This is a genomic window from Enterobacter cloacae complex sp. P42RS, from assembly GCF_014930595.1.
Taxonomy (GTDB): domain Bacteria; phylum Pseudomonadota; class Gammaproteobacteria; order Enterobacterales; family Enterobacteriaceae; genus Enterobacter; species Enterobacter bugandensis.
The window spans coordinates 1-57,671 of the sequence record NZ_JADBRK010000022.1 but is presented as its reverse complement, the minus strand read 5'-3'; the positions used below and the strand labels follow the sequence as shown (position 1 = coordinate 57,671).

Sequence of the window (57,671 nt, the reverse complement as noted above, 5' to 3'; positions counted from 1 at the left end):
GCGCAAGCGATAAATCGTGGTGCGCACCGTTCCCCCGGCTGTCCACCAGACCGGGCTTCGGGCTTAAACGTGCTTCGTCAATCAGACACTGCGTGGCGGTTCGCGCCAGCCATTCGGCACCGCCTTCAACCTGGATCTGGGGCAGAAGTTTCATTACCAGCTCCGGAATTTCGCAGGTGGGTTATACAGGCCACCGGACCACTCAACGAGGTCAGCCACGCTGCCCGCAGCCAGCAGAGAGCGGGTGGCGTCGGTGCGGCGAATACCCATATCTTCCGGATACACAACCTTTCCGCTCTGGCGCAGTTCCGCCACGCGTTTGGCGTCAACGCCCAGACCGATATCGGTGATACCCGCCACGGCGGCGACCATGGCGCGACGCTCTTCCAGATCTTTCGCCCGGTAGAGGTAAGCAATCCCCTCTTCCGTCAGCACGTGGGTGACGTCATCGCCGTAAATCATGACCGGCGCCAGCGGCATACCGGAGGCTTTGGCCACCTCGACGGCATCCAGTTTCTCCACGAAGGTTGGCTTCACGCCCGCCTGGAAGGTTTCCACCATCTGCACAACCAGCTTTTTACCGCGCTGCATCGGGTCAGGCTCGGTGATCATGTTCAGCCAGGCCGGTGTGGCATGGCGACGACCGTGCGGATCGTGGCCCATGTTTGGCGCACCGCCGAAGCCGGAAAGACGACCGCGGGTCACGGTGGAGGAGTTGGCGTAGCCGTCAACCTGTAGCGTCGAGCCGATAAACATATCGACCGCGTACTGACCTGCCAGCTGGCAGAAGGCGCGGTTAGAACGCATGGAGCCATCAGCACCTGTAAAGAACACGTCCGGACGGGCGCGGATGTACTCTTCCATCCCCAGTTCGCCGCCGAAGCAGTGGACGCTCTCCACCCAGCCGCTTTCGATGGCCGGGATCAGCGTTGGATGCGGGTTCAGCGTCCAGTGTTTACAGATTTTGCCTTTGAGTCCGAGCTGTTCGCCGTAGGTTGGCAGCAGCAGCTCGATCGCTGCGGTGTTAAAGCCAATCCCGTGGTTCAGGGACTGCACCTGGTGTTCAGCGTAGATGCCTTTAATCGCCATCATGGCCATCAGGATATGTTCCTGTTTAATCAGGCGCGGATCGCGGGTGAAGAGCGGTTCGATAAAGAACGGCTTGTCGGCAACCACCACGTAGTCAATCCACGAGCCCGGTATATCCACGCGCGGCAGGTCGCACTCGTCGTCCACCAGCTCGTTTACCTGTGCGATGACGATACCGTCGTGGAACGCGGCGGCTTCCACCAGCGCCGGGGTATCTTCGGTACTCGCACCGGTATAGAGGTTGCCTTTGCGGTCCGCTTTAAAACCGGCAATCAGCGCCACGTTTGGCGACAGGTCGACGTATAAACGTGAGTAGAGTTCGATGTAGGTGTGGATCGCACCGATTTCGAGCTGACCGTCTTCCAGCAGCTGAGAGATACGCAGGCTTTGCGTCCCGGAGAAGGAGAAGTCCAGCTTGCGGGCAATGCCTTTCTCAAAGATGTCCAGATGTTCGCTGCGGCCCACGCTCGGCATGATCATATGCAGATCGTGCACGATTTGCGGGTTTACTTCCGCCAGTGAACGGGAAAGGAAATCCGCCTGCTTCTGGTTGTTGCCTTCCAGCACGACTTTGTCGCCCGGGGCGATCAGTTTTTCCAGCATGGCGACAAGATCGCCGGTTGGCAGTACCTTGCCCTGCACCGGTACGGATGCCAGACGACGCGCTTTCTCACTGCGTCGGGTGTTCCATTGCCGGGTGGGTGTTTGCCCAGATAACATTATTAACCTCCTGATTCAGCACATCATTCTGATTTGCTTAACGTTGAGTAAAGTCTGCGCTCTGGCGAGAAAGGCATCAATTAAGCGTAGAGAGGAATCATTAGCCTGAGAGTAATAATCAAGGTAAAGATTTGTGATCGGGATCAGTTCATGCTTCGGAAAAACGGGCTAAACGGGGTACAATTCGGAAGGTATAGTAAATTTCTGACAAGAATCAGCATCGCCCTTATGACCCAAATCATTCCATCAGACTTCGACATTGCAGCCGAAGAGAGCGCAGAGTTCGTGCCCATGCGCGGCGTGGCTAACCCCCACCTGCAAACCATGCTGCCGCGCCTGATCCGCCGCAAGGTGCAGTTCACCCCGCACTGGCAGCGCCTGGATTTGCCGGACGGCGACTTTTTAGATCTCGCCTGGAGCGAAGATCCGGATCGGGCCAGACATAAACCCCGTCTGGTGGTGTTTCACGGTCTGGAAGGCAGCCTGCACAGCCCTTACGCACACGGTCTCATTGAGGCGGCGAAAGCCCGCGGCTGGCTTGGGGTGGTGATGCATTTTCGCGGATGCAGCGGCGAGCCTAATCGTCAGAAACGTATTTATCACTCGGGTGAAACCGAGGACGGCACCTGGTTCCTGCGCTGGCTAAGAGACAATTTCGGCGAGGCGCCAACGGCAGCGGTGGGGTATTCGCTGGGCGGCAATATGCTGGCCTGCCTGCTGGCGAAGGAGAGCGACGCCGTACCGCTGGATGCGGCGGTCATTGTCTCTGCGCCATTTATGCTGGAGCAGTGCAGCTATCATATGGAAAAGGGGTTTTCGCGGGTCTACCAGCGCTACCTGCTCAACCTGCTGAAAGCCAACGCCGCGCGCAAGCTGAAGGCCTATCCGGATACGCTGCCTGTGACGCTGCAACAGCTCAAACGCGTGAAGCGCCTGCGCGAGTTTGATGATTTGATCACCTCGAAAATTCACGGCTTTGCCGATGCGATTGACTATTACCGTCAGTGCAGCGCCATGCCTTTACTGAATCAAATCACGAAACCCACGCTGATTATCCACGCCAAAGATGATCCGTTTATGGATCATCACTCGATCCCGGCGCCCGATCATCTGCCGGCCAACGTGGAGTATCAGCTCACCCAATTCGGCGGACATGTCGGCTTTGTTGGCGGCACGCTGCGTCGGCCAAAAATGTGGCTTGAGACGCGAATTCCCGACTGGTTAACGGCATATCTGGACGGTAAATAATGATTATTCCCTGGCAGGATCTGGCTCCCGAAACGCTCGATAATCTGATTGAAAGCTTTGTCTTGCGCGAAGGCACCGATTATGGTGAACATGAGCGTTCGCTTGAGCAAAAGGTCAACGATGTAAAACGCCAGCTGAAAAGCGGCGACGTGGTGCTGGTGTGGTCAGAACTGCATGAGACAGTCAATATCATGCCCCGCAACGCGTTTCACGGCTGATCTTCCAACCTTTTCCGTCAGGGAGTTGCTATGTCTGCCAGACATCCCATTATTGCCGTTACGGGGTCGAGTGGTGCGGGAACCACCACCACCAGCCTCGCTTTTCGCAAGATTTTCGCCCAGCTGAATCTCCGTTCGGCGGAGGTCGAAGGCGACAGCTTTCACCGCTATACGCGGCCTGAGATGGACATGGCGATCCGCAAGGCACGCGATTTGGGTAAACACATCAGCTACTTTGGCCCGGAAGCCAATGATTTCGGCCTGCTGGAGCAAACCTTCCGCGAATACGGTCAGAGCGGTACCGGGCAGTCCCGTAAGTATCTGCACACCTATGACGAAGCCGTACCCTGGAACCAGGTGCCGGGCACCTTTACCCCCTGGCAACCGCTGCCGGAACCCACCGACGTGCTGTTTTATGAAGGATTGCACGGCGGCGTTGTCACACCTCAGCACGACGTGGCGCGCCATGTGGATCTGCTGGTCGGGGTGGTGCCGATCGTTAACCTGGAGTGGATCCAGAAGCTGACGCGCGACATGAGCGAGCGCGGCCATTCGCGCGAGGCGGTAATGGACTCGGTGGTGCGCTCCATGGAAGATTACATCAACTATCTCACGCCGCAGTTCTCCCGCACGCACATTAACTTCCAGCGCGTGCCGACGGTGGACACTTCCAATCCGTTCGCGGCGAAAAGCATCCCGTCGCTGGATGAGAGCTTTGTGGTGATCCACTTCCGCAATCTTGAAGGCATTGATTACCCCTGGCTGCTGGCGATGCTGCAGGGCTCGTTTATTTCCCACATGAATACGTTAGTGGTTCCCGGTGGAAAAATGGGGCTGGCAATGGAGCTGATCATGACGCCGCTGGTGGAGCGACTGATGGAAGGGAAGCAGATCGCGTGAACATGTTCCCTCTCCCCGTGGGAGAGGGTTAGGGTGAGGGCATCAACACGCACGATGCCCCAATAATTAAGCCTCGATCACTTCATACGAATGGGTGATTTTTACCGCTTTCTCCAGCATTAACGCCACAGAGCAGTATTTCTCCGCAGAGAGATCCACCGCGCGTGAGACCGCCGCGTCTTTCAGTTCTTTCCCGGTGACAACAAAGTGCAGATTAATGTGGGTGAACAGGCGTGGCGCCTCTTCGCGACGCTCTGAGGTGAGTTTAACCTCGCAATCCGTCACGTCATGACGGCCTTTTTGCAGAATCGACACCACGTCGATCGCGCTGCATCCGCCTGCCGCCATCAGCACCATTTCCATTGGGCTTGGAGCTTTATCGCCGGAGTTACCATCCATCAAAATCTGGTGTCCTGACGCGGACTCGCCCAGGAACGTTAAACCTTCAACCCACTTCACGCGCGCTTGCATATTCATTAACTCCAACGTTGCATTTTTGGTGACAGATTACGCGTGCGTTACATTTCTCGCAATGGAAGGCGACCTGCATCATGCTGAAGCGAGACACCAGGAGACACGCGGCAAAAGCTATGCTAAAACACTCAGGATGCTACAGTAATACATTGACGTTACACATGTATGCAGAGGACATCAAACTTTACTGGCTGCGAAACGTTACGACAGCCGACTTCCCAGGGTATGGGTAAGAATTCGATTGCAACCCCAGAGTCCGGATGCATCTGATGACTCTGGTGACAGCTTATAACAGAGGATAACAGCGCATGGTGCTTGGCAAACCGCAAACAGACCCGACTCTCGAATGGTTCTTGTCTCATTGCCACATTCATAAGTACCCATCGAAGAGCACGCTGATTCACCAGGGTGAAAAAGCGGAAACGTTGTATTACATCGTCAAAGGCTCGGTGGCAGTGCTGATCAAAGATGAGGAAGGCAAAGAGATGATCCTTTCCTATCTGAACCAGGGCGATTTTATCGGTGAACTGGGCCTGTTTGAAGAAGGCCAGGAACGTAGCGCCTGGGTTCGTGCAAAGACAGCATGTGAAGTGGCTGAAATTTCTTATAAGAAATTCCGTCAGCTGATTCAGGTAAACCCTGACATCCTGATGCGTCTTTCTTCCCAGATGGCGCGCCGTCTGCAGGTGACGTCAGAGAAAGTGGGTAACCTCGCCTTCCTGGACGTGACTGGCCGTATTGCGCAGACTCTGCTGAACCTGGCGAAACAGCCAGACGCGATGACCCACCCGGACGGCATGCAAATTAAAATTACCCGTCAGGAAATCGGTCAGATCGTCGGTTGCTCCCGCGAAACGGTGGGCCGTATTCTGAAAATGCTGGAAGATCAAAACCTGATCTCCGCCCACGGTAAAACCATCGTGGTTTACGGAACCCGTTAATCCTGCCTAAACGGCGTGCCATCGCGAGGTGTCACGCCGTTTTTGTCTCTATTCCCCATGTGGCGCAGGCTGATCTATCACCCGGAAGTTAACTACGCACTACGACAAACGCTGGTGCTGTGTCTTCCCGTGGCCGTGGGCCTGATCCTGGGACATCTTCAGCAGGGCCTGCTGTTTTCTCTCGTCCCCGCCTGCTGCAACATTGCCGGTCTGGACACGCCCCATAAACGCTTTTTCAAACGTCTGATAATTGGCGGCTCGCTGTTTGCTGGCTGTAGCCTCGCGGTGCAGCTTCTGCTGGCTCGCGATATTCCCCTGCCGCTGATCCTGACCGTGCTGGCGATGACCCTCGGCGTCACCGCCGAAATCAGCTCGCTCCATGCCCGTCTGCTTCCCGCGTCACTCATTGCGGCCATCTTCACCCTGAGCCTCGCCGGTAATATGCCCGTGTGGGAGCCGCTGCTGATCTACGCCCTCGGCACGCTGTGGTACGGGCTGTTTAACTGGTTCTGGTTCTGGCTGTGGCGGGAGCAGCCGCTGCGCGAATCTCTGAGCCTGCTCTACGTGCAGCTTGCGGATTACTGTGAAGCCAAATACACCCTGCTCACCCAGCATACGGATCCTGAAAAATCCTTACCGCCATTGCTGACGCGCCAGCAAAAGGTGGTAGACCTGATAAGCCAGTGCTATCAGCAGCTGCATATGCTCGCCGCCAACAAGAACCACGAGTACAAACGGCTGTTGCGCACCTTCCAGGTGGGGCTGGACCTTCAGGAGCATATCTCCGTTAGCCTTCACCACCCGCAGGAGGTGCAAAAGCTGGTTGAGCGCAGCCATGCCGAAGCGGTGATCCGCTGGAACGCACAAACCGTCTCCGCGCGCCTGCGGGTGCTGGCCGATGATATTCTCTACCACCGCTACCCCACGCGCTTTAACATGGACAAACAGCTCGGCGCGCTGGAGAAAATTGCCCGTCAGCACCCGGATAACCCGGTCGGCCAGTTCGCCGCCTGGCACTTCAGCCGCATCGCCCGCGTGCTGCGCACCCAGCGCCCGCTTTATTCCCGTGACCTGATGGCGGATAAACAGAAACGTCTCCCGCTGCTGCCGGCGCTGAGAAGCTACCTGTCTCTGAAATCTTCCGCTCTGCGCAACGCTGCAAGGATTAGCGTCATGCTCAGTATCGCCAGCCTGATGGGCATGGCGCTCCACCTGCCGAAACCGTACTGGATCTTAATGACCGTGCTGTTTGTTACCCAGAACGGCTATGGCGCCACGCGGGTGCGCATTCTGCACCGGGCAGGCGGCACGATGGCGGGGCTGATTATTGCGGGCGTGACGCTGCATTTTCACGTGCCCGAGGGCTATACCCTGGCGGGCATGCTGGCGATCACCCTGGTAAGCTATCTAATCATTCGCAAAAACTACGGCTGGGCGATGGTGGGCTTTACGGTGACGGCGGTATATACCCTTCAGCTGCTGACGCTTAACGGCGAACAGTTCATCGTTGCCCGCCTGATCGACACGCTGATTGGCTGCCTGATCGCCTTTGGCGGCATGGTCTGGCTGTGGCCGCAGTGGCAGAGCGGGCTGCTGAGGCAGAACGCCCACGACGCGCTGGAGGCCGATCAGCAGGCCATTCGCCTGATCCTGAGCGACGACCCGCAGCCCTCCCCGCTGGCGTATCAGCGGATGAAGGTCAACCAGGCGCATAACGCCCTGTTTAACTCGCTGAATCAGGCGATGCAGGAGCCGGGCTTTAACTCACACTATCTTGCCGATATGAAGCTGTGGGTCACGCACAGCCAGTTTATCGTCGAGCACATTAACGCCATGACCACGCTGGCGCGCGAGCACACCATGCTGACGCCGGATCTGGCGCAGCGCTATTTGCAGTCCTGTGAAATTGCCCTGCAGCGGTGTCAGCAGCGTCTGGAGTATGACGCGCCGGGCGAGTCGGGGGATTCGAACATTCTGGAGGCACCGGAGACGCTGACCCACGGCCCGATGAGCACCCTGGAGCAGCATTTGCAGCGCGTGCTGGGACATCTGAACACCATGCACACCATTTCGTCGGTGGCATGGCGTCAGCGCCCGCATCACGGCATTTGGTTAACGCGGCGGTTAAAGCGAACCGAGTATTAGCCTTTTACGATCTTCTCGACCGCTGCGGCAAAGCGGGTTAACCCGTCGTCAATATCCTTATCTTCCACCACCAGCGATGGCGCAAAGCGCATCACGTCAGGCCCGGCATTTAGCACCATCACCCCTTCGTGCGCGGCTGCGTGCAGGAAATCGCGCGCGCGGCCTTTGTACTGCGGCTTAAGCTCCGCACCAATCAGCAGCCCCATGCCGCGGATCTCGCTGAATACGTCGTACTTATTGTTAATCTGCTGGAGATGCTGCACAAACAGCTCGCGTTTCGCGCTAACGCCGTTTAGCACCTCAGGGGTGTTGATGATGTCGAACGCGGCACCTGCCACGGCGCTCGCCAGCGGGTTACCGCCGTAGGTCGAGCCGTGAGACCCGACGTGGAACGCAGAGGCAATCTCCTGCGTCGTCAGTACCGCACTCACCGGAAAACCGCCGCCGAGCGCTTTGGCGCTGGTCAGAATATCCGGCGTCACGCCGTAGTGCATGTAGGCAAACAGCTCTCCGGTACGCCCCATCCCGCACTGCACTTCATCAAACACCAGTAGCGCCTGATGTTCGTCGCACAGTTCGCGCAGCCCTTTCAGGAATTCCGGGGTTGCCGCGGTCACGCCGCCTTCGCCCTGAATCGGCTCCACCACCACTGCGCAGGTGTGGTCGTCCATCACCGCTTTCACCGCGTGCAGATCGTTAAACGGCACGTGGATAATGTCGGCTGGTTTCGGACCGAAGCCGTCGGAATACTTCGGCTGGCCGCCAACGGAGACGGTAAAGAAAGAGCGTCCGTGGAAGGCGTTATGAAAGGCGATGATTTTAGTTTTGTACGGGCTATGGCGCGTGGTGGCGTAGTAGCGCGCCAGCTTAAAGGCGGTTTCGTTGGCTTCGGTGCCGGAGTTCATAAACAGCACGCGCTCGGCAAACGTGGCATCAATGATCTTGCGACCCAGGCGCAGCGCAGGTTCGTTGGTGAACACGTTGCTGGTGTGCCACAGGGTTTCGCCCTGGGTTTTCAGCGCGTCCACCAGCGCAGGATGGCAGTGGCCCAGCGCCGTGACCGCAATACCGCCCGCGAAATCCACATACTCCTTGCCATGCTGATCCCAGACGCGGCTGCCTTTCCCCTTCACCGGGATAAACTCAGCCGGTGCATAAATCGGCAGAATCACTTCATCGAATGTCGCGCGGGTAATTGCTGGTTGTTCAGTTGCCATGTCATGCCCATCCATTTTATGTCACATTCATTGTGAAAATATAATCACAAAATATGCATAAAAACTCACAACAAGGCAACAGATATTCAGCGATTGAGGAAATTTGCCAGCAGGGCGTGCCCCTGCTCGCTGAGGATACTTTCAGGATGGAACTGCACGCCTTCGAGATCCCACTCGCGGTGGCGAATCCCCATGATCTCCTGCGTATCGCTCCAGGCGGTCACGTCAAAGCAGTCGGGCAGCGTCGGTGGGTCAATCACCAGCGAATGGTAGCGCGTCACGGTTAGCGGGTTATTCAGCCCTGTGAATACGCCCGTGCCGGTGTGGGTGACCGGCGAGGTTTTGCCGTGCATCACTTTCGCGGCACGCACGATGGTAGCCCCAAATGCCTGGGCAATCGCCTGATGACCGAGGCAGACGCCCAGGATCGGCAGCCTGCCGGCATAGTGGTGAATAATGTCCAGAGAAATGCCCGATTCCGACGGCGTACACGGTCCCGGCGAAATGACAATTTTCTGCGGAGCCAGCGCCTCAATATCAGACAGGCTGAGTTCGTCGTTGCGGCGGACAACCACCTCTGCACCCAGTTCACAAAAATACTGGTAAAGGTTCCAGGTGAAGGAATCGTAGTTATCAATCAGCAGAATCATGGCGGCTCCCGAAAAAAATGCCGCCCTATTCTACTCAGATTCCCGCGCTTCGCTCACTACTTTGGCAAAGATAGCGCTCAGCGCGGTCAAATCGCCCGTGGCACCGCTTCGGTTCGCCGCCACCCACTGCTCGGGATCAATATCCCGCCAGTCCAGCGCGTAATTCGCGTGGATGGCCAGCTGCTCAAAGAAGACGCGCTGAGCAATGCCATTACCGCGCATAAAGGGATGCAGCATATTGATTTCACAGTAGTAATGGCTCACTTTTTCAACAAACGCCGCTTTTTCAAGACCCACAAGATACTTATCACTTTCCAGCGCCGCCATCAGTTCGTTACCCATCGTCTCGATGTACTCAAAATGGCAGAAGGGAATGTCACCCTTAAAAATATCGTCGGTACGGAATTCGCCTGCCTGCTTCATCTCTCTGTGATACAGATGGCGATGAATGAGGCACAGATGCGGTAGCCCGGGCGCTGAGGGCCCAAGCTCCAGCGTCTCAATGCCGGGCTCTGAAGGACCATTACCTTTTTCAAGGAGACAACTGGCCTGAAAATTGACGTTACGCTGTTGCTCCCAGAGACGGGATTTTTGCTTATCGGTGAGTTTTTTCACTTAACGCCTCCCTGAATAGTCCGTTTGCCACAAGTATAAGCAGCAAAACGCGCTTTCGCAGGGAGGGCTGAAAGACACGGGCAGGATATGCCCGTGTGGGAGAACGATTACGGCAGCACTTTCGCGGAGAGAATCACCACTGGCTTAGACGGCACATTCTGGTATGGACCGACATCGTGGGTCTGAACCTGAGAGATTTTGTCCGCCACGTCCATCCCTTTCACAATTTTACCGAAGACCGCATAGCCGAAGTCGCGCTGGCCGTGGTCGAGGAAAGCGTTATCCGCCACGTTGAGGAAGAACTGGCTGGTGGCGCTGTCTTTATCCGCCGTGCGCGCCATGGAGATGGTGCCGCGCTTGTTCAGCAGGCCGTTGTCCGCTTCGTTTTTGATGGGTGGGTTAGGCTGTTTCTGCTGCATCTGCTCGTTGAAGCCGCCGCCCTGAATCATGAAGCCAGGGATCACGCGGTGGAAGGTGGTGTTGTTATAGAAACCACTGTTCACATAGTCGAGGAAGTTTTTCACAGAAACCGGAGCTTTCTGGCTATTTAGTTCCAGCTCAATGTTCCCGGCAGAGGTGGTCAGCAGAACGTGAGGGTCCCCTTTGGCTGCCAGCGCAGCAGGGGAAACGGCAGAAAGAGCAAACACAGCTGCGACAGCCGCCAGTGTTGATTTGAGCATGAGAATTCCTTAACAAAGCGCAGTATAAAAAGCGAATGGCTTGATTCTAAAGAGCAGTATGAACCGAGACCAGCCTTTTACCTAATTTTACGAAATTGAAACAATTATTACTGCGCAAACGATTGGTTATACCGCCATTTAGTGTGATTTAGATCACACTAAAACCTGCAATGGCATATTCATTTCCCTTAAAAGATAGGAATAGATCACTTTAGCGACTAAAATCTGCCCGCTCTCAGCGCCCTACCGGCGCTTTTCTTTTTCTGAACAGGCCAGACATGACTAACAGCAATCGCATCAAGCTCACATGGATAAGCTTCTTCTCCTACGCCCTGACCGGCGCGTTGGTGATCGTCACCGGGATGGTGATGGGAAATATCGCAGACTACTTCCAGCTGCCCGTTTCCAGCATGAGTAACACCTTCACCTTCCTCAACGCGGGGATCCTGATCTCAATCTTCCTGAATGCCTGGCTGATGGAAATCGTCCCGCTGAAAACCCAGCTGCGCTTCGGCTTCGTGCTGATGGTTGCCGCCGTGGCGGGCCTGATGTTGGGCCACAGCATCGCCCTGTTCTCCGCCGCCATGTTCGTGCTGGGCCTTGTCAGCGGGATCACGATGTCGATCGGTACGTTCCTTATTACGCACATGTATGAAGGCCGCCAGCGCGGCGCGCGCCTGCTGTTTACCGACTCCTTCTTCAGCATGGCCGGGATGATTTTCCCGATGGTCGCCGCGTATCTGCTCGCGCGCAGCATTGAATGGTACTGGGTATACGCCTGTATCGGTCTGGTCTATGTCGCGATCTTCATTCTGACCTTCGGCTGTGACTTCCCGGTGCTGGGCAAAAAAGCGCAGACCACCTCAGAGCCGGTGGCGAAGGAAAAATGGGGTATCGGCGTGCTGTTCCTCTCCATTGCCGCCCTGTGCTACATCCTCGGTCAGTTGGGCTTTATCTCGTGGGTACCTGAATACGCTAAAGGTCTGGGGATGAGCCTGAACGACGCGGGCAAACTGGTGAGCGATTTCTGGATGTCTTACATGTTCGGCATGTGGGCCTTTAGCTTCATCCTGCGCTTCTTCGACCTGCAACGTATTCTGACCGTCCTGGCGGGTCTGGCGACCGTGCTGATGTATCTGTTCATCAACGGTGCCCCGGAGCATATGCCATGGTTCATCCTGACCCTGGGCTTCTTCTCCAGCGCGATTTACACCTCAATCATCACCCTGGGCTCCCTGCAGACCAAAGTGGCTTCGCCAAAGCTGGTGAACTTCGTGCTGACCTGCGGCACCATCGGCACCATGCTGACCTTCGTGGTTACGGGCCCGATTGTGGCGCACAGCGGCCCGCTGGCCGCGCTGCACACCGCTAACGGTCTGTATGCCGTGGTGTTTATCATGTGTTTCATTCTGGGCTTCGTGACCCGTCACCGCCAGCACAATACGGCAACGACTACCCACTAATCGTCAAAACCCCTTTGCGTTCTGCAAGGGGGTTTTACCCTGCTTACCCGCTCTGACTGCCGATTCGTAAAAAACCCCGTCAAATTTGTGCGAAAAACAAGCAAGCACAAAAATCAAACAATATCCGTTACTTATAAAAAACCTGACAAATCATAGATATACCCACTAAGGGGTAGGTGAAGGCGTATTTGATTTGCATCAATAAGTGCCTCTGCTGAATCGTTAAGGTAGGCAGTAATAGAAAAGAAATCGAGGCAAAAATGAGCAAAGTCAGACTCGCTATCATCGGTAACGGCATGGTCGGCCACCGCTTTATTGAGGATCTTCTCGATAAAGCCGATGCTGACCAGTTCGATATTACCGTGTTCTGTGAAGAACCCCGCAAGGCGTACGACCGTGTGCACTTGTCTTCCTACTTCTCTCACCATACCGCCGAAGAGCTCTCTCTGGTGCGCGAAGGTTTTTACGAGAAGCATGGCGTAAAAGTGCTGGTGGGCGAACGCGCTATCACCATCAACCGTCAGGAGAAAGTGATCCACTCCAGCGCCGGGCGTACGGTTTTTTACGATAAGCTGATCATGGCGACTGGCTCGTATCCGTGGATCCCGCCGATTAAAGGGTCGGAAACCCAGGATTGCTTCGTTTACCGTACCATTGAAGACCTCAACGCCATTGAATCCTGCGCACGTCGAAGCAAACGCGGTGCGGTTGTTGGCGGTGGCCTGCTGGGCCTGGAAGCGGCAGGCGCGCTGAAAAACCTCGGCGTTGAAACCCACGTTATCGAATTTGCCCCGATGCTGATGGCGGAACAGCTGGACCACATGGGCGGCGACCAGCTGCGTCGTAAAATCGAAAGCATGGGTGTGAAGGTTCACACCAGCAAGAACACCAAAGAGATCGTGCAGGAAGGCACAGAGGCGCGTAAAACCATGCGCTTTGCCGACGGCAGCGAGCTGGAAGTGGACTTCATCGTCTTCTCCACCGGTATTCGTCCGCGCGATAAGCTCGCCACTCAGTGCGGCCTGGCGGTAGCGCAGCGCGGCGGGATCATGATTAACGATACCTGCCAGACCTCCGATCCGGATATCTACGCCATTGGCGAGTGCGCCAGCTGGAATAACCGCGTGTACGGTCTGGTGGCGCCAGGGTACAAAATGGCGCAGGTCGCCGTGGACCATATCCTCGGTAGCGAAAACGCCTTCACCGGCGCAGACATGAGCGCCAAGCTGAAGCTGCTGGGCGTGGACGTAGGCGGTATCGGCGATGCGCATGGCCGCACCCCGAACTCCCGCAGCTACGTCTATCTGGACGAAAGCAAAGAGGTCTACAAACGCCTTATCGTCAGCCAGGACAACAAAACCCTGCTCGGTGCGGTGCTGGTGGGCGATACCAGCGACTTCGGTAACCTGCTCCAGCTGGTGCTGAACGCCATTGAGCTGCCGGAAAACCCGGACGCGCTGATCCTGCCGGCGCACGCCTCCAGCGGTAAACCCTCTATCGGCGTGGATAAACTGCCTGACAGCGCGCAGATATGCTCCTGCTTCGACGTCACCAAAGGCATGCTGATCTCCGCCATCAACAAAGGCTGCCACACCGTTGCGGCGCTGAAGGCCGAAACCAAAGCCGGTACCGGCTGCGGCGGCTGTATTCCACTGGTGACTCAGGTGCTGAACGCTGAACTGGCGAAACAGGGCATCGAAGTGAACAACAACCTTTGCGAGCACTTCGCTTACTCTCGCCAGGAGCTGTATCACCTGATCCGTGTGGAAGGCATCAAGTCCTTCGACGAACTGCTGGAGAAACACGGCCAGGGCTACGGTTGTGAAGTGTGTAAGCCGACCGTCGGCTCCCTGCTGGCGTCCTGCTGGAATGAGTACGTGCTCAAACCAGAACACACGCCGCTGCAGGACACCAACGATAACTTCCTGGCGAACATCCAGAAAGACGGTACTTACTCCGTCATTCCGCGTTCCGCCGGTGGCGAAATCACCCCGGAAGGGCTGGTCGCCGTGGGCCGTATCGCCCGTGAGTTTAATCTGTACACCAAAATCACCGGTTCCCAGCGTATCGGCCTGTTTGGTGCGCAGAAAGACGATCTTCCGGAAATCTGGCGTCAGCTGATTGAGGCGGGCTTCGAAACCGGTCACGCGTATGCCAAAGCGCTGCGCATGGCGAAAACCTGCGTGGGCAGCACCTGGTGCCGCTACGGCGTAGGCGACAGCGTGGGCTTCGGCGTCGAGCTGGAAAACCGCTACAAAGGCATCCGTACCCCGCACAAAATGAAGTTCGGCGTCTCCGGCTGTACTCGTGAATGTGCGGAAGCGCAGGGTAAAGACGTAGGGATCATCGCCACCGAGAAAGGCTGGAACCTGTACGTGTGCGGCAATGGCGGGATGAAACCACGCCACGCGGACCTGCTGGCGGCGGATCTCGATCGCGATACGCTGATCAAGTATCTCGACCGCTTCATGATGTTCTACATTCGTACCGCCGATAAGCTGACCCGTACCGCGTCCTGGCTGGATAATCTCGAAGGCGGTATCGACTACCTGAAGTCGGTCATCATTGATGACAAGCTGGGTCTGAACGAACAGCTGGAATCCGAGATGGCTCGCCTGCGCGAGGCGGTGATCTGCGAGTGGACCGAAACCGTCAACACCCCGGCGGCGCAGACGCGCTTCAAACACTTTATCAACAGCACCCAGCGCGACCCGAACGTGCAGGTGGTGCCGGAGCGCGAACAGCATCGTCCTGCAACCCCGTATGAACGCATTCCGGTGATGCTGGTGGAGGAAAACGCATGAGCCAGTGGGTAAACATCTGCAACATTAACGACATTCTGCCAGCAACCGGCGTCTGTGCTTTGCTGGGTAACGAGCAGGTAGCTATTTTCCGCCCTCGCCACGATGAACAGGTCTTTGCCATCAGCAATATCGATCCGTTCCTTGAGGCCAGCGTGCTCTCCCGCGGTCTGATTGCTGAACACCAGGGTGAGCTGTGGGTCGCCAGTCCGCTGAAAAAGCAGCGTTTCCGCTTAACCGACGGGCACTGCATGGAAGATGAAAGCTTCTCCGTGAAGCACTACGACGTCCGCGTGAAGGACGGCAAGGTGCAGCTCAAAGCGTAACCCTCCGCTTTTCCAATAGGAAAGGCTTATGACCCCTTATGGGTAACGGCAGGAAAAACCGTATGTTCTGTACGATTCCTGCTGTTATCCTGACGTCAATTCTTACCCCCTCCTTGAATGCTGTGAGGTAACGTCGTGGACCACCTGCCGATTTTCTGTCAATTACGCCATCGCGACTGCCTGCTTGTAGGCGGCGGCGATGTGGCTGAACGCAAAGCGCGCCTGTTGCTGGATGCTGGAGCCCGACTGACCGTCAATGCCCTCACTTTCGCTCCGCAGTTTGACGTCTGGGCGCAGGAAGGGATGCTCACGCTGGTGCAGGGGGAGTTTGATGAGTCCTTGCTGGATACCTGCTGGCTGACCATTGCCGCGACGGATGACGATGAAGTGAACCAGCGCGTCAGCGACGCCTGCGAAGCGCGCCGGATCTTCTGTAACGTGGTGGATGCGCCGAAAGAGGCCAGCTTTATCATGCCGTCGATTATCGACCGTTCACCGCTGATGATCGCGGTGTCTTCCGGCGGCCGCTCGCCCGTACTTGCCCGCCTGCTGCGGGAAAAACTGGAAGCTATTTTGCCGCAGCATCTCGGCCAGATAGCCCACTACGCCGGGCAGCTTCGCTCCCGCGTGAAGCAAACCTTCTCAACCGTGGGTGAGCGTCGTCGCTTCTGGGAGAAATTTTTCGTTAACGACAGGCTGGCGCAGTCGCTGGCGAATCAGGACGCGAAAGCGATTGAAGAGACGACCGAGCAGCTGCTGAGCGAGCCGCTGGATCACCGTGGTGAAGTGGTGCTGGTCGGGGCTGGTCCGGGAGATGCGGGTTTACTGACCCTGAAAGGGCTCCAGCAGATCCAGCAGGCGGATATCGTGGTGTATGACCGCCTGGTCTCCGATGACATCATGAACCTGGTGCGCCGCGACGCCGACCGCGTCTTCGTCGGTAAACGGGCAGGCTACCACTGCGTGCCGCAGGAGGAGATTAATCAGATCCTGCTGCGTGAAGCGCAAAAGGGAAAACGCGTGGTGCGCCTTAAGGGCGGCGATCCGTTTATCTTTGGCCGCGGCGGCGAGGAGCTGGAAACCCTGTGCAATGCAGGCATTCCGTTCTCCGTGGTGCCGGGCATAACGGCGGCATCCGGCTGTTCAGCCTACTCAGGCATTCCGTTGACCCATCGCGACTACGCCCAGAGCGTGCGTCTGGTCACGGGCCATCTGAAAACCGGCAGCGAGCTGGACTGGCATAACCTGGCCGCTGAAAAGCAGACGCTGGTGTTCTACATGGGGCTGAACCAGGCCGCCACCATCCAGGCGAAACTGCTGGAACACGGCATGGAGGCTGATATGCCCGTTGCGCTGGTGGAAAACGGGACGTCAATCAAGCAGCGCGTGGTGAATGGCGCGCTGACGCAGCTCGGTGAGCTGGCGCAGCAGGTCGAAAGCCCGGCGCTGATTGTGGTGGGTCGCGTGGTTGAACTGCGCGATAAGCTGAACTGGTTCTCGAATCACTAACGCATATTCTCCCCCCTTCGAGTAGTCCTTAAGCGGACTACTCCCTTCATACCCCAGTCGATAACATACCGCTCGCATAGTGGAACTTTTCCATTTATTCCCTCGTGTTACATCCAATTTAAGATTTTTAGACAAGGAATGCGTATGTTCAAGCTGGCAAAAGCCGCCGTTCTGGTTGGCCTGTTATCGACTCTGACCGCCTGCACCGGTCACGTTCAAAATACTAAAAATAACTGCAGCTACGATTACCTGCTGCACCCGGCGATCTCCATTTCGAAGATCATCGGCGGTTGCGGCCCGGCGGCGCAGCAGTAAGCGTTTTTCAGGCGTAAAAAAACCGGGGATTTCCCGGTTTTTTTATTGAGTCCGTATTTATCGGGTGGCGGCTTAAGGTTTCGCCACAAACCCAATCGCCTCGTACACCGCTTTCAGGGTTTCGGACGCGCGCGCGCTGGCTTTTTCCGCGCCGTCTTTCATCACCTTCTGCAGGAAAGCTTCGTCGTTACGGTAGCGGTTGTAGCGCTCCTGCAGCTCGGTCAGCATGCCGGAAACGGCCTCTGCCACTTCACCCTTCAGGTGGCCGTACATCTTGCCTTCGAAGTGTTTTTCCAGCTCGGGAATGCTCTGGCCGGTCACGCCGGAGAGAATGTCCAGCAGGTTGGAGACGCCCGCCTTGTTCTGCACGTCGTAGCGCACCACTGGCGGCTCGTCGGAGTCGGTGACCGCACGCTTGAGCTTTTTCACCACCGATTTTGGATCTTCCAGCAGGCCGATAACGTTGTTGCGGTTATCGTCAGACTTGGACATCTTCTTGGTTGGCTCCAGCAGCGACATCACGCGCGCGCCGGATTTCGGGATAAACGGCTCTGGCACTTTGAATACGTCGCCGTAAAGCGCGTTAAAGCGCTGGGCGATATCACGGCTCAGCTCCAGGTGCTGCTTCTGGTCTTCACCCACCGGCACCTGGTTGGTCTGGTACAGCAGGATGTCGGCCGCCATCAGCACCGGATAGTCGAACAGGCCAGCGTTGATGTTTTCAGAGTAGCGGGCAGACTTATCCTTGAACTGGGTCATGCGGCTCAGCTCGCCGAAATAGGTATAGCAGTTCAGCGCCCAGCCCAGCTGCGCATGCTCCGGCACGTGAGACTGAACGAAAATGGTGCTCTTTTCAGGATCGATACCGCAGGCCAGATAGAGGGCCAGGGTGTCCAGGGTGGCTTTGCGCAGCTTCTCAGGATCCTGACGCGCGGTGATAGCATGCAAATCTACGATGCAGTAAATGCAATGGTAGTCATCCTGCATGCTGACCCACTGACGCAACGCACCCATGTAGTTACCAATGGTCAATTCACCTGAAGGCTGTGCGCCACTAAAAACGATGGGCTTAGTCATTATTCAATTCCTGATGTTCACTGTGCGAAAGCCCGAGTGCGGGCAACAAATCTTTGAAGTGGTCGAACACAACATCCGGCTCACTCAGCGTAATGGCCTCACCGTAGTTGTAGCCATAGGTTAAACCGACGGAAGGACACCCCGCCGCTCGGGCAGCCAGAATATCATTACGCGAATCCCCGACAAAGAGCAGCTCCGCAGGCGTTAAGGATAATTTTCCTGCCACCAGCAACAGCGGCTCCGGATGCGGCTTTTTGTTCTGCACGTCATCCCCGCCTACAATCACGGAAAAATATTTCGCGATATTGAGCGCTTCCAGCAGCGGCGCAACAAACGGCGTCGGCTTGTTGGTCACCAGTCCCAGCGGGATGCCTTTTGCGTGCAGCGCGCTCAGGGTTTCCTGGACGTCCGGGAACAGGAAGCTCCCCTCCTCGACGGCCTCTTCGTAGAAACGATCGAACAGCTTGCGCAGAATACGCAGCTGCTCATCCTGCGGGATATCGGCGTGATCGACGCTTGGTTTCCCCTGCGCGGAACGCTGCGACGCACGTTCCTGACGAGCCCACGTCAACGCGCGCTCCATCAGGACATCGGCACCGTTGCCAATCCATGTAATCACACGATCTTCGCCCGCAACGGGCAGTTCCAGTGCATACAGCGCCTGATCGACGGCGCTCGTTAAGCCCGGCGCGCTGTCCACCAGCGTGCCGTCGAGGTCGAATGCCACACCCCGAATTGCCTGCAATTTATCCATGACTTACCTTCGCCAGCTCGCGGCGCATTTCATCAATGACTTTTTTGTAATCCGGTTGGTCGAAAATTGCCGAACCTGCAACGAACATATCCGCGCCCGCTGCCGCAATTTCGCCAATATTATTCACTTTCACACCGCCGTCCACTTCCAGACGAATATCATAGCCAGACTCGTCAATGCGACGGCGCACTTCGCGCAGCTTATCCAGCGTGTGAGGGATGAACGACTGGCCGCCAAAGCCCGGGTTAACGGACATCAGCAAAATCACGTCCAGCTTGTCCATCACGTAATCGAGATAGCTCAACGGTGTTGCCGGGTTAAACACCAGCCCCGCCTTACAGCCGTTCTCTTTGATCAGCTGCAGCGTGCGGTCAACGTGCTCGGAGGCTTCCGGATGGAAAGTGATAATGCTGGCGCCCGCTGCGGCGAAGTCAGGCACGATGCGGTCGACAGGCTTCACCATCAGGTGAACGTCAATCGGTGCGGTAATGCCGTAGTTACGCAGGGCCTTGAGCACCATCGGACCGATGGTCAGATTGGGAACGTAGTGGTTATCCATAACGTCGAAATGGACGACATCTGCGCCAGCTGCGAGAGCTTCCGCCGTGTCTTCACCCAGGCGGGCAAAATCGGCCGACAGAATTGAGGGGGCAATCAAAAACTGTTTCATCCGCATCTCCTTGAAATGTGTTTACCGGCGGGCAAAACGGCTCAGGGGCGATAAAGAGCCAGGAGTTCGTCCACCTTTTTACGTGTGCCGCCGTTGCTGCTAATGCTACGCCGCACCTTAACCTGAAAATGCTTCGCGGCTTTGTACCATTCGCGCGTATCAGGGGTATCGTGATTTGAAATTAACACCGGAATTCTTTTGCTGACCAGTTTTTCCGCCATCTCCGCCAGGCGGGCCTGTTCGGCCGGGCTGAAGCTATTGGTGTGGTAGGCGGTGAAGTTCGCCGTCGCAGACAGCGGCGCATAAGGCGGATCGCAGTAGACCACCGAGTTTACGCCTGCCAGTTCCATGCACTCTTCATAGGAGAGGCAGTGGAACTCTGCATTCTGCGCTTTCTTCGCAAAATGATACAGCTCGTCCTGCGGGAAGTACGGGCGCTTATAACGACCAAACGGCACGTTAAATTCGCCGCGCAAATTATACCGGCACAGGCCGTTGTAACCATGACGGTTGAGGTAAAGGAACAGCAGCGCGCGGCGGAACGGATCCTGGCTCTGATTAAATTCCGTGCGGAACTGATAGTAAACGTCAGGGCTGTTGTTCTCTGGCGTAAACAGCTTGCGCGCCTCTTCCACATACTCATCTGTACGCAGCTTAACGATGTTATAGAGGCTGATAAGGTCGCTGTTGATATCCGCCAGGATATAACGAGAAAAATCGGTGTTCAGGAACACCGATCCCGCACCCACGAAGGGCTCGATAAGACACTCGCCTTTTGGCAGGTGCTTTTTAATATCATCGAGCAGGGGGTATTTCCCCCCTGCCCATTTCAGAAAAGCGCGATTTTTTTTCATGCTGACTAACTGATTACACCTTCTCCGGCTGTGGAGAAAGCTCCGACAGCATCCTGCGCTTTAAACATTACTTCAGATCGGCCTGCACCTGATGAATCGGCTTCGCCCACGGGTTTTTCGCCTGAACGTCTGCTGGCAGTGTCGCCACGGCGCGCTTCGCTTCATCTTTGGAAGCATACACACCGCTCACCAGCACGTACCACGGCTGTCCGTTACGGGTTGTCTGATAAACCACGTAGTTTTTCAGATTCGATTTCTTCGCCCAGCCGTTGAGGTTGTCATAGTTAGACGAACTGCTCAACTGCAGCGTGTAGTTGCTGGACGGTGCAGATTTCAGCGAACCGACGTTGCCAGCTGTTTTACCTGCTGCAGCACTGGAAGCCGTCGCCGTTGCGGCAGGCGCAGCGGTGGCAGCAGGTGCCGTTGTGGTTGCCGTCGCTTTCGGCGCAGTCTGCGTGACTGGCGCTTTAGCCGGCTCGCTCACGGCAGCCGTTTCAGAGCGTTTCGGCTGTGCCGGTGCGGCTTTCACTTCAGGCGCTTTTACCACTGCCTGAGGCTTGGTTTCACGCTTAGGCTCAATGACCGCCTGCTTACGTTCAGGACGCGTCGCAGTTTGCGTCTGGCGCGGTTTAGTTTCCGTTGCTGCCGTCTGCGGCTGCGCGGTAGCACCGTGGATCGGCGCGACGGTTGCAGGTTCAGTTGGCAGCGTAGAGTTAACCACAACGTTATCAACCTGCTGCTGGTTTTGCGGCTGCATCAGCGCATTGTTCAGGTCTCCCTGAACTTCAACACGCTGCTGGCCTTCGGGCGTGACAGGTGCCTGGCCCTGAGCAGGCGTTGATGAAACGGGCGGCAGAGAAACATCCTGCGGCGTCGTTGTGTTGCTGGCAGTCTGCTCAGCGGAAGTGGTGCCCGGCGCTGGCTGTGCACCATTCGCCTGATCCGTCGCATCATTACCGGAGAGGTTGATGCTCTTCTCTGCGGAGGCGGTTTGTTCGGTTGAGTTGGAGGACGGTGCTTTCAGCGCGGAGCCAATGCCAACAATCAGCAGCACAAGCACCAGAACGCCAAGTCCCATCATGATGTACTGACGGGAGGCCGGTTTCTGCGCTGCGGCTTTTTTACGTTTACGCGGGCGACGCTCTACAGGCTGTTCGTCCATTGAATCTTCTTCGGACTCATAATCCTCTTCTTCTCGCTCATCACGCGCGTTGCGGCTGCGCGAAGGGCGACGATCGTCTGCATCCAGATCAACATCGTCAAAGTTGATCTGCGGCTCGTTATCACGTTCTGAAGATTGACGAGAACGACCAGTACGACGATCGCTGGGATCGGGTTTCAGCTCGTCTTCTGGTTTGAATTCATCCATTTAACACCCCACTCAAAGGCTTATGCCTACGTCTTTGCATTTCGCCTGAAGCTAAACGACCACCGATAACAGTGGCCTGACCTTTCTAGTTGTTACGCCTGCTGGCAATCAGCAATGGCGCCAAGAACGACATCGTGCGACACTCCGCCGCGCACTTCACTCTTCCCTATTGCAAGCGGGAGTACAAGACGCATCTCACCTGCCAATACTTTTTTATCGCGCATCATGTGGGGTAAATACGCCTGCGCCGACATCTCCTGCGGCCCGGTGACCGGCAAACCTGCACGTTCAAGTAGCGCAATGATACGTGCCGTCTCTTCCGGTTTAAACTGCCCAAGACGTTCAGAGGTGCGGGCTGCCATGACCATGCCAGCCGCGACGGCTTCACCGTGCAGCCAGTTGCCGTAACCCATTTCGGCTTCAATGGCGTGGCCAAACGTATGCCCAAGATTCAGTAAAGCACGTAAGCCGGTTTCACGCTCGTCTGCCGCGACAACTTCTGCTTTCAGCTCACAACAACGACGAATGCAGTATGCCAGTTTCGCCTCATCCAGGCGCAGCAGCGCATCCATATTCTCTTCAAGCCAGTTAAAGAACTCGCCATCCAGAATAATGCCGTATTTGATCACTTCAGCCAGCCCAGAGGCCAGCTCGCGTTTCGGCAGGGTTTTCAGGCAGTCGAGATCCACCACCACCGACGCAGGCTGGTAGAACGCGCCAATCATGTTTTTGCCGAGGGGATGGTTGACTGCCGTTTTGCCACCGACAGAGGAGTCGACCTGAGATAGCAACGTGGTCGGGATTTGAATAAAACGGACGCCACGCTGATAGCTTGCGGCCGCAAAGCCGGTCAGATCGCCCACAACACCGCCGCCCAGGGCAAGCAGTGTTGTATCGCGACCGTGCGGTTTTTGCAGCAATGCGGTAAAGACGGTATCGAGTACCGTCAAGCTTTTATACTGCTCGCCATCGGGCAGAATCACACTGTCGACTTTTACGCCTGCCTGCTCAAGCAGGTGGCGCACGCGGTCGAGATAAAGCGGAGCCAGCGTCTCATTGGTGACCAGCATCGCCTGATCACCCGCTTTTAGTGGTAAAAAGGAAGCTGGGTCGTTAAACAAACCAGCCGCGATGGTGATAGGGTAACTACGTTCCCCGAGAGTAACTGTAATCCTCTCCATGACGCGACATCCACCTTTAATGCTTTTACCCGCAGGCGAGTGTATATAAAGCCAGAATCAGTTGCTTTCCAGCATATGAATAATCTGGTTTGCAACCACTTTAGCGCTCTGATCGTCGGTACGAATGGTCACATCGGCAATCTCTTCATACAGCGGATTGCGTTCGTCGGCCAACGCTTCCAGAACTTCGCGTGGTGGCGTTTCAACCTGCAGCAGCGGGCGCTTTTTATCGCGCTGCGTACGTGCCAGCTGTTTCTCAATGGTCGTCTCAAGATAGACCACTACGCCACGGGCGGAGAGACGGTTGCGGGTTTCGCGAGATTTCACAGAGCCGCCGCCTGTTGCCAGTACGATGCCCTGTTTTTCCGTGAGTTCGTTGATCACTTTTTCTTCTCGGTCACGGAAACCTTCTTCGCCTTCTACATCGAAAACCCAGCCCACATCAGCTCCGGTTCGTTTCTCAATCTCTTGATCAGAATCGTAAAATTCCATATTGAGTTGTTGAGCTAACTGACGCCCAATAGTGCTTTTGCCGGCACCCATAGGCCCAACCAGAAAGATATTGCGTTTCTCTGCCATTTTATCGGTACTACTAAGACTATTCGTTAATGGTAATCCCCGCTTCGCAGACACCCGGCGTAGCAGGACATGAACTGAAACCTCATATGCAATAGAGCGAGAGTCAGACTAAAAATTATCTCAATACTCCGGCTTGTTTGGCAACTGATTAAATCACCGCGCCGGACGCATAAGGTAATAAGACGTAAGTCCAACTCAAATCGGTACTCCTTGTATGCTAATTCATGCCCCACGTCAAACATCTGCAACAAACTGAATGCAAAATCATTGCGGGGATCGTTACCCGTTAGTGAATACCGACCAGACGTGGCGTAATAAACACCACTAACTCACGCCGCTCATTATCTTTTCCATCATGGCGAAAAAGCTGTCCCAGCCAGGGGATGCTCCCAAGCCCGGGCACGCTGTCACTGCCGGTTTTGTTCTTTTGCGAGAAAATTCCCCCCAGCGCCAGCGTTTCTCCACTTTTTACCTCCACCTGGGTTTCTATCTCCTGCTTATCGATGGCAAGCGTTTCGCCATCGGCCTGCTGCAGCACCTGTCCCGGCATGTTTTCACTGATGTGTAGCTTCAGGCGCACGCGCCCACCGGGCAATACTACCGGCGTGACCTCCATTCCGAGTACCGCCTCTTTGAACTCCACCGAGGTCGCCCCGCTTTCACCGCTTGAAACCTGATACGGGATCTCACTCCCCTGCTTAATGCTGGCCGGTTGCATGTGCGAGGCCAGCAGCCGCGGGCTGGCAATGATATCGACCTGCTGTTTTTGCTCCAGCGCAGAGAGCTCCAGATCCAGCAGCCTGCCGTTAATCCGCCCGATGTTAAACCCCACATGCGTGGTAGCACTGGCCACGGAAAGATCGCTGCCAAGCGTCGTGAGCTGTCCAACCTTGCCCGCCTCAGTGGCCTCGGCAAGATTCCACTTCACCCCCAACTCTCGCAGGCTTTTTTCATTAATGGTGACAATGTGCGCCGCCAGTTCGACCTGCTCGACGGGAATATCCATCTGAGCCGCCCACTGCTGCAGCGCCTCCAGCACCGCCTGGTTATCCCTGATGAGCAGACGGTTGGTGCGTTTGTCGACAGATAAACTCCCCTTTGGGCTCAGGAGCTTTTCAGCCGCTTTTTGCAGTTCTCCGGCATCCGCATAAGAAAATGGGATGCTGTGCGAGACCAGCGGAGCATCAAGCTGTCGACGCGCTCGCTCCTGCTCTAAACGTTCCCGCTGTTCACGCTGCCAGGCCGCGGTATGGACATAATAAATACCGCCCTCCTCTCGTAAAACGAGTCCGGCGCTGGTGACTACCGTCTGTAACGCCTGCCGCCAGGGAACGCGCGTCAGGTTAAGCGAGAGCGTGCCGCCGACATCCGGCGATACCACCAGATTACGGTTCTCCTGCGCAACCAGCGCCTGTAGCACCTGAACCACCGGCACGTCATCCACCACCAGCGTGACCGGCTTTGGCGCGGCGGCCCACAGCGGGCGGCTGAACGCCAGCAGCAACAGCACTATCCTTAACTTCATTTTTATCCTTTCCTTCTCGTTGCCACGCCCATTCTTCGGGATCGCATGAGTCACCCACATCAACAACCAGTTCCGTTTCATTGATGGCCGTTATCCGCCAGCCCGCCGGGAAACGATCGTGCTCTTTCAGACGATGCCAGCGCCGTTGCCCATCCAGCAAAATACCAACGCGCTGCTGCCCTCCCACCATTCCGCGGTAGTGCCACTGTGCCAACTCGGCTGTGGCGCAGGGGTCGTCCGGCGGGCGAAACGGATCGCGCATGCCGGTCAACAGCAGCGTCGAGCAAACCAGCAGGTATCTCGCGCTATTTCGCATATTCCAGCTCCAGCCTCAGGCGTAACGCCGTACTTTGTGGCGCAAGCGTAAAAGCAGCGACCCGCACATCCCGCTGCGCCAGCCGGGAAAAAAGAGGCGGGATCGCCTGCCACTGCGCCTCCAGCGCCAGTTCACCGCCGTTTTGCAACGGCTTCCAGTGAAGGAGCCTTGTACCCTCCCCCTGAAAATCGAGCGGTGAAAAGGGCTTTATCTCCAGTGCCGTCCGGGTTTGCGGGCTAAACGGCACCTGACTGGCGGTGGGCCACAGCGACGCGTTAGTCCGCGCCGCCTGGCTCAACTGCTGCCGCTGCTCCGCACACTGCCTCTCTGCTGGCCGGAGCAATACACCCCATGCTGTCAGGCCCATCAGGAGAATACCCAGCCCCCCGCAGACCAGCCGACACCAGGGACGACTTTCACACCAGCGTTCTGGCAAGGTCTCCACGCATTACCCCTCGCTTTTCAGGTGCAGAGTGAACATCCAGCGCCCCTGGCTATCCTGCCGGAGTTCCCCCTCAGAACCGGGCGTAAAGCCGTCTATGTGCTCCAGCCCATTACGCAAGGCAGAAAGCGCCTGCAGGGTAGTGGCATAGCCGATCAACATCAGAGCAGGAGGCTGATAACGCAGCTCTGTCAGCCATACCTGCGCAGGCATGGCCTCAGAAAGTGACTCCAGCACCGGTTGCCATGCGCGGTGCTGCGGCGTGCCCGCAGGGTTCTGCACCTCTGCGGTGGGTCGCTGGCGAGACACAAGACCACGCTGCACGGACTGCGTGCCCGCCAGTTGAGCCTGCAGCGCGCGCAGCGTTACCAGATAATTCATCCTTACGCTAAAAACGGTCACCAGCATGAGCAGCAATGCGCCGAAAAACACGGTTCCCCAGAAACGCAGGCATCGCGCGCGCCGCTGCTGACGCCAGGGCAGGAAGTTGGTCACGTTCATTCAGGCACCTCGCTCATGGCCAGCGCCAGCGCGACGGTATAGTCAGCCCCGCATTCGGGAAGAGGCGCATGCCAGCGCTGCAGCGTTTCCCATGGGGACCGTTCGGCATCAAAGAACGCGATGTCATTCTGGTTGAGGGCCAGCAGCGCCGCCAGCTCAGTGACGTTTTCTGCTTCAGTGGTATAACGACGCCCCCACTGATGGCGCATAGCCCACAGCCAGTGATGCGCATCCCGCCAGGCGACGCACTGCGTCGGCGCTACCGCAGGCAGCAGGTTCGCCAGCGCGCTGGCATCCGGGGTGATGGTCGCCAGCCGCAAACGTAGCGTTTTCGCCAGATCAAGAAGCGTTTCAACCTCTTTGTTTTGTGCGGCAGTCAAGTGAAACGTATTGCTGAAGGTGTCCTGGGTGTAGTCGAAACAGAGGGACTCTGTCGACATCTCCAGTTCGCGCGAAAGCGCCGCCCCCATCCACGAGAGCTGCTCGCTGTCGCGCAATGCAAGAGCCGGTCGGGGCAACGTTTTTTGCAGAGTCCGTGCAGCAGGAAAGGAGAGAAATACCCGGTGGTAGTGCGGGAGCGCTTTTCGCCAGTCGCGTAAGGCATCGGCCAGCGCTTCTGGCTGACAAATTTTGCCGTCACGAATGATGCCTTCGGCCAGAGAAATGGCCCACCAGCGGCGTAAGCACCAGCCGCCTCTCTCCCGGACCAGTGCCGTAATCAGGACCTTATCCTGTTGAATATGAACGCCCGTTTGCCATGTTTTGAAAGCCATGCTTCACGATCTCCTTATCGCCCGTCGCCTTGACGGCTATATCAATGACTCAGGCTTGCCTTTATACTACCGCGCGATTGTTTAGAAACTGCCCAAGTGAAACCAAATGGGAAATCTCCGGTGAAGTTCGTAAAGTATTTATTCATCCTTGCAGTCTGTTGCATTCTGCTGGGAGCAGGCTCGATTTACGGTTTGTACAAATATATTGAGCCACAGCTACCTGATGTCGCCACGCTCCGCGATGTGCGTCTCCAGATCCCAATGCAGGTCTATAGCGCCGATGGCGAGCTGATGGCACAGTATGGCGAGAAGCGTCGTATCCCGCTGACCTTAAACCAAATTCCTCCCGTGATGGTGAAAGCTTTTATCGCCACAGAGGACAGCCGTTTCTACGAGCACCACGGTGTCGATCCGGTCGGGATTTTCCGTGCCGCAAGCATTGCGTTGTTCTCCGGTCACGCCTCCCAGGGGGCGAGCACCATTACGCAACAGCTGGCGCGTAACTTCTTCCTCAGCCCTGAAAAGACGCTGACGCGTAAGATCAAAGAGGTGTTCCTGGCGATCCGTATTGAGCAGCTGCTGAACAAGGACGAGATCCTTGAGCTGTACCTCAATAAAATCTACCTGGGCTACCGTGCCTATGGCGTGGGGGCAGCCGCGCAGGTGTACTTCGGTAAGCCTGTTGAACAGCTCACCCTAAGCGAAATGGCAACCATTGCAGGTCTGCCAAAAGCGCCGTCCACGTTTAACCCGCTTTACTCGCTCGATCGCGCTACCTCACGTCGTAATGTCGTCCTGTCACGTATGCTGAGCGAAGGCTATATCAGCCAGAGCGAGTACGACCAGGCGCGTAACGACGTCATTGACGCCAATTATCACGCCCCTGAGATCGCCTTCTCTGCCCCTTATCTGACCGAAATGGTGCGCCAGGAGATGGTGAGTCGTTATGGCGACAAGGCCTATGAAGATGGCTATCGCGTGTACACCACCGTTACCCGTAAAGTGCAGCAGGCGGCTCAGGACGCGGTGCGCAATAACGTGATGGACTACGATATGCGTCACGGCTATCGCGGACCGTCGAACGTGCTCTGGAAAGTGGGCGAAAGCGCATGGGACAGCAAAAAAATCACCAGCACGCTGAAAGCGCTGCCAACCTATGGTCCGCTCCTTCCAGCCGTAGTGACGCAGGCCGATCCTCAGGAAGCCGTTGCGACGCTGGCGGACGGCACGTCCGTCTCCCTGCGCATGGACGGTATTCGCTGGGCGCGTCCATACCGTTCGGACACCCTGCAGGGGCCAACGCCGCGCAAGGTGACCGACGTGGTACAGGCCGGGCAGCAGATTTGGGTGCGCAAGTCAGGCGATGCCTGGTGGCTGGCGCAGGTACCGGATGTGAACTCGGCTCTGGTCTCCATCAACCCACAGAACGGGGCGGTAATGGCGCTGGTCGGCGGGTTCGATTTCAACCAGAGCAAATTTAACCGCGCCACGCAGGCGCTGCGTCAGGTGGGTTCAAACATCAAGCCGTTCCTCTACACGGCTGCAATGGATAAGGGACTGACCCTTGCCAGCATCCTCAACGACGTGCCGATCTCCCGCTGGGATGCCGGTGCCGGTTCCGACTGGCAGCCGAAGAACTCTCCTGCGGAGTATGCCGGTCCTATTCGTCTTCGCCAGGGTCTGGGGCAGTCGAAAAACGTGGTGATGGTGCGTGCCATGCGCGCGATGGGCGTCGACTATGCGGCAGAGTACCTGCAGCGCTTCGGCTTCCCGGCGCAGAACATCGTTCGCACCGAGTCGCTGGCGCTGGGCTCAGCCTCCTTTACGCCGCTTCAGGTCGCCCGCGGATACTCGGTGATGGCCAACGGCGGCTTCCTGGTTGACCCGTACTTCATCAGCAAAATCGAGAACGACCAGGGCGGCGTGCTGTTTGAAGCGAAGCCGAAAATTGCCTGCCCTGAGTGTGATATTCCGGTCATTTACGGCAACACGCCGAAATCCGAGGTGCTCGAAAACAAGGACATGGAAGACCCTGCCGTTTCTCAGGAGCAGCCAAATATCGTCTTGCCGCAGCCGCAGCTGGAGCAGGCTAACCAGTCGCTGGTGGCGCAGACCGGCGCGCAGGAGTATGCCCCGCACGTGATCAACACGCCGCTGGCGTTCCTGATCAAGAGCGCGCTGAACACCAACATCTTCGGTGAACCCGGCTGGCAGGGTACCGGCTGGCGAGCAGGGCGCGATCTGCAGCGCCATGATATCGGCGGTAAAACCGGGACAACTAACAGCTCGAAGGATGCGTGGTTCTCCGGCTATGGGCCGGGTGTGGTGACGTCAGTCTGGATCGGTTTCGACGATCATCGCCGTGATTTAGGCCGTACCACGGCATCCGGCGCGATTAAAGATCAGATTTCAGGCTACGAAGGCGGTGCCAAAAGCGCGCAGCCGGCCTGGGATGCCTACATGAAATCCGTTCTTGAAGGCGTGCCGGAGCAGCCGCTGACGCCGCCACCGGGCGTGGTGACGGTCAATATTGACCGCAGCACCGGCCAGCTCGCTAACGGCGGTAATAGCCGTGCCGAGTATTTTATCGAAGGTACGCAGCCAACCACACAGGCGGTGCATGAGGTGGGTACAGAGATTATTGATAACGGCGAAACGCACGAGCTGTTTTAAGCATAAAAATGCCCGGTAAAAACCGGGCAAAGAATTGCAGGCCGGGTAAGGCGAAGCCGCCACCCGGCTTTTTTATGGCCTACAGCCGCCCTTGCCCCTTCAGCCACTCGCGAACCAGGAACAGCGCGCTCACGTTGCGAGCCTCGTTAAAGTCAGGGTCTTCAAGCAGATCCATCAGATGCGCCAGCGGCCAGCGAACCTGCGGCAGCGGCTCTGGTTCATCTCCCTCCAGCGATTCAGGATAGAGATCTTCAGCCACCACAATGTTCATTTTGCTGGAAAAATAGGACGGCGCCATGCTCAGTTTTTTCAGGAACGACAGTTCGTTCGCGCCAAAACCCACCTCTTCTTTCAGCTCGCGGTTTGCTGCTTCAAAGACCGTTTCACCCGGATCGATGAGCCCTTTCGAGAACCCAAGCTCGTAAGATTCCGTCCCCACGGCGTATTCGCGGATCAAAATCAGATGATCGTCGACGATAGGGACAATCATCACCGCTTCGCGCGAAGAGGGGCGCATACGCTCATAAACACGACGCACACCGTTGCTGAACTCCAGATCCACACTCTCGACGTTAAACAGGCGCGATTTGGCGACAGTTTCAACGTGCAAAATGGTGGGTTTTTGTAGTGGTTTGCTCATCTTGATGGGGTCTTAGCAGTGTGAACTGGCGTTATTGTGCGATATGCCGCACGGTTTCGGCAATGTCAATTGTTCTTTATTTACATTTATGCAACGCAGCAGGGATCAATCCTCAATTCAAAACAAATGTCAAGAGGTTGAAATGTTTCCAGGAATTTGCTGATATCGCGCCATGACAGGCTTTGCTATCATCACCGGTCACTGGGATGCGCTTTAGAATGCTCAAGTTCGACTCCATACTTGCCGATAGCCAGCCACAGACTCTCATTCAATGTAAAGGTGCTACTGACTACACCTGTAAGATAAGTAAGATGGGGAAAGCATGAGCACCATTTTGATTGTTCTCGCTGCTATGCTGGTCAGCGCATTGATTGCAGGGTGGCTGTACAGGCGACGCATACAGCGCCGTTACCGGCTGCCCTTTTTAAATGCCTTCGCGGGTGCGACAACGCGTAAACTCACGCAAGACGAGCGCGATGCAGTTGAAAACTATCTCGAAACGCTGAACCGTTCTCAGTTAACGCCTGGGCCGACGGGAGCCACGACTGCACCTGTCGCGCTTAAGCTTAACGCGCAAAGTGACACCGTGCTCTGCGTGACGCGCTCCATCACGCGCTATGGCATTACGACTGACGACCCCAACAAGTGGCGCTACTACCTGGATTCGGTTGAGGTGCATCTGCCTCCGTCCTGGGAGCAGTACATTAACGACGAAAACAGCGTTGAGCTGATTCACACCGATTCGCTGCCGCTGGTAATCTCGCTCAACGGCCATACCCTGAATGACTATCTTCACGAAGCCCCGCGCTTTGCGCTGGAACGCGCGAGTTCAACGCAGGCCTCTATTCGTGGTGAAGAGACCGAGCAGATTGAGCTGCTGAATATTCGTCAGGAGACGCATGAAGAGTACGCCCTGAGCCGTCCGGACGGTATTCGTGAAGCCATCCTGATCGTTGCCGCTTTCCTGCTCTTTTTTGTCTGCCTGCTGACGCCGGACGTCTTTGTCCCATGGCTGGCGGGTGGCGCAGTGTTGCTTCTTGCGGCCGGGCTGTGGGGGCTCTTTGCCCCACCGGCCAAAACCTCGCTGCGGGAGATCCACTGCCTGCGTGGCACGCCAAAGCGCTGGGGCCTGTTCGGTGAGAACGATCAGGAGCATCTCAACAATATCTCACTCGGGATTATCGACCTGATCTACCCGCGCCACTGGCAACCGTGGATTGCGCAGGATTTAGGGCAGAAAACCGATATTGATATCTATCTTGACCGCCACGTTGTGCGACAGGGGCGCTTCCTGTCTCTGCATGATGAAGTGAAAAATTTCCCGCTTCAGCACTGGCTCCGCAGCACGGTCATCGCCGCCGGCGCCGGGCTCGTGTTTATCATGCTGCTGCTTTTCGTGCCGCTGGATATGCCCATCAAATTTACCCTGTCGTGGATCAAAGGCGCGCAGACCATCGAGGCGACCAGCGTCAACCAGCTCGATGAAGCGGGTGTACGGGTGGGCGATACGCTGCGCCTGAAAGGCACCGGAATGTGTAATATCCATACCCCGGGGGCGTGGAACACGCGCCAGAATTCACCGTTCACGCCGTTCGACTGTTCGCAAATTATCTGGAACGACGCCCCGCCGCTGCCGCTGCCGGAATCCGAAGTGGTGAATAAAGCCACGGCGCTGACCCAGACGGTCAACCGCCAGCTGCACCCTAAACCGGACGATGATTCACGCGTCAGCCCCGCGCTGCGTTCCGCTATTCAGAAATCAGGCATGATTCTGCTGGATGATTTTGGCGACATTGTCCTGAAAACCCAGGACTTATGCTCCTCGCAGGATGAGTGCATACGCCTCAAGAACGCGCTGGTTAACCTCGGGAACAGTAAAGACTGGGACTCGCTGGTGAAACGCGCCGAGGCGGGACGACTGGATGGCGTCAACGTGCTGCTGCGTCCGGTCAGCGCGGAATCGCTTGATAACCTGGTCGCCACCTCGACATCGCCGTTTATGATGCGCGAAACCACCCGGGCGGCTCAGGCGCTCAACAGTCCGGCACCGGGCGGCTTTGTGATTGCCAGCGATGAAGGCAGCGACCTGGTCGATCAGCCTTACCCGCAGGTAGCGCTTTATGACTACCCGGCCCAGGAGCAGTGGAGCCAGTTCCAGCGTCTGGCGCAGATGCTGATGCAAACGCCGTTCAGTGCCGAAGGGATTGTCACAAGCATCTACACCGACGCCAACGGCACGCGCCATATCGGCCTGCACCGGATGCCGGACAGCGCAGGATTGTGGCGTTACATTGGCACCTCTCTGCTGATGATCGCCATGCTGATCGCCATTTTCTGGAACGGTTTTATGGCCCTGCGCCGCTACCAGCGCTCCCGCACGCGTCTGGCGGAGATCCAGCAATATTATGAGAATTGCCTCAATCCTAAGCTGATCCCCTCCTCTGAGAGCCTGATCTGATAACGTCGTTGCGCGACAAGATGTGCTACCCTGTCGCGCACGTTTCTTCTGGCTGGAGTTCCCCCCTATGCATCTTGATATCGACTGGCAGCAGGTCGACACCGTTCTGCTGGATATGGACGGCACGCTGCTCGATCTCGCCTTTGATAACTATTTCTGGCAAAAGCTGGTGCCGGAAACCTATGGTGAGCAGCAGGGTATCTCCCCGGCAGAAGCGCAGGCGTTCATTCGTTCGCAATATAGCGCGGTGCAACATACGCTAAACTGGTACTGTCTGGACTACTGGAGCGAGCGCCTCGGTTTGGATATTTGTGCCATGACCACTGCCCAGGGACCACGCGCCGTGCTGCGCGAAGATACGGTTCCCTTCCTGGACGCGCTGAAAGCAAGCGGCAAGCGCCGTATTTTGCTGACTAACGCGCATCCACATAACCTGGCCGTGAAGCTGGAGCATACGGGACTGGCGTCGCACCTTGATTTATTACTTTCCACCCACACATTTGGTTATCCGAAAGAGGATCAGCGGTTGTGGCATGCGGTGAAGGAAGAGACCGGCCTGCAGCCGGAGCGCACGCTGTTCATTGACGACAGCGAGCCTATTCTGGATTCTGCGGCAACGTTTGGCATTCGCTACTGTCTGGGCGTCACTAATCCTGACTCTGGTCTGGCTGAAAAAAGCTATCTGCGCCATCCGGGACTGAACGACTACCGCCAGATGATCCCCTCACTGACCGTGAAGGAGACGCCATGAAAGAAAAGCCCTCAGATGGGGTAAGACTGGATAAATGGCTGTGGGCAGCCCGTTTTTATAAAACGCGCGCCCTTGCCCGTGAAATGGTTGACGGCGGTAAAGTGCATTACAACGGCCAGCGCAGCAAGCCGAGCAAGCTGGTTGAGCTGAACGCCACCTTAACGCTGCGCCAGGGCAACGATGAACGTACGGTAGTGATTAAAGCCATTACCGAACAGCGGCGGCCCGCATCGGAAGCCGTACTGCTTTACGAAGAGACGGCTGAAAGCGTTGAAAAGCGCGAGAAGACCGCGCTGGCGCGCAAAATGAATGCGCTGACCATGCCCCACCCGGACCGGCGACCGGATAAAAAAGAGCGCCGCGATCTGATGAAATTTAAACACGGTGAGAGCGAGTAACCCTCACCCGCACGAGAGATGAAAATGGCCCAACACGACCAATTACACCGCTATCTGTTTGAACAATTCGCCGTGCGCGGCGAGCTGGTCACCGTATCCGAAACCTGGAAACAGATTCTGGAAAACCACAACTACCCGCTGCCGGTGAAGACCCTGTTGGGCGAACTGCTGGTTGCCACCAGCCTGCTGACCGCAACGCTGAAGTTTGCCGGTGATATCACCGTGCAGCTGCAGGGTGACGGCCCGATGACGCTGGCGGTGATCAACGGCAATAACCAGCAGCAGATGCGCGGCGTAGCGCGCGTTCAGGGCGACGTTCCTGAAAATGCTGATCTCAAAACGCTGGTGGGCAATGGCTACCTGGTGATCACCATCTCCCCGGAGGAAGGTGAACGCTATCAGGGCGTGGTCGGTCTGGAAGGCGATACCCTGGCAGCCTGCCTGGAAGATTACTTCATGCGCTCCGAACAGCTGCCGACGCGTCTGTTCATCCGTACCGGTGAAGTGGACGGCCAGCCTGCTGCGGGCGGCATGCTGCTGCAGGTTCTGCCAGCGCAGGACGCGCAGACCAATGACTTTGAGCATCTGGCGACGCTGACCGAAACCATCAAGGCGGAAGAGCTGTTCAACCTGTCGGCGACCGACGTGCTGTGGCGTCTGTACCACGAAGAAGAAGTGACCGTGTACGATCCGCAGTCCGTGGAGTTTAAGTGCACCTGCTCGCGCGAGCGCTGCGCTGGCGCACTGAAAACTCTGCCGGATGAAGAGATCGACAGCATCATGGCTGAAGACGGCGAAATTGATATGCACTGTGACTACTGCGGTACGCACTACGTGTTCAATTCAATGGATATCGCTGAAATCCGCAATAACGCCTCTCCGGCGGATCCGCAGGTTCATTAATACGCTCCCCCTCACTCTGCCCTCTCCCCTTTGCGGAGAGGGTTAGGGTGAGGGGCAAAAATCCCCCAAAAGCTGAATCGTTTTCCCTGTGTAACTCTTACGTAATTTTCTTACATGTATGCGATTACATTCACATTCTCTCCGATAAAATCACCACCTCTTAACCTTTTCGGAACATTTTCCCCAACCAAAAAGCGATTCCTGCGATAATCCGCCTGCACTGTGACTGGAGTCGCAGCGTTTTCCGTTAGTAAGGGTTTTATCCAGATGCACAAATCTATGAGCCCCGTCGCGGTTAACATCCCCAGAAAAACCCTACAATTTCAGGCAGTACATATTGGCTAAGGAGCAGTGATATGCGTGTTACTGGTTTAACCCCGCAAGATCTCAAGGCTTATGGTATTCACGACGTCCAGGAAATCGTCTACAACCCCGATTACGATACGCTGTATCAGGAAGAGCTCAATCCAGCACTGGAAGGATACGAGCGCGGTGTGTTGACGAACCTTGGTGCTATCGCCGTCGATACCGGTATCTTTACCGGTCGTTCGCCGAAAGATAAGTATATCGTCCGAGACGAAACTACCCGCGATACGCTGTGGTGGGCTGACAAGGGCAAAGGGAAGAACGACAACAAACCGCTCTCCCCGGAAACCTGGCAGCATCTGAAAGGGCTCGTCACCCATCAACTTTCCGGTAAGCGTCTGTTCATTGTCGACGCTTTCTGCGGCGCTAACGCCGATACCCGCCTTTCCGTGCGTTTCATTACCGAAGTGGCCTGGCAGGCGCATTTCGTTAAGAATATGTTTATTCGTCCGACCGACGAAGAGCTGCAGGACTTCACACCTGACTTCATCGTGATGAACGGTGCGAAATGCACTAACCCACAGTGGAAAGAGCAGGGTCTGAACTCCGAAAACTTCATTGCCTTCAACCTGACCGAACGTATTCAGCTGATCGGCGGTACCTGGTATGGCGGCGAAATGAAGAAAGGGATGTTCTCGGTCATGAACTACCTGCTGCCGCTGCGCGGTATTGCCTCTATGCACTGCTCGGCGAACGTCGGCGAGAAAGGCGACGTAGCGGTGTTCTTCGGTCTTTCCGGCACCGGGAAAACCACGCTCTCCACCGATCCAAAACGCCGTCTGATTGGCGATGACGAACACGGCTGGGACGATGACGGGGTGTTTAACTTCGAAGGCGGTTGCTACGCGAAGACCATTCGCCTGTCTGAAGAGGCCGAGCCGGATATCTTCCACGCGATCCGCCGCGACGCGCTGCTGGAAAACGTCACCGTGCGTGCCGACGGCTCTATCGACTTCGACGATGCGTCAAAAACCGAAAACACCCGCGTCTCTTACCCGATCTACCACATCGACAACATCGTGAAGCCGGTGTCAAAAGCGGGCCATGCCACGAAGGTGATTTTCCTGACGGCGGATGCGTTCGGCGTGCTGCCACCGGTTTCCCGCCTGACCGCCAGCCAGACGCAGTACCACTTCCTCTCTGGCTTTACCGCCAAGCTGGCGGGTACCGAGCGTGGCGTCACGGAGCCAACCCCAACCTTCTCCGCCTGCTTCGGTGCAGCCTTCCTGTCGCTTCACCCGACGCAGTACGCTGAGGTGCTGGTGAAACGCATGCAGGCATCCGGCGCGCAGGCCTACCTGGTGAATACCGGCTGGAACGGCACCGGCAAACGTATCTCTATCAAAGATACCCGCGCCATTATCGACGCCATTCTGGATGGTTCTCTGGATAACGCCGAAACCTTCACGCTGCCGATGTTCGATCTGGCCATTCCGACGGAACTGCCGGGTGTGGACACGCGTATCCTCGACCCGCGCAATACCTACGGATCGCCGGAACAGTGGCGCGAGAAGGCGGAATCGCTGGCGAAACTGTTTATCGAGAACTTCGAGAAGTACACCGATACCCCGGCGGGCGCTGCGCTGGTGAGCGCGGGTCCGAAGCTGTAGGTAAAAGCAAAAAGGCAACGAAAGTTGCCTTTTTTAATGTTTTCTCCCTCTCCCCGTGGGAGAGGGCCGGGGTGAGGGCATCAGACCGCACTATCCCTCTTTCACCTGCCCCCGCGTCACCGGAACCGGCAACCAGGCGCGAATGCTCAACCCGCCCCGCTCGCTGGTACCAATCTCCAGCAATCCGTTATGGTTATCCACAATACGCTGCACAATCGCCAGGCCTAAGCCCGTACCGCTGGTGCTGCGCGCGCTATCGCCGCGCACAAATGGCTGGAACAGATGCTTACGCTGCTCGGGCTTAATGCCCGGGCCGTCGTCTTCCACCTGGAACCAGGCGCGGTTGAGTTCAGACCCGCTGCTAACCTTAATCCAGCCGTTACCGTAGCGCGCCGCGTTAACCACCATATTGGCCACCGCACGCTTAATGGAAAGCGGGTGCATACGAACCTGAATTTCACCGTCCTGAAGGTCAGTATCAATTTCACGCTCATAACCACTTTCTGCGGCCACCACTTCGCCCAGCACCGCGTTCAGATCGGCCATTTCCATCGGCATCTCCTGACCGGTGCGCAGGTAGTCGATGAACTGCTCGATGATGGCGTTACACTCTTCGATGTCCTTGTTAATAGACTCGGCGAGATAACCGTCCTCTTCACCCATCATCTCCGTCGCCAGACGAATACGCGTTAGCGGGGTGCGCAGGTCATGACTGACGCCGGCCATCAGCAGCGTACGGTCATCCGCCAGCTGCTTAACGCCTGCCGCCATGTGGTTAAACGCGCGCGTTACTGAGCGCACTTCAGAGGCACCATATTCACGCAGTGGAGGAGGAATAATGCCTTTACCGACCTGCAGCGCCGCGTGCTCCAGGTCGACCAGCGGTCGGTTCTGGATACGGATAAACAGCCACGCGCCGCCTATCGCCAGCAGCATAATGGCAAGGGTGTAGCGGAACAGCGGCGAGAAATCGCCCTGATGGATTTCAGTCAGCGGAACGCGTACCCAGATGTTGGGTGACAGCCAGGTTTTCAGCCAGACGACGGGCGAGCTTTTGTTGACCTCAACGCGCACTTCCGTCGGGCCACCCAGCTGTTGCGCCATCTGCTGGCTGAGGAATTCATAGTGCTGCGCCCAGCGCAGGCCAGCATCTTCCGCCGCTTCATTGGAGTAAAGCGAAATGCCCAGTTCACGGTAGATTTCACGGCGAAATGCCGGGGGAACAACCAGCTGCGTGCCGTCCTCCAGCTGCAGCTTATCGGTCATCAGCATACGCACTTCGTAGGCCAGGACCTTATTAAACTGCTGGAGGCTCGGCAGAATCGCAAAGTTCAACACCACCAGGTAGGTCGTCACCAGGCTGACGAACAGCAGGGTGACGATCAGTAAGAGGGTGCGGGCAAACGAGCTTCGCGGCGAGAAGCGCATTCGCCTCATGCTTTAGAGCCGTCCGGAACGAACACGTAGCCCAGACCCCATACGGTCTGAATATAACGAGGATGCGCCGGATCTTCTTCCACCATGCGGCGCAGGCGGGAGATCTGCACGTCGATGGAGCGTTCCATTGCGGAGTATTCGCGACCGCGCGCCAGGTTCATCAGCTTGTCGCGTGAAAGCGGCTCGCGCGGATGGCTGACCAGCGCTTTCAGTACGGCAAACTCGCCGCTGGTGAGCGGCATTGGCTCATCTTCACGGAACATCTCGCGCGTGCCGAGGTTCAGCTTGAACTTGCCGAAGGCAATGACGGCTTCTTCCTGGGACGGCGCGCCCGGCAGTTCATTCGCCTGACGGCGCAGCACGGCACGAATACGCGCCAGCAGCTCGCGCGGGTTAAACGGTTTTGGAATGTAGTCGTCGGCGCCGATTTCGAGGCCTACGATACGGTCAACTTCTTCGCCCTTCGCCGTCACCATGATGATCGGCATCGGGTTGCTCTGGCTGCGCAGACGGCGGCAGATAGAAAGCCCGTCTTCACCCGGCAGCATCAGGTCGAGAACCATCAGATGGAAAGATTCGCGGGTCAGCAGACGGTCCATCTGCTCAGCGTTCGCGACGCTACGAACCTGGAAGCCCTGCTCGGTCAGATAACGCTCAAGCAGCGCGCGCAGGCGCATGTCGTCATCCACGACCAGAATTTTGTAGTTTTCTTGCATTGTGTGTACTCCCAAAGGTTCGGATAGTCTTTGTAACAGCGTATTCTAAAAAAGTGCACGTATTCGACCAGTTAATTCTGGTATAAATTCTAGTCGAAATTGTTACAAAGCATATTTAACAGCAGCTTATCTGTTCATTTCATCACATAAATCATTATTAATCCTGTCTGTTACACTGTGTGGTACGTATTGTGCGCAAAACAGAGAACCGGCAGCAAAGGCAGCACCATGAAAACGCCCCTGATCACCCGCGAAGGGTACGAAAAGCTCAAAAAAGAGATGGATTACCTGTGGCGCGAAGAGCGTCCTGAAGTAACCAAAAAGGTGACCTGGGCGGCAAGCCTGGGCGATCGCAGCGAAAATGCTGATTATCAGTACAACAAGAAGCGGCTGCGCGAAATTGACCGCCGGGTACGCTATCTGACGAAGTGTCTCGAAAATCTTAAAATTGTCGATTACTCCCCGCAGCAGGAGGGCAAAGTGTTCTTCGGCGCGTGGGTGGAGATTGAAAACGACGATGGTGACACCCTGCGTTTTCGCATCGTCGGTTACGATGAAATTTTTGGTCGTAAAGATTACATCTCCATCGACTCCCCGATGGCCCGCGCGCTGCTGAAAAAGGAAGTGGGCGATTTAGCCGTCGTTCAGACCCCAGCCGGTGAAGCCAGCTGGTACGTCAATGAGATCGTCTACGTAAAATAGTCCGAGAGCGCCCTCCCCGGCTGGCATTTTGCCGTGTCAGCCCGTATAACTATCCCCTGATTTTTGACCCACAAGATGATAAAGCCATGATGAAAGATTCGCTCTGCCGCATTATTGCGGGTGAACTTCAGGCCAGAGCCGAACAGGTAGAAGCTGCCGTTCGCCTGCTTGATGAAGGGAACACCGTGCCGTTTATTGCACGTTATCGTAAGGAAGTCACAGGCGGTCTGGATGACACGCAGCTGCGTAACCTGGAGACCCGCCTGGGCTATCTACGCGAGCTGGAAGAACGTCGTCAGGCGATCCTCAAATCCATCGGCGAACAGGGCAAGCTGACCAGCGAGCTGGAAAGCGCCATTAACGGCACCCTGAGCAAAACCGAACTCGAAGATCTCTATCTGCCGTATAAACCGAAGCGCCGTACCCGCGGGCAGATTGCGATTGAGGCGGGCCTTGAGCCGCTGGCAGAGCTGCTGTGGAATGAGCCATCTCACGACCCGGAAACCGAAGCGGCGAAATTCGTCGACGCCGACAAAGGTGTCGCTGACACCAAGGCCGCTCTGGACGGCGCGCGCTACATCCTGATGGAGCGCTTCGCGGAAGACGCCGCCCTGCTGGCCAAAGTGCGTGATTATCTGTGGAAGAACGCCCACATCGTCTCTACCGTCGTCGCGGGCAAAGAGGAAGAAGGCGCGAAGTTCCGCGACTACTTCGATCACCACGAACCGATTTCGACCACCCCGTCTCACCGCGCGCTGGCGATGTTCCGCGGCCGCAACGAAGGCGTGCTCCAGCTCTCCCTGAACGCCGACCCGCAGTTTGACGAGCCGCCGAAAGAGAGCCACTGCGAGCAGATTATCATCGACCATCTCGGCCTGCGCCTGAACAACGCCCCGGCGGACAGCTGGCGCAAAGGCGTGGTGAGCTGGACCTGGCGCATCAAGGTGCTGATGCACCTGGAAACCGAGCTGATGGGCACCGTGCGCGAACGCGCGGAAGACGAAGCGATCAACGTCTTCGCCCGTAACCTGCATGACCTGCTGATGGCCGCTCCTGCGGGCCTGCGCGCCACCATGGGGCTCGATCCGGGCCTGCGTACCGGCGTGAAGGTGGCGGTCGTTGACGGCACCGGCAAGCTGGTCGCCACCGATACCATATACCCGCACACCGGCCAGGCAGCGAAAGCCGCCGTCGTGGTGGCGGCGCTGTGCGAGAAGTACAACGTGGAGCTGGTTGCCATCGGTAACGGCACCGCATCACGCGAAACCGAGCGTTTCTACCTCGACGTGCAGAAGCAGTTCCCGAAAGTGACGGCACAGAAAGTGATCGTCAGCGAAGCGGGCGCATCGGTCTATTCCGCCTCTGAGCTGGCGGCGCAGGAATTCCCTGACCTGGACGTTTCCCTGCGCGGCGCGGTCTCCATCGCCCGTCGTCTGCAGGATCCGCTGGCGGAGCTGGTGAAGATCGATCCGAAATCCATCGGCGTGGGCCAGTATCAGCACGACGTGAGCCAGACGCAGCTGGCGCGCAAGCTGGACGCGGTCGTGGAAGACTGCGTAAACGCCGTCGGCGTGGACCTGAACACCGCTTCCGTTCCTCTGCTGACCCGCGTGGCGGGCTTAACCCGCATGATGGCACAGAACATCGTGGCCTGGCGCGATGAGAACGGCCAGTTCCAGAACCGTCAGCAGCTGCTTAAAGTGAGCCGCCTGGGGCCGAAAGCGTTTGAGCAGTGTGCGGGCTTCCTGCGTATCAACCACGGCGATAACCCGCTGGATGCCTCTACCGTTCACCCGGAAGCGTACCCTGTTGTTGAGCGCATCCTGGCCGCCACCCAGCAGGCGCTGAAGGATCTCATGGGCGACAGCAGCGCTCTGCGTAACCTGAAAGCCGTTGATTTCACCGACGAAAAATTTGGTGTACCAACCGTTACCGACATTATCAAAGAGCTGGAAAAACCGGGCCGCGATCCGCGTCCTGAATTCAAAACGGCGACCTTTGCTGACGGCATCGAGACCATGAACGATCTCCTGCCGGGCATGGTGCTGGAAGGCGCGGTGACCAACGTCACCAACTTCGGCGCGTTTGTGGATATCGGCGTGCACCAGGACGGTCTGGTGCATATCTCTTCCCTTGCCGACAAGTTCGTTGAAGACCCGCACACCGTGGTCAAAGCGGGCGACATCGTGAAGGTGAAAGTGCTGGAGGTGGATCTGCAGCGCAAGCGTATCGCCCTGACCATGCGTCTGGATGAGCAGCCGGGCGATACCAGCGCGCGCCGTGGCGGCAACGGCGGAGGCCGCGAGCAGCAGCGTCCGGCCACGAAAGCCACAAAACCGCGCGGGCGTGACGCGCAGCCTGCGGGCAACAGCGCGATGATGGACGCGCTGGCGGCGGCGATGGGTAAGAAACGCTAAGGTAACCCCCCCCTCACCCTAACCCTCTCCCCAAAAGGGAGAGGGCCGGGATGAGGGGAATAAAATTCTCTCGAAATATATGAAACCGATTGCACCCCCATATTTAAACCGCTATTTATCACTCCATTAACAAATACGCTTTTTATTCCTTCCCGGGTAATTCTGCAAATATTGAGCAAGGTCAATCAGACCGCAAATTAATACGATTAACAACATCCCGTCACATTTTTATTATTGCTGATAAAAACTATTCTCATTATCATCGCAGTGTAGATTATTTAACCTCTCGTGGAATCAGGCATTATGCAATTCACTCCAGACAGTGCATGGAAAATTACCGGTTTTACCCGCGAAATTAGCCCGGCCTATCGGCAGAAGCTGCTGTCACTTGGCATGCTGCCCGGCTCATCATTCCAGGTCGTGCGTGTGGCGCCGTTGGGCGATCCTGTTCATATCGAAACCCGGCGCGTAAATCTGGTTCTGCGCAAAAAAGACCTCGCATTAATTGAAGTTGAATCTTTATCCCGTTAACAAGCCAGCGGTTTCGGTGGGTCTAATACAATGAAAAAATTAACTATTGGCTTAATTGGCAATCCTAATTCCGGCAAGACAACCTTATTTAATCAGTTAACCGGCGCGCGCCAGCGCGTGGGAAATTGGGCAGGCGTAACGGTTGAACGTAAAGAAGGCCAGTTCGCGACAACGGACAATCAGGTCACCCTGGTTGACCTTCCCGGCACCTACTCCTTAACCACGATTTCATCCCAGACTTCGCTCGATGAGCAAATTGCCTGCCACTACATTCTTGGCGGCGACGCGGATCTGCTGATCAACGTGGTCGACGCTTCGAACCTCGAGCGAAACCTTTACCTGACGCTACAGCTGCTGGAGCTGGGGATCCCCTGCATCGTGGCGCTCAACATGCTCGACATTGCGGAAAAACAAAAGCTGCGCATCGACGTCGATGCGCTCTCCGCGCGCCTGGGCTGTCCGGTGGTTCCGCTGGTCTCGACCCGCGCTCGCGGTATCGACGCCCTTAAGCTGGCGATTGACCGCCACGCGGGAAACCGCGACGTTGAGCTGGTGCATTACGCCCAGCCGCTGCTGCGCGAAGCCGAACGGCTGGCGCAGGAGATGGACAGCAGCATGCCTGCAAAACAGCGGCTGTGGCTCGGCCTGCAGATGCTGGAAGGGGATATCTACAGCCGCGCCTATGCCGGACATGCGGCGGATAAGCTGGACGTGGCCCTCGCCCGTCTCAGCGACGAGCTGGACGATCCGGCGCTGCACATCGCCGATGCGCGTTATCAGGCCATTGCGTCAATTTGCGACGTGGTCAGCAACGCCCTTACCGCAGAGCCCAGCCGCTTCACGGCGGCGGTGGATAAGATTGTGCTCAACCGCTTCCTCGGTTTGCCCATCTTCCTGCTGGTGATGTACGTGATGTTCCTGCTCGCGATTAACATCGGTGGCGCGCTGCAGCCGATTTTTGACGCCGGTTCTGTCGCGGTCTTCGTACACGGTATTCAGTGGGTAGGTTACACCCTGCACTTCCCGGAATGGCTGACCATCTTCCTTGCCCAGGGGATTGGCGGCGGTATCAACACCGTGCTGCCGCTGGTACCGCAGATCGGCATGATGTATCTGTTCCTCTCGTTCCTCGAAGATTCCGGCTACATGGCGCGCGCCGCCTTCGTGATGGACCGCCTGATGCAGGCGCTGGGGCTGCCGGGCAAATCGTTCGTTCCGCTGATCGTCGGCTTCGGCTGTAACGTGCCGTCGGTAATGGGCGCGCGCACCCTGGATGCACCGCGTGAACGACTGATGACCATTATGATGGCGCCGTTTATGTCCTGCGGCGCGCGTCTGGCAATCTTTGCCGTCTTCGCGGCAGCCTTCTTTGGCCAGCAGGGCGCGCTGGCGGTCTTCTCGCTGTACGTGCTGGGCATCGTGATGGCAATCCTGACCGGCTTAATGCTCAAGCACACCATCATGCGCGGTGAAGCGTCACCGTTTGTAATGGAGCTTCCGGTCTATCACGTTCCGCATCTGAAAAGCCTGGCGATCCAGACCTGGCAGCGCCTGAAAGGCTTTGTGCTGCGCGCCGGTAAGGTGATTGTTATTGTCAGTATTTTCCTGAGCGCGCTGAACAGCTTCACCCTCACCGGTCAGGCGGCAGATAACATCAACGACTCTGCCCTCGCCTCCGTCAGCCGCGTCATCACGCCGGTCTTCAAACCGATTGGCGTACAGGAGGATAACTGGCAGGCGACCGTGGGCCTGTTCACCGGTGCGATGGCGAAAGAGGTGGTCGTCGGGACCCTGAACACGCTCTACACCGCAGAGAACATTCAGGAGCAGGAATTTAACCCGGCGGAGTTTCACCTCGGTGACGAACTGCTGGGTGCCGTAGAGGAGACCTGGCAGAGCCTGAAAGAGACCTTCAGCCTGAGCGTGCTGGCTAACCCGATTGAGGCCAGTAAAGGCGACGGCGAAATGGCGACCGGTGCCATGGGCGTGATGGGCGAGAAGTTTGGCAGCGCGTCCGCAGCCTACAGCTACCTGATCTTCGTTCTGCTCTATATTCCGTGCATCTCGGTGATGGGGGCGATTGCCCGTGAGTCCAGCCGCGGCTGGATGGGCTTCTCCATTCTGTGGGGGCTGAATATCGCCTACTCGCTGGCGACGCTGTTTTACCAGACCGTTAACTTCAGCCAGCATCCGCGCTACAGCCTGGTCAGCATCCTGGCAGTCATCCTGTTTAACGTGATTGTGATTGGCCTGCTGCGCCGGGCGCGAAGCCGCGTTGATATCAACCTGCTGGCGACGCGTAAAACCCCGGCCACCTGCTGCAACAGCCCGGCTGGCGACTGTCACTAAGGGGAAAAACAGATGGCATCGTTGATTCAGGTTCGTGACTTACTGGCATTGCAGGGACGCATGGAGGCAAAACAGCTCAGCCTTAGCCTGCATACGCCGCAGCCGATGATCGATGCCATGCTGGAGCGCCTGGAAGCCATGGGTAAAGCCGTGCGGATTCAGGAAGAAGCGGAGGGTTGCCTCTCCGGCAGTTGTAAAAGCTGTCCGGAAGGAAAGGCCTGTCTCAGGGAGTGGTGGGCACTGCGCTAATAAAGCCGGGCATTGCTGCCCGGTTTTATCGTATTACTTATAGACGTCCGCAGTAGCGCGTACGTTTTTGGTCTGTTTTTCTGCGCTGGTGACGACGAAGTATGTCCCGCCCAGCTCATCCGCTTTCTTCGACAGCTCTTTTCTTGCATCCATCGGCGCGGTGGTGTCAGACGTAGAAATCTCACCAATTTTCGTCAAATTCATCCCGGCAACTTTATCTTTTTCCAGCTCTTTTGCCGCAAAAACGCCAAATGACAGTGACCCAATAACCAGAGAAGTGACAATACCTGTAACAAGTTTCATAGCCTGACTCTCCATAGGATTGTTGTTTTGATCATCGTAGGCAGAACAACCGCAACGACATCTGGAGTATGGTTGCGGTGTGTAACTTTTTCCAGGCTGGATAGAAAATAATCAGTCTAAACGTTGACTTAACGCAACCAACGCTGAACAAAATTCCGTCGGATGAGAGATAAACGGCGCATGCGCGGCTTTTGCTATGACCTGTGATTCGCTGTCCGGCCAGAGGGAATCCAGAAGTGGGACCACTTTGCGCGACACCAGCCCGTCGAGATAGCCATAGATGCGCAGGTGCGGCATGCTCAGCCCGGCCAGCGGCTCGCGCAGATCGGCCGTTTTCAGGATCTCCAGACCGCCGTTAAGCACCTCAACGTCCGGCATCGGCAGGGAGAGCACCACCTGCTTTAACGCTCTGGCATCCTGACGCGCGGTTTCGGTACCCATTGTCTGCAAGGCGAGGAATCGCTCGACGGTCCGCTGGAAATCGTCGCTCAGCTGCTGCTGGAAGCCCGCCAGAACGTCAGGTTTGATGCCGGGCCACGCCTCTTGCGCGCTAAAGCATGGCGACGAGGCCACGGTGACCAGCGCCCTAACGCGCTCGGGCCAGGAGAGCGCAATCTGGCTTGCCACCAGCCCGCCCAGACTCCAGCCCAGCCAGATGGCATTTTGCGGCGCGGCGTCTATAACGTGCTGCGCCATTTCATCAAGCGACATCGCGCCAAAGCCACGGCTGCGACCATAGCCCGGCAGATCAACCAGATGTAACGTAAATTGCGAGGCAAGTTCCTCGCTTATGCAATGCCACACTTCCGCATTCAGGCCCCATCCGTGCAGCAGCACAAGATGGCAATTTCCTGTCCCTACGGTCTGCCACCACAGCGTCTTCATCAGTTACTGTTCTCTTTTTTCACATGGAGGTTGCACATGCTAACAGTGCCTGGCTTGTGCTGGCTATGCAAAATGCCGCTTGCCCTCAGCGCGTGGGGCGTCTGTTCCGTCTGTACGCGTTCGCTGGAAAGGCGTATCACAACCTGCCCGCAATGTGGTTTACCGGCGGCGAACCGCGATTTGCCCTGCGGCCGCTGCCTGAAAAAATCCCCGCCGTGGAGCGCGCTGGTGGCCGTGGATGATTATGTTCCACCGCTGAGCGGGCTTATTCACGCCCTGAAGTTTTCCGGCCAGAGTTCGCTGGCGCAGCCCCTTGCCCGCCTGCTTTTGCTGGCCGTTTTACAGGCGCGACGAACCCGCGCTTTGCCGAAAATCGACATGGTGGTGAATGTCCCCTTATACCGACGCCGACACTGGCGGCGAGGCTATAATCAAAGCGACCTGCTCTGCCGCCCGCTCGCCCGGTGGCTGGGCTGTCGCTACGATGCCAGCGCGCTTACCCGCGTTCATGCCACCGCCATCCAGCATCAGCTCAACGCCCGGCTTCGCAAAAGGAACCTGAAAAACGCCTTTCGCCTTGAATTGCCGGTCCACGGCCTCCATATCGCCATCGTGGATGACGTCGTCACCACAGGCAGTACCGTTGCTGAACTTTCCCGACTGCTTTTGCAAAGCGGCGCCGCGTCGGTTCAGGTATGGTGTCTGTGCCGTACCTTGTAGCCCTTCTTCAATGGGCGTATGATTATACCCAGGTAATTTAGTCAACTATTAGGCCAAAGCTATGATCCGTATTTCCGATTCTGCACAAGCGCACTTTGCCAAACTGCTGGCAAATCAGGAAGAAGGGACGCAGATCCGCGTGTTTGTGATCAATCCAGGCACTCCGAATGCAGAATGTGGTGTCTCTTATTGTCCTCCGGACGCTGTGGAAGCAACTGACACTGCCCTTAAATTTGAACAGCTCACCGCTTACGTCGATGAACTGAGCGCGCCGTATCTTGAAGATGCGGAAATCGACTTTGTCACCGACCAGCTGGGTTCTCAGCTGACCCTGAAAGCGCCAAACGCCAAAATGCGTAAAGTCTCTGACGATGCGCCACTGATGGAGCGCGTTGAGTATCTGCTGCAGTCCCAGATCAACCCACAACTGGCCGGCCACGGCGGTCGCGTTTCCCTGATGGAAATCACGGAAGACGGCCTGGCGATCCTGCAGTTTGGCGGCGGCTGTAACGGTTGCTCCATGGTCGACGTGACCCTGAAAGAAGGGATCGAGAAGCAGCTGCTGAACGAATTCCCGGAACTGAAAGGCGTGCGCGACCTGACAGAGCACCAGCGCGGCGAGCACTCTTACTACTAATTCAGTACCCGTCTGTATTGCCCGGTAGCGCTGCGCTTACCGGGCCTGACTCCCTTGCCTTCCCCCTCTATATGTTGACCTGCGTCTCATAATTCAAATTTTGCCTCACCGGGTGATTCTCAACCACGATATGTTACCCGTATCATTCTCGTGGGCACTCAACACCCTTATAACAGCCGACTAAACTTAACTGTTTCGCAGGCATCAGTATGAGTGCCGTTAACCACTCTGTTCCCAGTTGGGACAACCGGAATTTGTCGTTGAAACAATGACGTTACCCATAACAATTCAAAGGCCAGGTAAATCATGCCATTAGTCATCGTTGCTATCGGTGTTGTGTTATTACTGCTCTTGATGATCCGCTTCAAAATGAACGGATTTATCGCTCTGGTTCTGGTGGCACTTGCAGTCGGTCTGATGCAGGGGATGCCGCTGGTTAAAGTTATCAGCTCTATCAAAGCCGGTGTCGGCGGCACGCTCGGCAGCCTGGCACTGATCATGGGCTTCGGCGCCATGCTCGGTAAAATGCTGGCGGACTGCGGGGGCGCGCAGCGTATTGCCACCACGCTTATCGAAAAGTTTGGCAAGAAGAACATCCAGTGGGCGGTGGTGTTAACCGGTTTTACCGTCGGTTTCGCGCTGTTCTATGAAGTGGGCTTCGTGCTGATGCTGCCGCTGGTGTTCACCATCGCCGCCGCGGCCAACATCCCGCTGCTGTTCGTGGGTGTGCCAATGGCTGCTGCGCTGTCCGTGACCCACGGCTTCCTGCCGCCGCACCCGGGTCCAACCGCCATCGCCACCATCTTCCACGCCGATATGGGTAAAACCCTGCTGTTCGGTACGATTCTGGCGATCCCGACCGTAATTCTGGCAGGCCCGGTATATGCCCGTTTTCTGAAAGGCATTGATAAGCCTATTCCGGAAGGTCTGTACAGCGCCAAAACCTTCACTGAAGAAGAGATGCCAGGCTTTGGCGTCAGCGTCTGGACCTCGCTGGTACCGGTGATCCTGATGGCAATGCGCGCCGTGGCGGAGATGATCCTGCCGAAAGGCCACGCTTTCCTGGCCGTTGCCGAGTTCCTCGGCGACCCGGTGATGGCAACGCTGATTGCGGTATTGATTGCGATGTTCACCTTCGGCCTGAACCGTGGCCGCTCCATGGATCAGATCAACGACACGCTGACCTCGTCCATCAAAATCATTGCCATGATGCTGCTGATTATCGGCGGTGGCGGTGCGTTCAAGCAGGTGCTGGTCGACAGCGGCGTGGACAAATACATCGCTTCCATGATGCATGAAACCAATATCTCTCCAATCCTGATGGCGTGGTCTATTGCTGCCGTGCTGCGTATCGCGCTGGGTTCTGCAACCGTTGCGGCGATTACAGCGGGCGGTATCGTTGCGCCACTGATTGCCACCACGGGCGTCAGCCCTGAGCTGATGGTTATTGCGGTAGGCTCCGGCAGCGTGATTTTCTCTCACGTGAACGATCCGGGCTTCTGGCTGTTCAAGGAGTACTTCAACCTGACCATCGGTGAGACCATCAAGTCCTGGTCAATGCTGGAAACCATTATTTCGGTCTGCGGCCTGGTAGGGTGTCTGCTGTTGAATATGGCTCTCTGACTCTCCTGCTCGATCGGTTCCCTCTCCCCTTTGGGGAGAGGGCTAGGGTGAGGGGCAAATTACGACTTCTTACCCACCGCCTTTCTGCGCTTATCCAAATCCTTAATCAGCCTGTTCACCCGGTCATCGGCAAACATCGTCTCAAGCGTTGTGGACAGCTTGCGGCGCCAGTTCTTGTACTGATAGCTGGTGCCCGGAACGTTCACCGGCTCCGCCATATCAATCCAGTCTTCCGGCTGCAGGCCGAGCAAAGCGCTGTTGCTGTCGGCAATATAGCGCTGCAGGCCACGGTTGAGCGTTGAGGTCATTGCCATCAGCGACGCCTTATGTCCGGCACGCTTCGGCAGACAGCCATGCTTGTGCAGCGCGTCCAGCAGCCCCTGCTTCGCCAGCTCGCGGTCCTGATACAGTCCGCGCAGAACCTCTTCATCTGGATAGAGGCCCAGCGTTTTGCCGAGGGTCAGATCGCCGCTTTCCCAGTAGCCTCTGAGCGTAGGAAGATCATGCGTCGTCGCGACTGCCATTGACTGTTCAGGGTACGCTTTCGGCGCGCGGAAGGTTTTCTCATGGTCGTTTTCAAAATAGAGCACTTTGTAGGAATAAACCCCGCTGTCGCGGAGCTTGCTGACAATTTCCACCGGCACGGTACCGAGATCTTCACCGATCACCATGCACTGATGACGTTTACTCTCCAGGGCCAGGATCGACAGCAGATCGTCCACCGGATACTGCACGTACGCCCCGTGATCGGCCGTTTCACCGTACGGGATCCACCACAGGCGCAGCACGGACATCACGTGGTCGATGCGCAGCGCCCCGCAGTTCTGCATGTTCGCGCGCAGCAGGTCGATATACGGCTCGTAGGCGCGCGCCGCCATCACGTGCGGATCCATCGGCGGCAGGCCCCAGTTCTGACCGAGCGGGCCGAGGATATCCGGCGGCGCGCCGACGGATGCTTTCAGGCAGTAAAGCTCACGGTCACACCAGGTTTCCGCGCCGCCTTCCGCCACGCCCACGGCCAGATCGCGATACAGGCCGATCGGCATTTTATAGCCCTGGCTCACCTGCCAGCAGGCGGCAAACTGGCTATACGCCAGCCACTGCAGCCACAGGTAGAAGTCCACCTCGTCGGCATGATTTTTACAGAAGGCTTTGACTTCAGGGGTATCCACGGTCTGATACGCTTCCGGCCAGACCGGCCAGCCCCAGCGCATTTCGTCCTCTTTCACCTGATACGCGTGCAGCGCATCAAATGCCGCCTGCCAGTAGAGGCTTTCACCTTCCTGCATCACGAACTGGCGGAAGGCCGCCATCTGCTCGTCGTCGCGCTTCGCAAAGCCTTTCCACGCCAGGCGCAGAGCCGCCATTTTCAGCGCGGTCACGGAGGCATAATCTACCCAGTCCGCATCGCGGGCCTGCTTCAGCAGCTGCTGGGTGGTCTCAAGCTTCCACCACGCCTGCGCCTCTTTGCTGTTTTTGAAATCGTCTAACGCGTTAACGTCGATGTAAATCACGTTCAGCCAGCGTCGGGAAGACGGGCTGTACGGGCTCGCGCTTTCCGGGTTGGCCGGATAGAGCGCGTGGATCGGGTTGAGGCCGATAAACGCGCCGCCGCGCTCACCAACAGATGCCAGCATCTTTTTCAGATCGCCAAAATCGCCGATGCCCCAGTTGCTGTCGGAACGCAGCGTATAGAGCTGCACGCAGGCGCCCCACAGCTTTTTGCCTTCGAGCAGCGCCTGCGGCTCATAGCAGCGTTTTGGCGCGACGATCACCCGGCAGTGAAAACGCTGTTCGTCCTGGGTGAGCGTCAGGCTGTGGTAGCCCTCCGGCAGCTTTGCCGGAAGGTTTAACGTTTTGCCGCCGGTGGCGTGGCCTTTGTGCTGATGCCCCTCTTCGGTGGTGAGCAGCCAGCTAAACTCGCCACGTCCCTCCACCGCCAGCGGCATCTTTTTGCCTGCGGTAAAGACCTTCACGTTTGGCACCGGAGCAGCCGACGCGTTCGCGTCGGTTTTGTGCATGGCATCCAGCAAACGTCTTTTGGTGTCCGCACCAATAGACTGCGGTTTGCCGTGCGCATTGATGTAACTGAGGCTAATTCCCGCCGCCTGCGCGGCACTGTCCAGACGTTTACTCTCCATCGCGCTTCCTTAGCGTTTTGCCTGCCAGATACGGGCCTGATAATCACGGATTGAGCGGTCAGAGCTGAACATGCCGCAGCGCGCGGTGTTCAGAATGCACGCCCGGGTCCACGCCTCCTGGTCGAGGTACAGCACGTCGACCTGTTTCTGCGCTTCAACGTAGGCCGTGAAGTCCGCCATCACCAGGTACGGGTCGCCACCGTGTTTGTCCATGCTGTGCAGCATCTGGTCAAACGCGTGCTTGTCGCCATCGCTGTATTTGCCGCTTTCCAGCTCCTTCAGCACCGCATCCAGCACTTTGTCTTTTTTACGCCATTTCACCGGGTCGTAGCCTTTGGCCTTGATGGCTTTCACTTCTTCAACAGTATGGCCGAAGATAAAGATGTTCTCTTCACCGACCTTCTCGGCGATTTCGACGTTCGCACCGTCCAGCGTGCCGACGGTCAGCGCGCCGTTGAGCGCCAGCTTCATGTTGCCGGTACCGGACGCTTCTTTCCCTGCGGTCGAGATCTGCTCGGAGATATCCGCCGCCGGGATCAGCATTTCCGCCGCCGAGACGCAGTAATCCGGCAGGAACACGACCTTCAGCTTGTCGCCCACTTTCGGATCGCTGTTGATCGCCGCCGCCACTTTATTGATGGCGAGGATAATGTTTTTCGCCAGGTAGTAGCCCGGCGCCGCCTTCGCACCGAACAGGAACACGCGCGGCACGCGGTCGGCCTGCGGGTTCTCGCGGATCTCTTTGTACAGCGCCAGAATATGCAGCAGGTTCAGGTGCTGACGCTTGTACTCGTGCAGGCGTTTGATCTGAATATCGAAAATCGCGTTCGGGTTGATCTCAATCCCGGTACGCATTTTCACAAACTCCGCCAGGCGAACCTTGTTCTCCAGCTTGATCGCGCGGTACTGCTCGCGGAATTTCGCATCGTCGGCGTATTTTTCCAGGTTAATCAACTGGTCCAGATCGTTGGCCCACTCTTTCTTCAGGGTCTTATCCAGCAGGCCGGCCAGCAGCGGATTGCACTGCTTGATCCAGCGACGCGGCGTAATGCCGTTGGTCACGTTGTGGAACTTGGTCGGCCACAGCTGGTGATATTCCGGGAACAGATCTTTCACCACCAGATCGGAGTGCAGCGCCGCCACGCCGTTAACGGCAAAGCCGCTCACCACGCACATGTTCGCCATACGCACCTGTTTGTCGTGCACCACCGCCAGCTTCGCCCAGACGGCTTTGTCGCCCGGCCAGGTTTTCTCCACCAGCGCTTTAAACTGGTCGTTAATCTTGTTGATGATCTGCATGTGGCGCGGCAGCAGCGTTTTCACCAGCTTCTCATCCCAGCACTCCAGCGCTTCCGGCATCAGGGTGTGGTTGGTATAGGCGAAGGTGCGGCTGGTGATGGCCCAGGCGTCGTCCCAGCTCAGCTGATGCTCGTCAATCAGCACGCGCAGCAGTTCCGGGATGGCAATAGTCGGGTGCGTATCGTTAAGCTGAATGACTTCGAAGTCCGGCAGTTGCGCCAGCTTGCGGCCCGCCAGGTGATGGCGACGCAGAATGTCCGCCACGGAGCAGGCGCACTGGAAGTACTGCTGCATCAGGCGCAGCTTTTTACCCGCCAGGTGGTTATCGTTCGGATAGAGGACTTTGGTCAGCTTCTCGGCGTCGATCCCCTGCTGCTCGGCACGCAGGAAATCGCCGTCGTTGAATTTGGTCAGGTTGAACGGATGCGCGTGCTTCGCCTGCCACAGACGCAGCGGCTGCGCCACGCCGTTACGGTAGCCGAGCACCGGCAGGTCCCAGGCTTCGCCGGTAATAATGAACGCCGGTTCCCAGAGCCCCTGCTTCGTCACTTTCCCGCCGATGCCGACCTGCACGTCCAGCTGCGCGTTGTGGCGGAACCACGGGTAGGTATTGCGATGCCAGTCGTCCGGCGCTTCCATCTGGTGGCCGTCGGCAAACGACTGACGGAACAGGCCGTACTGGTAGTTCAGGCCATAGCCAATCGCCGACTGGCCGACCGTTGCCATAGAGTCAAGGAAACAGGCCGCCAGACGCCCCAGTCCGCCGTTGCCCAGCGCCGGGTCGATCTCTTCTTCCAGCAGGTCGGTCAGGTTAAGGTCGTGCTCTTTCAGCACATCACCCACCTCCTTATACCAGCCAAGGTTCAGCAGGTTGTTGCCGGTCAGGCGGCCAATCAGGAATTCCATCGAGATATAGTTAACGTGACGCTGGCCTTTGACGGGCTTCGCCACGGGCTGAGCATCCAGCTGCTCTGCGAGCGCCCCGCTCACCGCCTGCCACCACTGGTGAGGCGTCATCTCGTTTGCAGCATGAAGGCCAAAACGCTGCCACTGACGCGTCAGGGCAGCCTGGAATTGAGCTTTGTTGAAGGTAGGCTGTGACATAAGGGATCGGCATCCTTTAGAAAGAAAACACAAGTTGGCGCTAGTGTGCCTGGCTCATTTCACCTCTTCCTCCTCCCGTGGGGGATTAGACAGGGAGGAGTAGCGGGGATGAGCGTAAAAGTGTGATCGAGGCCACTCTGAGAGCATAGCCGGAGTGTGCCCGGAAGATAAAAAAGTAACCGGGGAGAATGTCAAAGAAATGAAATGCGGTTTTGGATGAAATTAATCCACGCGGAAATGATTGCTTACGGAGAATAATATTTCAGCAATCGGGTCCTGCCTAAGGAGATTATTAATCTCACTCAACTTTACCCGAAGTTTATTAAATTCGACGTCATTATACCTTTCTGAAACCAGTTTCAGCCCAGCCTCATGACATCCATACAAGCCAGCATTGACGCGGCATCAAAGCCTTTTCAAAAAAGTTCCAGTACTGGCCGGAATGTTTTGTGACAGAGTGCAAATTCAGAGCCACAAAAGCCAGACATAACTTGCAATAGTTCTCTTTCTGACCGACCTTATAGCTATTAATTACGAAGCGCAAAAAAAATAAATTCTCTCGTTCCCCACAGTGAAGTGAAACCTATGTTGATTCCGTCAAAATTAAGTCGCCCGGTTCGTCTTGACCATACAGTGGTCCGCGAGCGTCTGCTGGCTAAACTTTCCGGCGCGCATAATTTCCGACTGGCGCTGGTTACGAGCCCTGCAGGTTATGGAAAAACAACGCTCATTTCACAATGGGCCGCAGGTAAGAGCGATCTTGGCTGGTACTCTCTGGACGAGGGCGATAACCAGCAAGAGCGTTTTGCCAGCTATCTGATTGCCGCTATTCAACAGGCAACCAACGGACACTGCGTCGCCAGCGAGGCAATGGTGCAAAAGCGCCAGTACGCCAGCCTGTCCTCCCTTTTCTCTCAGCTGTTTATCGAACTGGCCGAATGGCATCGCCCGCTGTACGTGGTGATTGATGACTATCATCTGATCACGAACCCGGTTATCCATGAGTCGATGCGCTTCTTCCTGCGCCACCAGCCGGAAAACCTGACCCTGGTCGTGCTGTCACGCAACCTGCCGCAGCTCGGTATTGCCAACCTGCGCGTGCGCGATCAGCTTCTGGAAGTGGGCAGCCAGCAGCTGGCCTTTACCCACCAGGAAGCGAAACAGTTCTTTGACTGCCGCCTGACCTCACCCATTGAGGCCTCCGAAAGCAGCCGCCTGTGTGATGATGTCGCAGGCTGGGCCACGGCGCTACAGCTGATTGCCCTTTCTGCCCGGCAAAACAACAGCCCGACGCACCAGTCTGCGCGCCGTCTGGCCGGCATCAACGCCAGCCATCTTTCGGATTACCTGGTGGATGAGGTGCTGAACAGCGTCGATCCGTCCACCCGCAATTTCCTGCTGAAAAGCTCCCTGCTGCGCTCCATGAACGACGCGCTGATTGTGCGCGTAACAGGCTGTGAGAACGGTCAGCTGCAGCTGGAAGAGATTGAACGTCAGGGCCTGTTCCTGACGCGCATGGACGACCCCGGCGAGTGGTTCAGCTATCACCCGCTGTTTGGCAGCTTCCTGCGCCAGCGCTGCCAGTGGGAGCTGGCAACGGAATTGCCGGAAATCCACCGCGCCGCCGCTGAAAGCTGGATGGCGCAAGGCTTCCCGAGCGAGGCCATTCACCACGCGCTTGCCGCCGGTGACGCCAGCATGCTGCGCGATATCCTGCTTAACCACGCGTGGGGGCTGTTTAACCACAGCGAACTGACGCTGCTGGAAGAGTCGTTGAAAGCCTTGCCGTGGGAGAGCCTGCTGGAGAACCCGCGCCTGGTGCTGCTCCAGGCCTGGCTGATGCAGAGCCAGCACCGCTACAGCGAAGTGAATACCCTGCTGGCGCGCGCCGAGCAGGAGATGGAAAGCGAAATGGATATCACCCTGCACGGCGAATTTAACGCCCTGCGGGCGCAGGTCGCGATTAACGACGGCGATGCGGATGAAGCGGAACGGCTGGCGATGGTCGCGCTGGATGAACTGCCGCTGGCGAATTTCTACAGCCGGATTGTGGCTACCTCGGTGCACGGCGAAGTGCTGCACTGCAAGGGCGAACTGACGCGCTCCCTTTCGCTGATGCAGCAAACCGAGCAGATGGCGCGCCGCCATGATGTGTGGCACTACGCCCTGTGGAGCCTGATTCAGCAAAGCGAGATTTTATTCGCACAGGGGTTCCTGCAGGCCGCCTGGGAAAATCAGGAAAAAGCGTTCCAGCTGATTCGTGAACAGCACCTGGAACAGCTGCCGATGCACGAGTTCCTGTTGCGTATTCGCGCTCAACTGCTGTGGGCATGGTCGCGTCTGGATGAAGCAGAAAGCTGCGCCCGTCAGGGTGTGAACGTGCTCTCTGGCTTCCAGCCTCAGCAGCAATTGCAGTGTCTGGCCCTGCTGGTGCAGTGCTCGCTGGCGCGTGGCGATCTGGATAACGCCCGCAATCACCTTAACCGTCTGGAAAACCTGCTCGGCAACGGTCAGTACCACAGCGACTGGGTATCGAACGCCGACAAGGTTCGGGTGATTTACTGGCAGATGACGGGGGACAAAAAATCCGCCGCCAACTGGCTGCGCCAGACGCCTAAACCGGAATTTGCCAATAACCACTTCCTGCAAAGCCAGTGGCGCAACATCGCCCGCGTGCAGATCCTGCTGGGTGACTTTGAGCCTGCCGAAATTGTGCTGGAAGAGTTAAACGAAAACGCCCGCAGCCTGCGTCTGATGAGCGACCTGAACCGCAACCTGCTGCTGCTCAACCAGCTTTACTGGCAGGCGGGCCGCAAAAATGACGCCCAGCGCGTGCTGCTGGAAGCCTTGCAGCTGGCGAACCGCACCGGGTTTATTAGCCACTTCGTGATTGAAGGTGAAGTGATGGCGCAGCAGCTGCGCCAGCTGATTCAGCTCAACACGCTGCCGGAGCTGGATCAGCATCGCGCCCAGCGAATCCTGCGCGAAATTAATCAGCATCATCGCCACAAGTTTGCGCATTTTGACGAGAACTTTGTTGAACGCCTGCTGAACCACCCGGAAGTGCCGGAGCTTATTCGCACCAGCCCGCTCACCCAGCGCGAATGGCAGGTGCTGGGACTGATCTATTCCGGATACAGTAACGAGCAGATTGCCGGTGAGCTGGCGGTGGCGGCAACCACCATCAAAACGCACATTCGCAATCTGTATCAGAAGCTGGGCGTGGCGCACCGTCAGGACGCGGTGCAGCATGCGCAGCAGCTGTTGAAGATGATGGGGTACGGAGTTTAGTTTTGTACGGCCTGATGCCCTCACCCCGGCCCTCTCCCACAGGGCTGAGGAATCCCCAGTAATTTTTTCCTGAAGCGATGAACATTGCTTCAGAGAAATGAATAACTTACAGCGAT

The 57,671-nt window shown here is 56.9% G+C and carries 51 protein-coding genes (1 of these 51 running past the window's edge); 25 read left to right on the top strand and 26 right to left on the bottom strand.

Features of this window, described 5'->3' with window-relative positions; genetic code table 11:
* Together IM314_RS19690 and mdcA are read right to left on the bottom strand one after the other, a co-directional pair.
* Positions 1 to 154, bottom strand: the beginning of a protein-coding gene (locus IM314_RS19690; protein ID WP_193359261.1) for a triphosphoribosyl-dephospho-CoA synthase. It extends 704 nt beyond the left edge of the window; only the first 154 of its 858 coding nucleotides appear in the window; it begins with the start codon at positions 152 to 154; the stop codon falls past the left edge of the window.
* The gene (gene mdcA, locus IM314_RS19685) at positions 154 to 1,809 is read right to left on the bottom strand and encodes a malonate decarboxylase subunit alpha (protein WP_040118174.1); all 1,656 of its coding nucleotides are present in this window, start codon (positions 1,807 to 1,809) and stop codon (positions 154 to 156) included. The genes IM314_RS19690 and mdcA overlap by 1 nt, the downstream gene beginning before the upstream one ends.
* A gap of 228 nt (positions 1,810 to 2,037) precedes the next feature.
* Here mdcA and IM314_RS19680 point away from each other — a divergent pair, with 228 nt between their 5' ends.
* From IM314_RS19680 to IM314_RS19670, 3 genes are read left to right on the top strand one after another with little or no spacing between them, the layout of a single operon-like run.
* Positions 2,038 to 3,057 carry a hydrolase gene (locus tag IM314_RS19680; protein ID WP_017693875.1) on the top strand — a complete coding sequence of 340 codons (1,020 nt, stop codon included), beginning with the start codon at positions 2,038 to 2,040 and terminating at the stop codon, positions 3,055 to 3,057.
* On the top strand, positions 3,057 to 3,275 hold the full coding sequence (locus IM314_RS19675; RefSeq protein ID WP_013099053.1) for a YheU family protein: 219 nt from the start codon (positions 3,057 to 3,059) through the stop codon (positions 3,273 to 3,275). The genes IM314_RS19680 and IM314_RS19675 overlap by 1 nt, the downstream gene beginning before the upstream one ends.
* Before the next feature lie 30 nt (positions 3,276 to 3,305).
* Positions 3,306 to 4,175, top strand: coding sequence for a phosphoribulokinase (locus IM314_RS19670; protein WP_028014646.1), 870 nt, complete (start codon positions 3,306 to 3,308; stop codon positions 4,173 to 4,175).
* Positions 4,176 to 4,241: 66 nt separating this feature from the next.
* Here IM314_RS19670 and IM314_RS19665 read toward each other — a convergent pair whose 3' ends face one another.
* Positions 4,242 to 4,646 carry an OsmC family protein gene (locus IM314_RS19665; RefSeq protein ID WP_008503018.1) on the bottom strand — a complete coding sequence of 135 codons (405 nt, stop codon included), beginning with the start codon at positions 4,644 to 4,646 and terminating at the stop codon, positions 4,242 to 4,244.
* 311 nt (positions 4,647 to 4,957) lie between these two features.
* Here IM314_RS19665 and crp point away from each other — a divergent pair, with 311 nt between their 5' ends.
* Together crp and IM314_RS19655 are read left to right on the top strand one after the other, a co-directional pair.
* Positions 4,958 to 5,590, top strand: coding sequence for a cAMP-activated global transcriptional regulator CRP (gene crp / locus IM314_RS19660; protein WP_000242758.1), 633 nt, complete (start codon positions 4,958 to 4,960; stop codon positions 5,588 to 5,590).
* A 57-nt stretch (positions 5,591 to 5,647) separates the two neighbouring features.
* Entirely contained in the window at positions 5,648 to 7,735 is a 2,088-nt protein-coding gene (locus IM314_RS19655) for a YccS/YhfK family putative transporter (RefSeq protein ID WP_045630318.1), read from the top strand.
* On the opposite strand, the gene IM314_RS19650 is transcribed toward IM314_RS19655, so the two are convergent.
* From IM314_RS19650 to ppiA, 4 genes are all read right to left on the bottom strand, one after another.
* Positions 7,732 to 8,952 carry an aspartate aminotransferase family protein gene (locus IM314_RS19650; RefSeq protein WP_193359262.1) on the bottom strand — a complete coding sequence of 407 codons (1,221 nt, stop codon included), beginning with the start codon at positions 8,950 to 8,952 and terminating at the stop codon, positions 7,732 to 7,734. The genes IM314_RS19655 and IM314_RS19650 overlap by 4 nt on opposite strands.
* 86 nt (positions 8,953 to 9,038) lie before the next feature.
* Positions 9,039 to 9,602, bottom strand: a complete 564-nt coding sequence (pabA, locus tag IM314_RS19645; RefSeq protein ID WP_045630316.1) for an aminodeoxychorismate synthase component 2 — start codon at positions 9,600 to 9,602, stop codon at positions 9,039 to 9,041.
* A 30-nt stretch (positions 9,603 to 9,632) separates the two neighbouring features.
* The gene (locus IM314_RS19640; RefSeq protein ID WP_028014650.1) at positions 9,633 to 10,217 is read right to left on the bottom strand and encodes a putative adenosine monophosphate-protein transferase Fic; all 585 of its coding nucleotides are present in this window, start codon (positions 10,215 to 10,217) and stop codon (positions 9,633 to 9,635) included.
* Positions 10,218 to 10,324: 107 nt separating this feature from the next.
* Positions 10,325 to 10,897: a peptidylprolyl isomerase A gene (gene ppiA / locus IM314_RS19635; protein WP_032644556.1), complete on the bottom strand. Its 573-nt coding sequence runs from the start codon at positions 10,895 to 10,897 to the stop codon at positions 10,325 to 10,327.
* Positions 10,898 to 11,175: 278 nt separating this feature from the next.
* On the opposite strand from ppiA, the gene tsgA reads away from it, so the two are divergent.
* From tsgA to IM314_RS19610, 5 genes are all read left to right on the top strand, one after another.
* Complete coding sequence (gene tsgA, locus IM314_RS19630) at positions 11,176 to 12,360, top strand: MFS transporter TsgA (protein WP_153656844.1); 1,185 nt, start codon at positions 11,176 to 11,178, stop codon at positions 12,358 to 12,360.
* Between the two features lie 260 nt (positions 12,361 to 12,620).
* Positions 12,621 to 15,164 (top strand): nitrite reductase large subunit NirB, encoded by a 2,544-nt coding sequence (nirB, locus tag IM314_RS19625; protein WP_041911927.1) that lies wholly within the window; start codon positions 12,621 to 12,623, stop codon positions 15,162 to 15,164.
* Positions 15,161 to 15,487: a nitrite reductase small subunit NirD gene (gene nirD, locus IM314_RS19620; protein WP_193359263.1), complete on the top strand. Its 327-nt coding sequence runs from the start codon at positions 15,161 to 15,163 to the stop codon at positions 15,485 to 15,487. Before nirB ends, nirD begins: the two co-directional genes overlap by 4 nt.
* Before the next feature lie 135 nt (positions 15,488 to 15,622).
* On the top strand, positions 15,623 to 16,996 hold the full coding sequence (gene cysG, locus IM314_RS19615; protein WP_048959304.1) for a siroheme synthase CysG: 1,374 nt from the start codon (positions 15,623 to 15,625) through the stop codon (positions 16,994 to 16,996).
* A gap of 144 nt (positions 16,997 to 17,140) precedes the next feature.
* Complete coding sequence (locus IM314_RS19610; protein WP_008503029.1) at positions 17,141 to 17,311, top strand: YhfL family protein; 171 nt, start codon at positions 17,141 to 17,143, stop codon at positions 17,309 to 17,311.
* Positions 17,312 to 17,383: 72 nt separating this feature from the next.
* On the opposite strand, the gene trpS is transcribed toward IM314_RS19610, so the two are convergent.
* The 12 genes from trpS to IM314_RS19550 form a co-directional block, all read right to left on the bottom strand.
* Positions 17,384 to 18,388 (bottom strand): tryptophan--tRNA ligase, encoded by a 1,005-nt coding sequence (gene trpS, locus IM314_RS19605; RefSeq protein WP_028014657.1) that lies wholly within the window; start codon positions 18,386 to 18,388, stop codon positions 17,384 to 17,386.
* Positions 18,381 to 19,142 carry a phosphoglycolate phosphatase gene (gene gph / locus IM314_RS19600; protein WP_041911923.1) on the bottom strand — a complete coding sequence of 254 codons (762 nt, stop codon included), beginning with the start codon at positions 19,140 to 19,142 and terminating at the stop codon, positions 18,381 to 18,383. The genes trpS and gph overlap by 8 nt, the downstream gene beginning before the upstream one ends.
* The gene (rpe, locus tag IM314_RS19595; RefSeq protein ID WP_023333698.1) at positions 19,135 to 19,812 is read right to left on the bottom strand and encodes a ribulose-phosphate 3-epimerase; all 678 of its coding nucleotides are present in this window, start codon (positions 19,810 to 19,812) and stop codon (positions 19,135 to 19,137) included. The genes gph and rpe overlap by 8 nt, the downstream gene beginning before the upstream one ends.
* Before the next feature lie 41 nt (positions 19,813 to 19,853).
* Positions 19,854 to 20,666, bottom strand: a complete 813-nt coding sequence (gene dam, locus IM314_RS19590; RefSeq protein WP_028014659.1) for an adenine-specific DNA-methyltransferase — start codon at positions 20,664 to 20,666, stop codon at positions 19,854 to 19,856.
* 67 nt (positions 20,667 to 20,733) lie between these two features.
* Positions 20,734 to 22,035 carry a cell division protein DamX gene (gene damX / locus IM314_RS19585; protein WP_193359264.1) on the bottom strand — a complete coding sequence of 434 codons (1,302 nt, stop codon included), beginning with the start codon at positions 22,033 to 22,035 and terminating at the stop codon, positions 20,734 to 20,736.
* A 92-nt stretch (positions 22,036 to 22,127) separates the two neighbouring features.
* Positions 22,128 to 23,216: a 3-dehydroquinate synthase gene (gene aroB / locus IM314_RS19580; protein WP_041911921.1), complete on the bottom strand. Its 1,089-nt coding sequence runs from the start codon at positions 23,214 to 23,216 to the stop codon at positions 22,128 to 22,130.
* Between the two features lie 57 nt (positions 23,217 to 23,273).
* Complete coding sequence (gene aroK, locus IM314_RS19575; RefSeq protein ID WP_003861630.1) at positions 23,274 to 23,795, bottom strand: shikimate kinase AroK; 522 nt, start codon at positions 23,793 to 23,795, stop codon at positions 23,274 to 23,276.
* A gap of 286 nt (positions 23,796 to 24,081) precedes the next feature.
* Positions 24,082 to 25,320, bottom strand: a complete 1,239-nt coding sequence (hofQ, locus tag IM314_RS19570; RefSeq protein ID WP_041911920.1) for a DNA uptake porin HofQ — start codon at positions 25,318 to 25,320, stop codon at positions 24,082 to 24,084.
* Positions 25,232 to 25,636, bottom strand: coding sequence for a HofP DNA utilization family protein (locus IM314_RS19565; protein WP_193359265.1), 405 nt, complete (start codon positions 25,634 to 25,636; stop codon positions 25,232 to 25,234). The genes hofQ and IM314_RS19565 overlap by 89 nt, the downstream gene beginning before the upstream one ends.
* Positions 25,626 to 26,081, bottom strand: coding sequence for a HofO (locus IM314_RS19560; protein WP_193359266.1), 456 nt, complete (start codon positions 26,079 to 26,081; stop codon positions 25,626 to 25,628). The genes IM314_RS19565 and IM314_RS19560 overlap by 11 nt, the downstream gene beginning before the upstream one ends.
* 3 nt (positions 26,082 to 26,084) lie before the next feature.
* Positions 26,085 to 26,579, bottom strand: a complete 495-nt coding sequence (locus IM314_RS19555; RefSeq protein ID WP_048957368.1) for a PilN domain-containing protein — start codon at positions 26,577 to 26,579, stop codon at positions 26,085 to 26,087.
* On the bottom strand, positions 26,576 to 27,352 hold the full coding sequence (locus tag IM314_RS19550; RefSeq protein ID WP_193359267.1) for a DNA utilization protein HofM: 777 nt from the start codon (positions 27,350 to 27,352) through the stop codon (positions 26,576 to 26,578). The genes IM314_RS19555 and IM314_RS19550 overlap by 4 nt, the downstream gene beginning before the upstream one ends.
* A 120-nt stretch (positions 27,353 to 27,472) precedes the next feature.
* Here IM314_RS19550 and mrcA point away from each other — a divergent pair, with 120 nt between their 5' ends.
* Complete coding sequence (mrcA, locus tag IM314_RS19545) at positions 27,473 to 30,025, top strand: peptidoglycan glycosyltransferase/peptidoglycan DD-transpeptidase MrcA (RefSeq protein WP_028014665.1); 2,553 nt, start codon at positions 27,473 to 27,475, stop codon at positions 30,023 to 30,025.
* A 79-nt stretch (positions 30,026 to 30,104) separates the two neighbouring features.
* Here the strand turns inward: mrcA and nudE are convergent, their stop codons facing one another.
* Complete coding sequence (nudE, locus tag IM314_RS19540) at positions 30,105 to 30,665, bottom strand: ADP compounds hydrolase NudE (RefSeq protein WP_028014666.1); 561 nt, start codon at positions 30,663 to 30,665, stop codon at positions 30,105 to 30,107.
* 322 nt (positions 30,666 to 30,987) lie between these two features.
* Here nudE and IM314_RS19535 point away from each other — a divergent pair, with 322 nt between their 5' ends.
* The 5 genes from IM314_RS19535 to pckA all read left to right on the top strand — a co-directional run bounded on the left by IM314_RS19535 (position 30,988) and on the right by pckA (position 37,151).
* Positions 30,988 to 33,123, top strand: coding sequence for an intracellular growth attenuator family protein (locus IM314_RS19535; protein WP_028014667.1), 2,136 nt, complete (start codon positions 30,988 to 30,990; stop codon positions 33,121 to 33,123).
* 67 nt (positions 33,124 to 33,190) lie between these two features.
* Positions 33,191 to 33,874, top strand: coding sequence for a GMP/IMP nucleotidase (gene yrfG, locus IM314_RS19530; protein WP_028014668.1), 684 nt, complete (start codon positions 33,191 to 33,193; stop codon positions 33,872 to 33,874).
* Positions 33,871 to 34,272 (top strand): ribosome-associated heat shock protein Hsp15, encoded by a 402-nt coding sequence (gene hslR, locus IM314_RS19525; RefSeq protein WP_028014669.1) that lies wholly within the window; start codon positions 33,871 to 33,873, stop codon positions 34,270 to 34,272. The genes yrfG and hslR overlap by 4 nt, the downstream gene beginning before the upstream one ends.
* Positions 34,273 to 34,290: 18 nt before the next feature.
* Positions 34,291 to 35,175, top strand: a complete 885-nt coding sequence (gene hslO / locus IM314_RS19520) for an Hsp33 family molecular chaperone HslO (protein ID WP_161495995.1) — start codon at positions 34,291 to 34,293, stop codon at positions 35,173 to 35,175.
* 356 nt (positions 35,176 to 35,531) lie between these two features.
* Positions 35,532 to 37,151 (top strand): phosphoenolpyruvate carboxykinase (ATP), encoded by a 1,620-nt coding sequence (gene pckA / locus IM314_RS19515; RefSeq protein WP_041911911.1) that lies wholly within the window; start codon positions 35,532 to 35,534, stop codon positions 37,149 to 37,151.
* A 90-nt stretch (positions 37,152 to 37,241) separates the two neighbouring features.
* Here the strand turns inward: pckA and envZ are convergent, their stop codons facing one another.
* On the bottom strand, positions 37,242 to 38,588 hold the full coding sequence (gene envZ, locus IM314_RS19510; protein ID WP_028014672.1) for a two-component system sensor histidine kinase EnvZ: 1,347 nt from the start codon (positions 38,586 to 38,588) through the stop codon (positions 37,242 to 37,244).
* On the bottom strand, positions 38,585 to 39,304 hold the full coding sequence (ompR, locus tag IM314_RS19505) for a two-component system response regulator OmpR (protein ID WP_001157751.1): 720 nt from the start codon (positions 39,302 to 39,304) through the stop codon (positions 38,585 to 38,587). Before ompR ends, envZ begins: the two co-directional genes overlap by 4 nt.
* Before the next feature lie 228 nt (positions 39,305 to 39,532).
* Between ompR and greB the strand changes: the two genes are divergently transcribed.
* The 5 genes from greB to feoC all read left to right on the top strand — a co-directional run bounded on the left by greB (position 39,533) and on the right by feoC (position 45,552).
* Positions 39,533 to 40,006, top strand: a complete 474-nt coding sequence (gene greB / locus IM314_RS19500; RefSeq protein WP_014885539.1) for a transcription elongation factor GreB — start codon at positions 39,533 to 39,535, stop codon at positions 40,004 to 40,006.
* A gap of 86 nt (positions 40,007 to 40,092) precedes the next feature.
* Positions 40,093 to 42,423: a Tex family protein gene (locus IM314_RS19495; protein WP_048957373.1), complete on the top strand. Its 2,331-nt coding sequence runs from the start codon at positions 40,093 to 40,095 to the stop codon at positions 42,421 to 42,423.
* 303 nt (positions 42,424 to 42,726) lie between these two features.
* Positions 42,727 to 42,954, top strand: coding sequence for a ferrous iron transporter A (feoA, locus tag IM314_RS19490; RefSeq protein WP_006177893.1), 228 nt, complete (start codon positions 42,727 to 42,729; stop codon positions 42,952 to 42,954).
* 30 nt (positions 42,955 to 42,984) lie between these two features.
* On the top strand, positions 42,985 to 45,303 hold the full coding sequence (gene feoB, locus IM314_RS19485) for a Fe(2+) transporter permease subunit FeoB (protein ID WP_193359268.1): 2,319 nt from the start codon (positions 42,985 to 42,987) through the stop codon (positions 45,301 to 45,303).
* 12 nt (positions 45,304 to 45,315) lie between these two features.
* Positions 45,316 to 45,552: a [Fe-S]-dependent transcriptional repressor FeoC gene (feoC, locus tag IM314_RS19480; protein WP_041911908.1), complete on the top strand. Its 237-nt coding sequence runs from the start codon at positions 45,316 to 45,318 to the stop codon at positions 45,550 to 45,552.
* Positions 45,553 to 45,585: 33 nt separating this feature from the next.
* Here feoC and IM314_RS19475 read toward each other — a convergent pair whose 3' ends face one another.
* Both IM314_RS19475 and bioH read right to left on the bottom strand, forming a co-directional pair.
* Positions 45,586 to 45,855, bottom strand: a complete 270-nt coding sequence (locus IM314_RS19475; RefSeq protein WP_028014676.1) for a YdgH/BhsA/McbA-like domain containing protein — start codon at positions 45,853 to 45,855, stop codon at positions 45,586 to 45,588.
* 111 nt (positions 45,856 to 45,966) lie between these two features.
* On the bottom strand, positions 45,967 to 46,740 hold the full coding sequence (gene bioH, locus IM314_RS19470; protein ID WP_193359269.1) for a pimeloyl-ACP methyl ester esterase BioH: 774 nt from the start codon (positions 46,738 to 46,740) through the stop codon (positions 45,967 to 45,969).
* A 36-nt stretch (positions 46,741 to 46,776) separates the two neighbouring features.
* Between bioH and gntX the strand changes: the two genes are divergently transcribed.
* The 3 genes from gntX (at position 46,777) to gntT (ending at position 49,720) form a co-directional block, all read left to right on the top strand.
* Positions 46,777 to 47,460 (top strand): DNA utilization protein GntX, encoded by a 684-nt coding sequence (gntX, locus tag IM314_RS19465; RefSeq protein WP_045259366.1) that lies wholly within the window; start codon positions 46,777 to 46,779, stop codon positions 47,458 to 47,460.
* Positions 47,461 to 47,521: 61 nt separating this feature from the next.
* On the top strand, positions 47,522 to 48,097 hold the full coding sequence (gene nfuA / locus IM314_RS19460; RefSeq protein WP_003861601.1) for a Fe-S biogenesis protein NfuA: 576 nt from the start codon (positions 47,522 to 47,524) through the stop codon (positions 48,095 to 48,097).
* Positions 48,098 to 48,403: 306 nt separating this feature from the next.
* Positions 48,404 to 49,720: a gluconate transporter gene (gene gntT / locus IM314_RS19455; RefSeq protein ID WP_028014680.1), complete on the top strand. Its 1,317-nt coding sequence runs from the start codon at positions 48,404 to 48,406 to the stop codon at positions 49,718 to 49,720.
* A gap of 59 nt (positions 49,721 to 49,779) precedes the next feature.
* Here gntT and malQ read toward each other — a convergent pair whose 3' ends face one another.
* Complete coding sequence (gene malQ / locus IM314_RS19450; protein ID WP_193359270.1) at positions 49,780 to 51,861, bottom strand: 4-alpha-glucanotransferase; 2,082 nt, start codon at positions 51,859 to 51,861, stop codon at positions 49,780 to 49,782.
* Positions 51,862 to 51,870: 9 nt separating this feature from the next.
* Positions 51,871 to 54,264: a maltodextrin phosphorylase gene (gene malP / locus IM314_RS19445; RefSeq protein WP_045631441.1), complete on the bottom strand. Its 2,394-nt coding sequence runs from the start codon at positions 54,262 to 54,264 to the stop codon at positions 51,871 to 51,873.
* A gap of 585 nt (positions 54,265 to 54,849) precedes the next feature.
* Between malP and malT the strand changes: the two genes are divergently transcribed.
* A complete protein-coding gene (malT, locus tag IM314_RS19440) occupies positions 54,850 to 57,555 on the top strand; it encodes an HTH-type transcriptional regulator MalT (protein WP_047367202.1) in 2,706 nt (901 codons plus the stop codon).
* The last annotated feature ends 116 nt before the right edge of the window (positions 57,556 to 57,671 follow it).

Excerpts from the sequence above, each read along its gene's own strand:
- mdcA (WP_040118174.1), bottom strand. The coding sequence starts at position 1,809 with ATGTTATCTGGGCAAACACCCACCCGGCAATGGAACACCCGACGCAGT.
- IM314_RS19680 (WP_017693875.1), top strand. The coding sequence starts at position 2,038 with ATGACCCAAATCATTCCATCAGACTTCGACATTGCAGCCGAAGAGAGC.
- IM314_RS19675 (WP_013099053.1), top strand. The coding sequence starts at position 3,057 with ATGATTATTCCCTGGCAGGATCTGGCTCCCGAAACGCTCGATAATCTG.
- IM314_RS19670 (WP_028014646.1), top strand. The coding sequence starts at position 3,306 with ATGTCTGCCAGACATCCCATTATTGCCGTTACGGGGTCGAGTGGTGCG.
- IM314_RS19665 (WP_008503018.1), bottom strand. The coding sequence starts at position 4,646 with ATGCAAGCGCGCGTGAAGTGGGTTGAAGGTTTAACGTTCCTGGGCGAG.
- crp (WP_000242758.1), top strand. The coding sequence starts at position 4,958 with ATGGTGCTTGGCAAACCGCAAACAGACCCGACTCTCGAATGGTTCTTG.
- IM314_RS19655 (WP_045630318.1), top strand. The coding sequence starts at position 5,648 with ATGTGGCGCAGGCTGATCTATCACCCGGAAGTTAACTACGCACTACGA.
- IM314_RS19650 (WP_193359262.1), bottom strand. The coding sequence starts at position 8,952 with ATGGCAACTGAACAACCAGCAATTACCCGCGCGACATTCGATGAAGTG.
- pabA (WP_045630316.1), bottom strand. The coding sequence starts at position 9,602 with ATGATTCTGCTGATTGATAACTACGATTCCTTCACCTGGAACCTTTAC.
- ppiA (WP_032644556.1), bottom strand. The coding sequence starts at position 10,897 with ATGCTCAAATCAACACTGGCGGCTGTCGCAGCTGTGTTTGCTCTTTCT.
- tsgA (WP_153656844.1), top strand. The coding sequence starts at position 11,176 with ATGACTAACAGCAATCGCATCAAGCTCACATGGATAAGCTTCTTCTCC.
- nirB (WP_041911927.1), top strand. The coding sequence starts at position 12,621 with ATGAGCAAAGTCAGACTCGCTATCATCGGTAACGGCATGGTCGGCCAC.
- nirD (WP_193359263.1), top strand. The coding sequence starts at position 15,161 with ATGAGCCAGTGGGTAAACATCTGCAACATTAACGACATTCTGCCAGCA.
- IM314_RS19610 (WP_008503029.1), top strand. The coding sequence starts at position 17,141 with ATGTTCAAGCTGGCAAAAGCCGCCGTTCTGGTTGGCCTGTTATCGACT.
- trpS (WP_028014657.1), bottom strand. The coding sequence starts at position 18,388 with ATGACTAAGCCCATCGTTTTTAGTGGCGCACAGCCTTCAGGTGAATTG.
- gph (WP_041911923.1), bottom strand. The coding sequence starts at position 19,142 with ATGGATAAATTGCAGGCAATTCGGGGTGTGGCATTCGACCTCGACGGC.
- rpe (WP_023333698.1), bottom strand. The coding sequence starts at position 19,812 with ATGAAACAGTTTTTGATTGCCCCCTCAATTCTGTCGGCCGATTTTGCC.
- dam (WP_028014659.1), bottom strand. The coding sequence starts at position 20,666 with ATGAAAAAAAATCGCGCTTTTCTGAAATGGGCAGGGGGGAAATACCCC.
- damX (WP_193359264.1), bottom strand. The coding sequence starts at position 22,035 with ATGGATGAATTCAAACCAGAAGACGAGCTGAAACCCGATCCCAGCGAT.
- aroB (WP_041911921.1), bottom strand. The coding sequence starts at position 23,216 with ATGGAGAGGATTACAGTTACTCTCGGGGAACGTAGTTACCCTATCACC.
- aroK (WP_003861630.1), bottom strand. The coding sequence starts at position 23,795 with ATGGCAGAGAAACGCAATATCTTTCTGGTTGGGCCTATGGGTGCCGGC.
- hofQ (WP_041911920.1), bottom strand. The coding sequence starts at position 25,320 with ATGAAGTTAAGGATAGTGCTGTTGCTGCTGGCGTTCAGCCGCCCGCTG.
- IM314_RS19565 (WP_193359265.1), bottom strand. The coding sequence starts at position 25,636 with ATGCGAAATAGCGCGAGATACCTGCTGGTTTGCTCGACGCTGCTGTTG.
- IM314_RS19555 (WP_048957368.1), bottom strand. The coding sequence starts at position 26,579 with ATGAACGTGACCAACTTCCTGCCCTGGCGTCAGCAGCGGCGCGCGCGA.
- IM314_RS19550 (WP_193359267.1), bottom strand. The coding sequence starts at position 27,352 with ATGGCTTTCAAAACATGGCAAACGGGCGTTCATATTCAACAGGATAAG.
- nudE (WP_028014666.1), bottom strand. The coding sequence starts at position 30,665 with ATGAGCAAACCACTACAAAAACCCACCATTTTGCACGTTGAAACTGTC.
- IM314_RS19535 (WP_028014667.1), top strand. The coding sequence starts at position 30,988 with ATGAGCACCATTTTGATTGTTCTCGCTGCTATGCTGGTCAGCGCATTG.
- yrfG (WP_028014668.1), top strand. The coding sequence starts at position 33,191 with ATGCATCTTGATATCGACTGGCAGCAGGTCGACACCGTTCTGCTGGAT.
- hslR (WP_028014669.1), top strand. The coding sequence starts at position 33,871 with ATGAAAGAAAAGCCCTCAGATGGGGTAAGACTGGATAAATGGCTGTGG.
- hslO (WP_161495995.1), top strand. The coding sequence starts at position 34,291 with ATGAAAATGGCCCAACACGACCAATTACACCGCTATCTGTTTGAACAA.
- pckA (WP_041911911.1), top strand. The coding sequence starts at position 35,532 with ATGCGTGTTACTGGTTTAACCCCGCAAGATCTCAAGGCTTATGGTATT.
- envZ (WP_028014672.1), bottom strand. The coding sequence starts at position 38,588 with ATGAGGCGAATGCGCTTCTCGCCGCGAAGCTCGTTTGCCCGCACCCTC.
- ompR (WP_001157751.1), bottom strand. The coding sequence starts at position 39,304 with ATGCAAGAAAACTACAAAATTCTGGTCGTGGATGACGACATGCGCCTG.
- greB (WP_014885539.1), top strand. The coding sequence starts at position 39,533 with ATGAAAACGCCCCTGATCACCCGCGAAGGGTACGAAAAGCTCAAAAAA.
- IM314_RS19495 (WP_048957373.1), top strand. The coding sequence starts at position 40,093 with ATGATGAAAGATTCGCTCTGCCGCATTATTGCGGGTGAACTTCAGGCC.
- feoA (WP_006177893.1), top strand. The coding sequence starts at position 42,727 with ATGCAATTCACTCCAGACAGTGCATGGAAAATTACCGGTTTTACCCGC.
- feoB (WP_193359268.1), top strand. The coding sequence starts at position 42,985 with ATGAAAAAATTAACTATTGGCTTAATTGGCAATCCTAATTCCGGCAAG.
- feoC (WP_041911908.1), top strand. The coding sequence starts at position 45,316 with ATGGCATCGTTGATTCAGGTTCGTGACTTACTGGCATTGCAGGGACGC.
- IM314_RS19475 (WP_028014676.1), bottom strand. The coding sequence starts at position 45,855 with ATGAAACTTGTTACAGGTATTGTCACTTCTCTGGTTATTGGGTCACTG.
- bioH (WP_193359269.1), bottom strand. The coding sequence starts at position 46,740 with ATGAAGACGCTGTGGTGGCAGACCGTAGGGACAGGAAATTGCCATCTT.
- gntX (WP_045259366.1), top strand. The coding sequence starts at position 46,777 with ATGCTAACAGTGCCTGGCTTGTGCTGGCTATGCAAAATGCCGCTTGCC.
- nfuA (WP_003861601.1), top strand. The coding sequence starts at position 47,522 with ATGATCCGTATTTCCGATTCTGCACAAGCGCACTTTGCCAAACTGCTG.
- gntT (WP_028014680.1), top strand. The coding sequence starts at position 48,404 with ATGCCATTAGTCATCGTTGCTATCGGTGTTGTGTTATTACTGCTCTTG.
- malQ (WP_193359270.1), bottom strand. The coding sequence starts at position 51,861 with ATGGAGAGTAAACGTCTGGACAGTGCCGCGCAGGCGGCGGGAATTAGC.
- malP (WP_045631441.1), bottom strand. The coding sequence starts at position 54,264 with ATGTCACAGCCTACCTTCAACAAAGCTCAATTCCAGGCTGCCCTGACG.
- malT (WP_047367202.1), top strand. The coding sequence starts at position 54,850 with ATGTTGATTCCGTCAAAATTAAGTCGCCCGGTTCGTCTTGACCATACA.